Annotated in this window: 52 protein-coding genes (1 of these 52 only partly in view); 13 read left to right on the top strand and 39 right to left on the bottom strand. The window is 55.4% G+C overall.

Annotated elements, in window-relative coordinates; genetic code table 11:
* From ACLRGG_RS19150 to cysG, 11 genes are all read right to left on the bottom strand, one after another.
* Nucleotides 1-327, bottom strand: partial view of a protein-L-isoaspartate(D-aspartate) O-methyltransferase gene (locus ACLRGG_RS19150; protein ID WP_416251255.1) — the 5' portion only. 300 nt of this gene lie to the left of the window's left edge; 327 of the gene's 627 nt are visible here — the first part of the coding sequence; it begins with the start codon at nt 325-327; its stop codon lies off the left edge, out of view.
* The gene (surE, locus tag ACLRGG_RS19145) at nt 321-1082 is read right to left on the bottom strand and encodes a 5'/3'-nucleotidase SurE (protein ID WP_416251254.1); all 762 of its coding nucleotides are present in this window, start codon (nt 1080-1082) and stop codon (nt 321-323) included. The genes ACLRGG_RS19150 and surE overlap by 7 nt, the downstream gene beginning before the upstream one ends.
* Nucleotides 1063-2112: a tRNA pseudouridine(13) synthase TruD gene (gene truD / locus ACLRGG_RS19140; protein ID WP_416251253.1), complete on the bottom strand. Its 1050-nt coding sequence runs from the start codon at nt 2110-2112 to the stop codon at nt 1063-1065. Before truD ends, surE begins: the two co-directional genes overlap by 20 nt.
* Nucleotides 2112-2591, bottom strand: coding sequence for a 2-C-methyl-D-erythritol 2,4-cyclodiphosphate synthase (ispF, locus tag ACLRGG_RS19135; protein ID WP_416251252.1), 480 nt, complete (start codon nt 2589-2591; stop codon nt 2112-2114). The genes truD and ispF overlap by 1 nt, the downstream gene beginning before the upstream one ends.
* The gene (gene ispD / locus ACLRGG_RS19130; RefSeq protein WP_416251251.1) at nt 2591-3307 is read right to left on the bottom strand and encodes a 2-C-methyl-D-erythritol 4-phosphate cytidylyltransferase; all 717 of its coding nucleotides are present in this window, start codon (nt 3305-3307) and stop codon (nt 2591-2593) included. Before ispD ends, ispF begins: the two co-directional genes overlap by 1 nt.
* 3 nt (nt 3308-3310) lie before the next feature.
* Nucleotides 3311-3631, bottom strand: a complete 321-nt coding sequence (ftsB, locus tag ACLRGG_RS19125) for a cell division protein FtsB (protein WP_067707636.1) — start codon at nt 3629-3631, stop codon at nt 3311-3313.
* 200 nt (nt 3632-3831) lie between these two features.
* On the bottom strand, nt 3832-4152 hold the full coding sequence (locus ACLRGG_RS19120) for a DUF3561 family protein (protein ID WP_416251250.1): 321 nt from the start codon (nt 4150-4152) through the stop codon (nt 3832-3834).
* A 56-nt stretch (nt 4153-4208) separates the two neighbouring features.
* Nucleotides 4209-4817 carry an adenylyl-sulfate kinase gene (gene cysC, locus ACLRGG_RS19115; RefSeq protein ID WP_416251249.1) on the bottom strand — a complete coding sequence of 203 codons (609 nt, stop codon included), beginning with the start codon at nt 4815-4817 and terminating at the stop codon, nt 4209-4211.
* 1 nt (nt 4818) lies between these two features.
* A complete protein-coding gene (cysN, locus tag ACLRGG_RS19110; protein ID WP_416251248.1) occupies nt 4819-6246 on the bottom strand; it encodes a sulfate adenylyltransferase subunit CysN in 1428 nt (475 codons plus the stop codon).
* A 9-nt stretch (nt 6247-6255) separates the two neighbouring features.
* Complete coding sequence (gene cysD / locus ACLRGG_RS19105; RefSeq protein ID WP_416251247.1) at nt 6256-7164, bottom strand: sulfate adenylyltransferase subunit CysD; 909 nt, start codon at nt 7162-7164, stop codon at nt 6256-6258.
* A 9-nt stretch (nt 7165-7173) separates the two neighbouring features.
* Entirely contained in the window at nt 7174-8589 is a 1416-nt protein-coding gene (gene cysG / locus ACLRGG_RS19100; RefSeq protein WP_416251257.1) for a siroheme synthase CysG, read from the bottom strand.
* 333 nt (nt 8590-8922) lie between these two features.
* On the opposite strand from cysG, the gene ACLRGG_RS19095 reads away from it, so the two are divergent.
* Together ACLRGG_RS19095 and ACLRGG_RS19090 are read left to right on the top strand one after the other, a co-directional pair.
* Nucleotides 8923-9207 carry a YciI family protein gene (locus ACLRGG_RS19095; protein WP_416251246.1) on the top strand — a complete coding sequence of 95 codons (285 nt, stop codon included), beginning with the start codon at nt 8923-8925 and terminating at the stop codon, nt 9205-9207.
* Between the two features lie 252 nt (nt 9208-9459).
* Nucleotides 9460-10764, top strand: a complete 1305-nt coding sequence (locus ACLRGG_RS19090) for an SGNH/GDSL hydrolase family protein (RefSeq protein WP_416251245.1) — start codon at nt 9460-9462, stop codon at nt 10762-10764.
* 49 nt (nt 10765-10813) lie between these two features.
* Here the strand turns inward: ACLRGG_RS19090 and ACLRGG_RS19085 are convergent, their stop codons facing one another.
* The 3 genes from ACLRGG_RS19085 to cysJ are packed head-to-tail and all read right to left on the bottom strand — an operon-like array spanning nt 10814 to nt 15078.
* The gene (locus ACLRGG_RS19085; protein WP_416251244.1) at nt 10814-11545 is read right to left on the bottom strand and encodes a phosphoadenosine phosphosulfate reductase; all 732 of its coding nucleotides are present in this window, start codon (nt 11543-11545) and stop codon (nt 10814-10816) included.
* Nucleotides 11546-11560: 15 nt separating this feature from the next.
* Complete coding sequence (gene cysI / locus ACLRGG_RS19080; protein ID WP_416251243.1) at nt 11561-13276, bottom strand: assimilatory sulfite reductase (NADPH) hemoprotein subunit; 1716 nt, start codon at nt 13274-13276, stop codon at nt 11561-11563.
* Complete coding sequence (gene cysJ / locus ACLRGG_RS19075; protein ID WP_416251242.1) at nt 13276-15078, bottom strand: NADPH-dependent assimilatory sulfite reductase flavoprotein subunit; 1803 nt, start codon at nt 15076-15078, stop codon at nt 13276-13278. The genes cysI and cysJ overlap by 1 nt, the downstream gene beginning before the upstream one ends.
* Nucleotides 15079-15385: 307 nt before the next feature.
* On the opposite strand from cysJ, the gene queD reads away from it, so the two are divergent.
* Nucleotides 15386-15745, top strand: coding sequence for a 6-carboxytetrahydropterin synthase QueD (gene queD / locus ACLRGG_RS19070; protein WP_416251241.1), 360 nt, complete (start codon nt 15386-15388; stop codon nt 15743-15745).
* A gap of 37 nt (nt 15746-15782) precedes the next feature.
* Here queD and queE read toward each other — a convergent pair whose 3' ends face one another.
* Nucleotides 15783-16454, bottom strand: a complete 672-nt coding sequence (gene queE, locus ACLRGG_RS19065; protein ID WP_416251240.1) for a 7-carboxy-7-deazaguanine synthase QueE — start codon at nt 16452-16454, stop codon at nt 15783-15785.
* A 135-nt stretch (nt 16455-16589) separates the two neighbouring features.
* Here queE and ACLRGG_RS19060 point away from each other — a divergent pair, with 135 nt between their 5' ends.
* Nucleotides 16590-17555 carry a hypothetical protein gene (locus ACLRGG_RS19060; protein ID WP_416251239.1) on the top strand — a complete coding sequence of 322 codons (966 nt, stop codon included), beginning with the start codon at nt 16590-16592 and terminating at the stop codon, nt 17553-17555.
* On the opposite strand, the gene ACLRGG_RS19055 is transcribed toward ACLRGG_RS19060, so the two are convergent.
* Nucleotides 17552-19441, bottom strand: coding sequence for an acyltransferase family protein (locus tag ACLRGG_RS19055; RefSeq protein ID WP_416251238.1), 1890 nt, complete (start codon nt 19439-19441; stop codon nt 17552-17554). The two genes, ACLRGG_RS19060 and ACLRGG_RS19055, sit on opposite strands and share 4 nt — an antisense overlap.
* Before the next feature lie 553 nt (nt 19442-19994).
* Between ACLRGG_RS19055 and ACLRGG_RS19050 the strand changes: the two genes are divergently transcribed.
* The gene (locus ACLRGG_RS19050; protein ID WP_416251237.1) at nt 19995-21083 is read left to right on the top strand and encodes a nitrilase-related carbon-nitrogen hydrolase; all 1089 of its coding nucleotides are present in this window, start codon (nt 19995-19997) and stop codon (nt 21081-21083) included.
* Between the two features lie 116 nt (nt 21084-21199).
* Here ACLRGG_RS19050 and ACLRGG_RS19045 read toward each other — a convergent pair whose 3' ends face one another.
* From ACLRGG_RS19045 to ACLRGG_RS19035, 3 genes are all read right to left on the bottom strand, one after another.
* A complete protein-coding gene (locus tag ACLRGG_RS19045; protein ID WP_416251236.1) occupies nt 21200-21952 on the bottom strand; it encodes a hypothetical protein in 753 nt (250 codons plus the stop codon).
* A gap of 123 nt (nt 21953-22075) precedes the next feature.
* Entirely contained in the window at nt 22076-22315 is a 240-nt protein-coding gene (locus ACLRGG_RS19040; RefSeq protein ID WP_416251235.1) for a non-oxidative hydroxyarylic acid decarboxylases subunit D, read from the bottom strand.
* 14 nt (nt 22316-22329) lie between these two features.
* Nucleotides 22330-23757: a non-oxidative hydroxyarylic acid decarboxylases subunit C gene (locus tag ACLRGG_RS19035; protein ID WP_416251234.1), complete on the bottom strand. Its 1428-nt coding sequence runs from the start codon at nt 23755-23757 to the stop codon at nt 22330-22332.
* A 337-nt stretch (nt 23758-24094) separates the two neighbouring features.
* On the opposite strand from ACLRGG_RS19035, the gene ACLRGG_RS19030 reads away from it, so the two are divergent.
* Complete coding sequence (locus ACLRGG_RS19030) at nt 24095-24535, top strand: MarR family winged helix-turn-helix transcriptional regulator (protein ID WP_416251233.1); 441 nt, start codon at nt 24095-24097, stop codon at nt 24533-24535.
* A gap of 184 nt (nt 24536-24719) precedes the next feature.
* Here the strand turns inward: ACLRGG_RS19030 and eno are convergent, their stop codons facing one another.
* From eno to rlmD, 5 genes are all read right to left on the bottom strand, one after another.
* Complete coding sequence (gene eno / locus ACLRGG_RS19025) at nt 24720-26015, bottom strand: phosphopyruvate hydratase (RefSeq protein ID WP_416251232.1); 1296 nt, start codon at nt 26013-26015, stop codon at nt 24720-24722.
* Nucleotides 26016-26205: 190 nt separating this feature from the next.
* Nucleotides 26206-27843, bottom strand: coding sequence for a glutamine hydrolyzing CTP synthase (gene pyrG, locus ACLRGG_RS19020; protein ID WP_416251231.1), 1638 nt, complete (start codon nt 27841-27843; stop codon nt 26206-26208).
* A gap of 203 nt (nt 27844-28046) precedes the next feature.
* Nucleotides 28047-28856 carry a nucleoside triphosphate pyrophosphohydrolase gene (gene mazG, locus ACLRGG_RS19015; RefSeq protein ID WP_416251230.1) on the bottom strand — a complete coding sequence of 270 codons (810 nt, stop codon included), beginning with the start codon at nt 28854-28856 and terminating at the stop codon, nt 28047-28049.
* Nucleotides 28857-28918: 62 nt separating this feature from the next.
* Nucleotides 28919-31150: a GTP diphosphokinase gene (relA, locus tag ACLRGG_RS19010; protein ID WP_416251229.1), complete on the bottom strand. Its 2232-nt coding sequence runs from the start codon at nt 31148-31150 to the stop codon at nt 28919-28921.
* A 31-nt stretch (nt 31151-31181) separates the two neighbouring features.
* Nucleotides 31182-32498, bottom strand: a complete 1317-nt coding sequence (gene rlmD, locus ACLRGG_RS19005; protein ID WP_416251228.1) for a 23S rRNA (uracil(1939)-C(5))-methyltransferase RlmD — start codon at nt 32496-32498, stop codon at nt 31182-31184.
* 117 nt (nt 32499-32615) lie between these two features.
* On the opposite strand from rlmD, the gene barA reads away from it, so the two are divergent.
* The gene (gene barA, locus ACLRGG_RS19000; protein WP_416251227.1) at nt 32616-35336 is read left to right on the top strand and encodes a two-component sensor histidine kinase BarA; all 2721 of its coding nucleotides are present in this window, start codon (nt 32616-32618) and stop codon (nt 35334-35336) included.
* A 67-nt stretch (nt 35337-35403) separates the two neighbouring features.
* Here the strand turns inward: barA and ACLRGG_RS18995 are convergent, their stop codons facing one another.
* The 5 genes from ACLRGG_RS18995 to ACLRGG_RS18975 all read right to left on the bottom strand — a co-directional run bounded on the left by ACLRGG_RS18995 (nt 35404) and on the right by ACLRGG_RS18975 (nt 41041).
* Nucleotides 35404-36576: a glycerate kinase gene (locus ACLRGG_RS18995; protein ID WP_416251226.1), complete on the bottom strand. Its 1173-nt coding sequence runs from the start codon at nt 36574-36576 to the stop codon at nt 35404-35406.
* 77 nt (nt 36577-36653) lie between these two features.
* Nucleotides 36654-37538: a 2-hydroxy-3-oxopropionate reductase gene (garR, locus tag ACLRGG_RS18990; RefSeq protein ID WP_416251225.1), complete on the bottom strand. Its 885-nt coding sequence runs from the start codon at nt 37536-37538 to the stop codon at nt 36654-36656.
* Between the two features lie 21 nt (nt 37539-37559).
* Nucleotides 37560-38330, bottom strand: a complete 771-nt coding sequence (gene garL / locus ACLRGG_RS18985; protein ID WP_416251224.1) for a 2-dehydro-3-deoxyglucarate aldolase — start codon at nt 38328-38330, stop codon at nt 37560-37562.
* 17 nt (nt 38331-38347) lie between these two features.
* Complete coding sequence (locus tag ACLRGG_RS18980) at nt 38348-39685, bottom strand: enolase C-terminal domain-like protein (RefSeq protein WP_416251223.1); 1338 nt, start codon at nt 39683-39685, stop codon at nt 38348-38350.
* A 9-nt stretch (nt 39686-39694) separates the two neighbouring features.
* Entirely contained in the window at nt 39695-41041 is a 1347-nt protein-coding gene (locus tag ACLRGG_RS18975) for an MFS transporter (RefSeq protein WP_416251222.1), read from the bottom strand.
* Nucleotides 41042-41561: 520 nt separating this feature from the next.
* On the opposite strand from ACLRGG_RS18975, the gene garD reads away from it, so the two are divergent.
* The gene (gene garD, locus ACLRGG_RS18970) at nt 41562-43121 is read left to right on the top strand and encodes a galactarate dehydratase (RefSeq protein WP_416251221.1); all 1560 of its coding nucleotides are present in this window, start codon (nt 41562-41564) and stop codon (nt 43119-43121) included.
* Nucleotides 43122-43262: 141 nt separating this feature from the next.
* On the opposite strand, the gene ACLRGG_RS18965 is transcribed toward garD, so the two are convergent.
* The 4 genes from ACLRGG_RS18965 to syd form a co-directional block, all read right to left on the bottom strand.
* Nucleotides 43263-43715, bottom strand: a complete 453-nt coding sequence (locus tag ACLRGG_RS18965) for a flavodoxin (RefSeq protein WP_416251220.1) — start codon at nt 43713-43715, stop codon at nt 43263-43265.
* 28 nt (nt 43716-43743) lie between these two features.
* On the bottom strand, nt 43744-44517 hold the full coding sequence (gene truC / locus ACLRGG_RS18960) for a tRNA pseudouridine(65) synthase TruC (RefSeq protein ID WP_416251219.1): 774 nt from the start codon (nt 44515-44517) through the stop codon (nt 43744-43746).
* Nucleotides 44517-44843, bottom strand: a complete 327-nt coding sequence (locus tag ACLRGG_RS18955; RefSeq protein WP_416251218.1) for a YqcC family protein — start codon at nt 44841-44843, stop codon at nt 44517-44519. Before ACLRGG_RS18955 ends, truC begins: the two co-directional genes overlap by 1 nt.
* 571 nt (nt 44844-45414) lie before the next feature.
* Nucleotides 45415-45966: a SecY-interacting protein gene (gene syd / locus ACLRGG_RS18950; protein ID WP_416251217.1), complete on the bottom strand. Its 552-nt coding sequence runs from the start codon at nt 45964-45966 to the stop codon at nt 45415-45417.
* Nucleotides 45967-46114: 148 nt separating this feature from the next.
* Between syd and queF the strand changes: the two genes are divergently transcribed.
* From queF to xni, 3 genes are all read left to right on the top strand, one after another.
* Nucleotides 46115-46960 (top strand): NADPH-dependent 7-cyano-7-deazaguanine reductase QueF, encoded by an 846-nt coding sequence (gene queF, locus ACLRGG_RS18945; RefSeq protein WP_416251216.1) that lies wholly within the window; start codon nt 46115-46117, stop codon nt 46958-46960.
* A gap of 203 nt (nt 46961-47163) precedes the next feature.
* Nucleotides 47164-48528: a nucleotide 5'-monophosphate nucleosidase PpnN gene (gene ppnN, locus ACLRGG_RS18940; protein ID WP_416251215.1), complete on the top strand. Its 1365-nt coding sequence runs from the start codon at nt 47164-47166 to the stop codon at nt 48526-48528.
* 45 nt (nt 48529-48573) lie between these two features.
* Entirely contained in the window at nt 48574-49329 is a 756-nt protein-coding gene (xni, locus tag ACLRGG_RS18935) for a flap endonuclease Xni (RefSeq protein WP_416251214.1), read from the top strand.
* A 529-nt stretch (nt 49330-49858) separates the two neighbouring features.
* On the opposite strand, the gene rlmM is transcribed toward xni, so the two are convergent.
* The 4 genes from rlmM to ACLRGG_RS18915 form a co-directional block, all read right to left on the bottom strand.
* Complete coding sequence (gene rlmM, locus ACLRGG_RS18930) at nt 49859-50959, bottom strand: 23S rRNA (cytidine(2498)-2'-O)-methyltransferase RlmM (protein WP_416251213.1); 1101 nt, start codon at nt 50957-50959, stop codon at nt 49859-49861.
* Nucleotides 50952-51347: a DUF423 domain-containing protein gene (locus ACLRGG_RS18925; RefSeq protein ID WP_416251212.1), complete on the bottom strand. Its 396-nt coding sequence runs from the start codon at nt 51345-51347 to the stop codon at nt 50952-50954. The genes rlmM and ACLRGG_RS18925 overlap by 8 nt, the downstream gene beginning before the upstream one ends.
* A 58-nt stretch (nt 51348-51405) precedes the next feature.
* Nucleotides 51406-52323 carry a transcriptional regulator GcvA gene (locus tag ACLRGG_RS18920; RefSeq protein ID WP_067707507.1) on the bottom strand — a complete coding sequence of 306 codons (918 nt, stop codon included), beginning with the start codon at nt 52321-52323 and terminating at the stop codon, nt 51406-51408.
* 345 nt (nt 52324-52668) lie between these two features.
* Complete coding sequence (locus tag ACLRGG_RS18915) at nt 52669-52893, bottom strand: YgdI/YgdR family lipoprotein (RefSeq protein WP_067707502.1); 225 nt, start codon at nt 52891-52893, stop codon at nt 52669-52671.
* Between the two features lie 213 nt (nt 52894-53106).
* Between ACLRGG_RS18915 and csdA the strand changes: the two genes are divergently transcribed.
* Nucleotides 53107-54312, top strand: a complete 1206-nt coding sequence (csdA, locus tag ACLRGG_RS18910; protein WP_416251211.1) for a cysteine desulfurase CsdA — start codon at nt 53107-53109, stop codon at nt 54310-54312.
* Between the two features lie 3 nt (nt 54313-54315).
* Nucleotides 54316-54795, top strand: a complete 480-nt coding sequence (gene csdE / locus ACLRGG_RS18905; RefSeq protein WP_416251210.1) for a cysteine desulfurase sulfur acceptor subunit CsdE — start codon at nt 54316-54318, stop codon at nt 54793-54795.
* Between the two features lie 73 nt (nt 54796-54868).
* Here the strand turns inward: csdE and tcdA are convergent, their stop codons facing one another.
* Nucleotides 54869-55669: a tRNA cyclic N6-threonylcarbamoyladenosine(37) synthase TcdA gene (gene tcdA, locus ACLRGG_RS18900; RefSeq protein WP_416251209.1), complete on the bottom strand. Its 801-nt coding sequence runs from the start codon at nt 55667-55669 to the stop codon at nt 54869-54871.
* Nucleotides 55670-55720: 51 nt separating this feature from the next.
* Nucleotides 55721-56863, bottom strand: a complete 1143-nt coding sequence (gene mltA, locus ACLRGG_RS18895; protein ID WP_416251208.1) for a murein transglycosylase A — start codon at nt 56861-56863, stop codon at nt 55721-55723.
* Nucleotides 56864-57085: the final 222 nt, after the last annotated feature.

Below are 57085 nucleotides of genomic sequence, written 5' to 3'. Positions count from 1 at the left end.
CAGGCCTTTGATCCGTTCGACGGAAAAAACGTGTTCGACAAGATGCGCCAGAATTGCCGTCTGATACCCGGAGCCTGTGCCGATTTCCAGCACGCGCGACGCGGGCGTCAACGTCAGCAGCGAGGTCATTTTCGCCACCATATAGGGCTGAGAGATGGTCTGGCCGGAGCCAATCGGCAGCGCCATATTTTCCCAGGCCTTATGTTCAAAGGCTTCATCGACGAAGCGCTCGCGCGGCACCTCCTCAATGGCTTTTAGCAGGCGTTCATCCTCAATGCCCTGCTGGCGCAGCTGCGCCAGCAGCGTATCAATACGTCTGCTCACCATTGGCGGCCCACCCCGGCCTGATCCAGCCAGTCTGACAGTACTGCCTGAGCGGCATGGGCGGTTAAATCGACATGCAGGGCGGTGACGGAGACATAGCCCTCATCAACGGCGGCAAAGTCGGTATCCGGCCCGGCATCCAGTTTTTCGCCGGGCGGCCCGATCCAGTAAAGGGTATTGCCACGCGGATCCTGCTGCGGGATCACCCCATCGCTGGGATGGCGGCTACCGCAGCGGGTAACGCGTATGCCTTTGATCTCAGAGAGCGGAAGGTCCGGCACGTTGATATTAAGGATGCGCCCGGTGCGAAGCGGCTCGCGCTGCAAAGCGCGCAGGATGGTGCAGGTCACCGCCGCCGCAGTCTCATAGTACTGGTAGCCGTTAAGGGAGACCGCCAGTGCGGGCAGTCCAAGGTGACGCCCTTCCATCGCTGCGGCTACGGTGCCGGAGTAAATTACGTCATCACCGAGGTTCGGCCCGGCGTTGATGCCGGACACCACAATATCGGGTCCGGGCTGCATCAGCCGGTTTACGCCCAGGTAAACGCAGTCGGTCGGCGTGCCCATCTGCACGGCGATATCGCCACCGGGGTAGCTAAAGGTACGAAGCGGAGTATCGAGCGTCAGCGAGTTCGAGGCGCCGCTGCGATTGCGATCGGGAGCAACAACCTGCACGTCAGCAAATTCCCGCAGTGCCGTAGCCAGCACCTGGATACCAGGCGCATGAATACCGTCATCGTTACTCAGCAATATTCGCATCGTTACCTTCCTGTTCGACAATTTCCCGCACCACGCTGGTGGCAAAGCTGCCTGCCGGAAGCCAGAAGTTCAGCTCAAGGGTCACATCATCCCACCAGCGCCAGAGCAGATCGCGCGGCACCACCAGTAGCGACCGGCGCGCCGCATCTACGCGCTCACGCTCAAGCAGTGTAATCAATTCTGCTTCCGCTGCCAGGCTCTGCTGCTCAAATGCCAGCGCGCTGCCTTTGGTACCCCACTCGCCGCTGCCAGGAAGCGGTGCGGTGATCCGCAGTTCATCCTGGCTGACGCGGGTTTGAAGCGTCTCCAGCTCAGCCTCATCAGCCACAAACCAGCTGCCGCGTCCGGTGAGCTGCAGCGCGTCACCGTCCATAACCTGCTTAAGCGATCCCTGCTGCGCCAGGCGGTCGCTGGCAACCTGATTGAACAGCGCGCTGCGGGCGGCAGAGAGCAGAAAGCTGCGCTTGCTGCGTTCGCGAACGCGTAATTCGTTCGATGCCCAGCGCTGTGCCATCACCAGGTTATTTCCCTGATGCCCAAAGCGCTGTTCACCGAAGTAGTTCGGTACGCCAGCCACCTTAATCTGTTCCAGCCGCTGCTCGACCGCCTCGCGGTCAGTGACCTGCCGCAAAATCAGGGTGAATGCGTTTCCCTGCAGCGCACCGGTTCGCAGTTTCCGTCGGTGGCGGGCGCTTTCAAGCACGTCACACCCTTCCAGCTGAAACGCTGAGAAGTCGGGGGTCACTTTTCCGGGAATGCGCAGGCAAAACCACTGCTCGGTCACGGCATGGCGATCTTTCATGCCGGCAAAGCTGACGTCCCGTGGATGTACACCAGCAAATTTAGCCAGCGCCTCTGCGACAAAGCGGGTGTTACAGCCATTTTTACGCACGCGGACCAGCAGCTGTTCGCCGTCGCCGTCTGGCCGGTAGCCCAGGTCTTCAATGACGATAAAGTCTTCCGGGTTAGCTTTAACCACGCCCGCAGACGTGGGTTTGCCATGCAGCCAGCTCAGCTCGTTCAGGGTCATTATCTGACCGCCTTTAACAGCAGCGCCACCGCTTCACAGGCGATGCCCTCTCCGCGACCGGTAAAACCCAGCTTTTCCGTGGTCGTCGCCTTAACGTTGACGTCATCCATATGGATACCCAGGTCTTCGGCGATATTGATGCGCATCTGCGGAATGTGGGGCAACATTTTCGGTGCCTGAGCAATCAGGGTCACGTCTACGTTACCCAGCGTATAGCCCTTTTCAGCGATCTGTCGCCAGGCTTCGCGCAGCAGCTCGCGGCTGTCCGCACCTTTGTAAGCGGCATCGGTATCAGGAAATAGCTTGCCAATATCGCCGAGAGCCGCCGCCCCCAGCAGCGCATCGGTAAGCGCATGCAGCGCCACGTCACCATCAGAATGCGCCAGCAGCCCTTTATCGTAAGGAATACGTACGCCGCCGATAATCAGAGGGCCTGCGCCGCCAAAGGCGTGTACATCAAAACCGTGTCCGATACGCATTATGCGCTCTCCTCATTATGTAAATGTGTCAGGTAAAAGGCCGCCAGCGCCAAATCCTCGGGCCGCGTTACCTTGATATTATCGCTACGACCGGGGATCAGTTCTGGATGATAGCCACAGTATTCCAGCGCAGAGGCCTCATCGGTGATGGTCGCCCCTTCGCCCAGCGCCCGCACCAGGCAGTCGCGCAGTAGCGCCTGCGGGAAGAGCTGCGGCGTTAGCGCATGCCAGAGGTCCTGACGTTCTACGGTATGCGCAATCGTCTCCCTGCCAGGCTCACCGCGCTTCATGGTATCGCGAACGGGGGCAGCGAGGATGCCGCCCACCCTGCTGGTTTCAGTCAGCATAAGCAACTGTGTCAGGTCGTCAGGATGCAGACAGGGGCGCGCCGCGTCATGCACCAGCACCCAGGCAGCATCGGACGCCACCTGTAGCCCGGACAGCACGGAATCGGCACGCTCCTGACCGCCCACCACCACCCTAATCCTCGGGTCGCCTGCCACAGGCAGCGAGGCGAAAAAACGGTCGCTGGGGCTGATGGCGACAATAATGCGCCTAATCGCCGGATGGGCCAGCAGGCTGTCCAGCGTATGTTCCAGTATGGTTTTGCCGTTAATGGCGAGATATTGCTTCGGGCATTCTGACTGCATGCGGCTACCGATACCCGCAGCGGGTACGATAGCGATGACGTGCGGAAAAGAGACGGCGATGTTCATGGCTTATCGCTGCTGACCGTTGGGGATCCCCTGCTGCGCGTTTCGTTTATTTTGATCCGGCACAAGGCGATAGAAGGTCTCGCCGGGTTTAATCATCCCCAGCTCGTTACGTGCGCGTTCCTCAATTGCTTCAGAACCGCCGTTAAGGTCGTCGATTTCTGCAAACAGCTGATCGTTTCGCGCTTTTAACTTCGCATTACTGCTTTGTTGTACCGCCACGTCTTCATTGACGCGCGTATAATCATGTATGCCGTTCTTGCCCAGCCAGAGCGAATACTGCAACCAGCCGAGAAGTACAAGTAACAGCAGCGTAAGTTTTCCCATCCCCGCCCCCTGAAAAACGGCCCAATCATCCCATAACTTTTGGCCGGACTCCACTCTGTCGGTGAAATAGCAGCATATTGGTGGTTCGGTGAGCAGAGTTGCAAGCTAATCCGGGCTACCCGGCAAAATTTTGTAACCGCAGTGGGGATTCAGACATTATATTCGCCCCTGAAAGCAGGCGGTGAAAGGCGGGCAGTCGGCTACCACCCGGAGAGCAGCGTGAACAGCAGCCAGAACAGGCAGACCACCGCCGCTACCGTGACCACTATCGTCCAGAGCAGATGGCCCCGCAGCAGCAGGCTGGAGGCAATGCCGGTCAGAACGGAAACGGGCAGCAATGCGAGGAAGAATGGCCACGTGTAGAGAAAAAAGAACAGCGTATTAGAGCCGTAGAGCAGAAACGGGATCGCCAGCGCGAACCAGTAAGCGGCGAAGCCCACCACTCCGCCGGGGAAAGACCAGGAAGTCTCTTCCGGGTCCCGGTCATCTTTGCGAGCCAGCATGGGCGTTACGTTTTGCATAAGTATCCTGTTGACGCGTAAGTCGGCCCGCTCTGAGGCGATTCGCCGTGGCTATCTCAGGCGTTGATAATATCGTGCTCACGCAGCAGATCTAACACTTGAACCAGCAATTTTGTTACCAATTGTTCCCCGTCCAGGTGGATTTCAGGCCGCTCTGGCGCCTCATAAACCGCATCAATACCGGTGAAATTCCGCAGCTCTCCGGCCCGGGCTTTTTTGTATAACCCCTTAGGGTCACGGGCCTCACAGATGGCCAGCGGCGTATCGACAAAAACTTCGATAAAGCGCCCTTTCCCCTGCATGTCCCGCACCATCTGACGCTCCGCCCGGTGAGGCGAAATAAAGGCGCTCAGCACCACCAGCCCGGCATCCACCATCAGCGTGGCCACTTCACCCACGCGACGAATATTCTCTTTACGGTCATCGTCGCTAAAGCCGAGATCGCGGCAGAGCCCATGACGCACGTTGTCGCCATCCAGCAGGTAGGTGCTGACGCCAAGACGGTGCAGCGCCTGCTCTACCGCCCCCGCCACCGTAGACTTACCGGACCCCGAGAGTCCGGTAAACCACAGCACCACACCCCGATGGCCATGCTGCTGCTCACGCGCGTCGCGCGTGATCGGGTGATCGTGCCAGACAACATTTTCGTCGTGAATGGCAGCCATTTTACTGTCCGCCCAGCAGATCGCGCGCGTTCCAGTGCGGAAAATGACGGCGTACCAGCGCATTCAGCTCCAGCTCAAAGGCACTGAAGTCGCCCTGGTGCTGAGGTGCATCCGCATGCGGCTCACGGATCATCCCGGCGCCCACCGTGACGTTGCTCAGCCGATCGATAAAGATCATGCCGCCGGTTACGGGGTTCTGCTGATAGTTATCCAGCACCATCGGCTCTTCAAACGTCACATCCACCAGGCCAATACCGTTGAGTGGCAGCCTGTCCACATCACGCTGGGTCAGGCTGTTGATTTCAACCTGATGCTGAACGTTGTCTACGCGGGCGCGGGTTTTCTTTCCAGCGATCTTGATATCAAAGCTCTGACCGGGCATCAGCGGCTGTTCCGCCATCCATACCACGTCAACGCTGGCAGACTGAACGGGCGCGAGTGTTTCGTCAGCGTTGACCAGCAGATCGCCACGGCTGATATCAATTTCATCCTTCAGCACCACGGTTATCGCTTCGCCGGCCTGGGCCTGCTCTACATCGCCGTCAAAGGTCACCAGGCGGGTTACCGTCGACTCAACGCCGGACGGCATCACCTTGATGCGCTGTCCGACCTGGAGCGAACCCGAAGCCAGAGTGCCCGCATAGCCGCGAAAGTCCAGGTTGGGGCGGTTAACATACTGCACTGGGAAGCGCATCGGCTGCTGTTCAACCACCCGCCTGATTTCAACGGTTTCCAGTACGTCCAGCAGGGTTGGGCCGCTGTACCAGCCCATAGCCGCACTCGGCGAAGCGACATTCTCGCCCTCGAGCGCGGACATCGGTACAAAGCGTATATCCAGATCGGCAGGCAGCTGAGTCGCGAAATCCAGGTAATCCTGGCGGATCTGTTCAAAGGTTTCTTCGCGGTAATCCACCAGGTCCATTTTATTGATTGCCACCACCAGATGGCGAATGCCCAGCAGCGTGGAGATAAAGCTGTGACGACGGGTCTGATCCAGTACGCCTTTACGCGCGTCAATCAACAGGATGGCTAAATCGCAGGTGGAGGCGCCGGTCGCCATATTACGGGTGTACTGTTCGTGACCGGGGGTGTCGGCAATAATAAATTTGCGCTTCTCAGTGGAGAAATAGCGATAGGCAACGTCAATGGTGATGCCCTGCTCCCGTTCTGCCTGCAGGCCGTCCACCAGCAGCGCCAGATCCAGCTTCTCACCCTGTGTACCGTGGCGCTTGCTGTCCGTGTGCAGGGAGGAGAGCTGATCCTCATAAATCTGTCGGGTATCGTGCAGCAGACGGCCTATCAGGGTACTTTTGCCATCGTCTACGCTGCCGCAGGTCAGAAAACGCAGCAAACTTTTGTGCTGCTGCGCGTGCAGCCAGGCTTCGACGCCGCCCTGATCGGCGATTTGTTGTGCAATGACGGTATTCATATCGGCTCCTTAGAAATAACCCTGGCGTTTCTTCAGCTCCATTGAGCCGGACTGATCGCGATCGATAACGCGCCCCTGACGTTCACTGGTGGTGGACACCAGCATCTCCTCGATGATTTCCGGCAGCGTCTGCGCTTCGGACTCCACCGCGCCGGTCAGCGGCCAGCAGCCCAGGGTACGGAAGCGCACCATCCGCTGCTTAATCTCTTCACCGGGCTGGAGATCAATACGGTCGTCATCAATCATCATCAGCATTCCGTCGCGTTCCAGCACCGGACGCTCGGCTGCCAGGTAGAGCGGAACAATTTCGATATTTTCCAGGAAGATGTACTGCCAGATATCCAGCTCGGTCCAGTTGGAGAGTGGGAATACGCGAATGCTTTCACCCTTGTTTATCTGGCCGTTGTAGTTGTGCCACAGTTCAGGACGCTGATTTTTCGGGTCCCAGCGGTGAAAACGGTCGCGGAAAGAGTAGATGCGCTCTTTCGCGCGGGATTTTTCTTCATCGCGTCGCGCACCGCCAAAGGCAGCATCAAAGTCATACTTGTTCAGCGCCTGCTTCAGCCCTTCCGTTTTCATGATATCCGTATGTCTGGCACTGCCGTGTACGAAGGGGTTAATGCCCATCGCCACGCCTTCCGGATTACGGTGTACCAGCAGCTCCGCGCCGATATCCTTCACCATGCGATCGCGGAATTCGTACATTTCACGAAACTTCCAGCCGGTATCGACGTGGAGCAGCGGAAAAGGCAGCGTGCCGGGATAGAAAGCCTTCCGCGCCAGATGCAGCATCACCGAGGAGTCTTTACCGATTGAGTACATCATTACCGGGTTGCCGAATTCTGCCGCCACTTCACGGATGATATGGATACTTTCCGCTTCCAGTTGACGCAGGTGGGTGAGTCGTTTTTGATCCATAACTTTTCCTCAAGCCAAATTCACAACGGCGGACTCACGTCCGGCCTGCTGCGCTGAATGTTGAAACCACGCCAGCTGCTGATGCAGATTGACCACTTCGCCAATGACCAGCAGCGCTGGCGTTGGCGCGCGCTGCGCGAGTTCTTCGAGTTGTGCCAGCGTGCCGGTCAGCACCTGCTGATCCTGACGCGTGCCGCGTCCGATGACCGCAACCGGCGTCGCGGCGTCGCGACCGTGGGCGATCAGTTGTGCAGCGATTTCAGCCGCCTTGACCGTTCCCATATAAATTGCCAGCGTCTGACGGGCGCGTGCCAGCGAAGGCCAGTCCATGCCTTCACCGTCGGCGCGGCAATGGCCGGTAATAAACAGCACGCTCTGGGCATGATCGCGGTGGGTAAGCGGGATACCAGCGTAGGCCGTCGCACCTGCTGCGGCAGTCACACCAGGCACCACCTGGAAAGGGATCCCTGCCTCGACCGCCGCCTGTAGCTCTTCGCCGCCGCGTCCAAAAATAAAGGGGTCGCCGCCCTTAAGCCGCACCACGCGCCTGCCCTTTCTGGCAAGTTCTACCAGCAGGCGGTTGGTCTCTTCCTGCGGCACCGAATGCGCGCTGGCGCGTTTGCCTACACAGATGCGATCTGCATCGCGGCGCACCAGGTCCAGAATCTCGTCGCTAACCAGGTGGTCGTACAGCACCACATCGGCCTGCTGCATCACCTGTAGCCCGCGCAGCGTGAGCAGCCCTGGATCGCCCGGTCCCGCTCCCACCAGAATGATTTCGCCCTGATTCGCCTCAGGGTGTGCCAGCTGCTGGTCAAGCGTCTCTCTTGCGCCCTCTACGTTCCCGGAGGCGACCTGGCTGGCAAACAGACCATTAAAGGCCGTTTCCCAGTAGCGCCGCCGCTCAGACATTTTGGTAAAGCGCTGTTTGACCTTGTCCCGCCACTGGCCGGCAATTTCTGCCATCTGCCCAAGGTTAGCGGGCAGCAGCGCTTCAAGCTTTTCACGCAGCAGTCGTGCCAGAACCGGCGCAGTGCCGCTGGAGGAGATAGCCACCACCAGGGGAGAGCGATCGACAATAGAGGGGAAGATAAAGGAGCATTTAGGCTGATCGTCAACCACGTTTGCCAGCAGGTGGCGGGCGCTGGCATCTTCAAATACCTGCGCGTTCAGCCGGGCGTCGTCGGTCGCCGCGATAACCAGAAAGACGCCGTCCAGCTGTGTACTGTGATAGGTCCCGGCCAGCCATTCAACGTCGCCGCTGTTGGCCAGCTGAGCCAGTTCTTCGCACAGCGCCAGCGCCGCAATCAGCACCCGGGCGCCCGCCCGGCGCAGCAGAACAATCTTGCGTGCGGCAACGTCGCCGCCGCCCACTACCAGCACCGGTTTGTTTCGGATGTCAGCAAATATTGGGAGATAATCCACGTCGGCCTTGTTGTTAATCACAGAGAGTTAGTGCGACTATACGGCCCCGGCTTAAGGTGAATGAAATTACTAATTGGAATGAGTAGTTACTGAATGGAATAAGGTGGCGGCAAAGCTTCGCATAAAATGTGCTTAGCGGATGATATTCAGGGAGTTTCAGCGGGCGCACGTTGCCCACCCGCCAGGCTGCCCGGCGCATTTTTTTAGCAGATTTATCCAGCCCGACAACAGCCTGCTGGCCGTTACCTGCTGCGAGTCGCATGATGACGGTTTCCTCCTGTCTGCTGTCCGGCAGGTTACCCTGAAAATCCTGATACTCTCAACGGAGCAACTATGTTTATTGTCAATCTCACTTACACCCGCCCGATGGCGGATATTGAAGCGCTACTCGACGCCCATATTAGCTGGCTGGATAACTACTTTGATAAGGGGATATTTATCACCGCTGGACGCAAAGAGCCCCGGACCGGCGGCGTTATTCTGGTTAAAGATATTGACGCTAAGCAGCTGGATACAATCCTTGCCGAGGACCCCTTTGTTGCAGTGGCCGACTATAGCGTGATCAAAGTGAATATTACCCGTACTGCCGCCGATTTCAATATTCTCAAGAATATATAATCCTGGAAAGTGCGGAGTAAAACTTCCGTGCTGAAGGCTAAATAATAGAAGTTATTTTTAACAAACAGAGCAGAACCAGGATAACCCACCAGCCGCAGAGTAAATGTTCACTGCGGCTCTTTTATTTTTCTTACCATCAAAAAAAGCAATAACTCCCTCCTTCGCTAAGAAACATCCCGACTTATACTGTAATCATGCCTTTTATTCAGCATTAATGACAACCTCGACCTATATTAATACAAAAGGGATAAAATGAAAAATACCTTACTGTTACTTTATCTGTCTGCGTGTTTATTACTCCCGGCCAGCCACGCGGAGGAGGCCCTCAATTACTCTTTAACCGAAAGAATTAATAATGACCGCAAGGTGGGCCCATCGCCTCTGGATATAAATACTTCGAAAGACCAGCGCGAAGTGGATAAATCGACCACCACCTACCTGAGATGCATTTATAAAGAATCAGCTGATAATACCGACACCCACAGCAGCTACGAATGGGCCGTTAATGAGGATAACAGCTGGTATAAGCTTCAGGGCTATTGGAAAAACGGGGGATTACTTGCCTGGGCAAACATGTTTTACACCGATAATGACCAGGATAAATTACAGAACATTTGCAAAGCTACGTTAAAAAAAAAGCGTCTCAACACTCAGCTAATTTTGCCCTATGCGGCTAATAACTTTTTGTCTTTCAACCATACTATCTGGAGCTCAACGCAGGCGAAGGATGTGAACAAAAAAATTGAAAGGATGGTCATTTTTGGCGATAGTCTGTCTGATGTGAATAACATGTATACGGCAACAAATTTCATTGCCCCCAACAGGACCACCTGGTTCAACGGACACTTTACCAACGGTTTGGTATGGCACGAATATCTGGCTAAAAGAATGAATATTACCTCGTACAGCTGGGCGGTAGGTGGAGCAACCTCCGATGCCGGATCGGTCATTCCGTTCACGCCTGGGTTCAGTGAACAAATTGCTTCATTCCTGACATATTTTAAAGCAGCAGGCAGTTATGATGTTACAAAAACGCTGTTTACCGTGCTGTTTGGTGGTAATGATTTCATCAATGCCGATAAAGACCCCACGTATGTGGTTAATGATATCTACCTGGGGGTACAGAATCTGATAATTAATGGTGCTAAGCAGGTAGCCGTAATAAATCTTCCCGATATTTCTAAAGCGCCCGCTGCGCATCAGATTGCGTGGATCGTCGATCAGAAGACGAAAGAGTATAACCGGCAGCTGGCGCAAATGGTTTCCGATCTGAATATCACTTATGCAGGCAAGGCAGAAATTCTTCTGATTGATATCAACACGCCGTTCAGTGACATTTTGACCAATCCGAAAAAATATAATATCAGTAATACTCGGGATAGCTGTCTGGATCTGAAAAATAATGCGGCAGCTAACTATACTTTACATTATAACATCTCGCCCGCCTGTAAAGCTAACAGCCGCGTTGTCTTTTGGGATCACATCCATCCCGGCACCGTTATACATGAAATTATGGCTGATGATATTTATAACGATTTGTCGAATAAGTTGAAATAATGAGCATTATATCCACCGGGCGCTCTGACCCGGTGGATAAGCTGACAGCTTATTCGTGCAGCCCGCACTCACGCTTCAGGCCAAAGAAACGCGTCTCTTCTTCCGCCATTCCCGGCTCCCATTTACGCGTGGTATGCGTATCCCCTACCGAGAGATAACCCTCATCCCACAGCGGATGGTAACCGAGGCCATGGGCTTTCAGATATTGATGAACCTGGCGATTATCCCAGTCGATAATCGGTAACACCTTAAACACGCCGCGCTGAATAGCCAGCACTGGCAGATTTGCCCGACTGCTGGACTGATCGCGGCGCAGGCCGGCAAACCAGGTCTGTCCGTTCAGCGTTTCCAGCGCACGGCTCATCGGTTCGACTTTATTGATTTGATTGTAGCGCTCTATCCCTTCCACGCCCTGCTCCCAGAGTTTGCCGTAGCGTGCCTCCTGCCAGGCGGCACTCTGCCTGGCGCGAAACACCTGAAGGTTGAGATCCAGCTTCTCCGTCAGCTCGTCAATAAAGCGATAAGTCTCCGGGAACAGATAGCCGGTGTCGGTAAGTATCACCGGGATGCCCGGCTTCGCCTGATTGACCAGGTGCAGGCTGACCGCCGCCTGAATACCAAAGCTTGAGGAGAGCACCGCTTCGCCAGGCAGATTTTCCAGCGCCCACTGCACGCGTTCCTGAGCGGAGAGCGCCTCAAGCTGGGTATTCGCCTCGGCCAGCGCCATTACGCGCTCAACTTTCGGCAGATCATTCAGTGCAGAGAGATCGAGTACAGACATGTCGCGCCTCCGTCATTATTCCCAAAAATCACGTGCCGGGTCGAGAACCGGCTTCACGACGCCCGCGCGCAGAGTAAAGTCACCGAAGCCTTCCTCCGCCTCACGCTCTTTCGACCAGCGGCCTATCAACTGTTCAAGCGTAGACAGAATTTCATCTTCATTGATGTTTTCCCGGTACATACGCGGAATACGCGTACCAATGCGGTTGCCCCCCAGATGAAGGTTGTAGCGTCCCGGCGCCTTGCCCACCAGCCCCACTTCGGCCAGCAGGGCACGACCACAGCCGTTCGGACAGCCGGTTACGCGCAGCACGATATGCTCATCGCCCACGCCGTGCCGCGTCATGATATCCTCCACGCGGGTAACAAACTCGGGCAGAAAGCGTTCCGCCTCGGCCATCGCCAGCGGGCAGGTCGGGAAGGAAACGCAGGCCATCGAGTTTTCACGCTGCGCCGTTACGCTTTCCATCAGCGCATGTTTCCGCGCCAGCGCTTCGATAGCCGGCTTATCCGCCTCCGCTACCCCTGCCACAATCAGGTTCTGGTTGGCGGTCAGGCGGAAGTCGCCCTTATGGACTTTTGCAATCTCCGCCACGCCGGTTTTCAGCGTGCGGCCAGGGTAGTCGAGCAGGCGGCCATTCTCGATAAACAGCGTCAGATGCCATTTGTTATCAATGCCTTTTACCCAGCCGAAGCGATCGCCCCGCGTGGTAAACGTATAGGGGCGCACCGGCTCAAAGGTGATGCCAGCACGGCGTTCCACTTCCGCCTTAAAGACGTCCACGCCCACCCGCTCCAGGGTGTACTTGGTTTTGGCATTTTTACGATCGGTACGATTACCCCAGTCACGCTGGGTAGTTACCACCGCTTCCGCTACCGCCAGCGTTTTATCCAGCGGCAGGAAGCCGAATTCGCTCGCCGTGCGCGCCCAGGTCGCTTTATTGCCGTGGTCGATGGACAGCCCGCCGCCCACCAGCAGGTTAAAGCCAGTCAGCCTGCCGTTTTCCGCAATGGCGATAAAGTTCATATCATTGGCGTGCAGGTCAACGTCATTATGCGGCGGCACCACCACGGTCGTTTTGAACTTACGCGGCAGGTAGGTTTCACCGAGAATCGGTTCTTTATCGGTGGTGGCAACCTTCTCCCGATCCAGCCAGATCTCCGCATAAGCACGGGTCTGCGGCAGCAGGTGCTCAGAGAGCTTTTTCGCCCACTCATAAGCTTCCTGATGCAGCTCCGACTCCACCGGATTGGAGCTGCACAGCACGTTGCGGTTGACATCGTTGGCCGTTGCCAGCGAATCCAGCCCCACCTCATGCAGCATCTGGTGCGCGGGCTTCACGTTGCCTTTCAGGATGCCATGAAACTGGAAGGTCTGCCGGTTGGTCAGGCGGATGCTGCCATAGATAGTGTTGTCCCGGGCGAATTTGTCGATAGCCAGCCACTGAGTTGGCGTGATAATGCCACCCGGTAACCGGCAGCGCAGCATCATGGCATGGCGTGGTTCCAGTTTTTGTCCGGCGCGTTCAGCGCGGATATCGCGGTCATCCTGCTGGTACATGCCGTGAAAACGGATCAGCAGGAAGTTATCGCCGGTAAAACCGCCGGTCAGGCCGTTGTTGAGGTCATCGGCGATGGTGCCGCGCAGATAGTTACTCTCTTTTTTCAGGCGCTCGGCGTCAGCCAGTTTGCCTTCAACCACCAGCGGCCCGGGATGTTTGTCATTGCTCATTAGTAAACGTCTCGCTGATAGCGGCGCGCTATGCGCAGCTCACTTAAAAATTCGTCGGCGGCATCCACATCCATACCGCCATGCTCAGCCACCACGTCCAGCAGTGCCTGCTCCACATCCTTCGCCATTCTGTTGGCATCGCCGCACACATAAATATGCGCGCCCTGCTCGATCCAGCGCCACACTTCGGCCCCTTTGGTGCGTATTTTGTCCTGCACATAGACCTTATGTTGCTGATCGCGTGACCAGGCCAGGTCGATATGGGTTAGCAGCCCATCTTTGACATAGCGCTGCCACTCAACCTGATAGAGAAAATCTTCGGTAAAGTGTGGATTGCCAAAGAACAGCCAGTTCTTACCGGTAGCGCCATCATTATCGCGCTGCTGCATAAAGGCGCGAAACGGTGCAATCCCGGTGCCGGGGCCGATCATAATCACCGGTGCTTCCGGATTGACCGGCAGGCGGAAGTTATCGTTATGCTCGATAAACACCCGGACTTCGGCATCCTCTTCCAGGCGCTCTGCCAGGAAACCGGAGGCGCCGCCTGTGCGGGTACGCCCCTCTATATCGTAGCGCACTACGCCAACGGTGATATGCACTTCACTTTCACTCTCGGCCTGCGAAGAGGCAATGGAGTACAGGCGCGGCGTCAGCGGACGCAGCAGCGAGATAAGCTGTTCGGCGTTCAGCTCGACCGGCGCCTGACGGACCATATCCACTATCGGGGTCGACTGAGCATAGTGCTGTAGCGCCTGTTTTTCATTAATCAGCGTCAGTAAGGCCTCATCGCGTGAGAGCCTGCCGTACTCCGCCACGATCTGCGGTGTATTAACCGTTAGCTCCAGATGCTTTTGCAGCGCATCGCTGAGCGCCAGAGACTGGCCGTTTATCTCAACCTGCTCATCCCCCTTCAGCCAGAGCAGCGCCAGCAGCTCGGCGACCAGCGCCGGGTCGTTTTCATACCATACACCCAGCGCATCGCCAGGCTGATAGCGCAAACCGGAATCACCCAGCTCAATTTCGATATGCCGCACGTCTTTATCCGAATCGCGGCCAGTAATCTTCTGATTCAGCGCAAAGCTGGCGGTCAGCGGCTCCTCTTTGCTGTAGGGGCTGCTGAAAACTTCATTAACCGAACCCGTTGCCGTAGCAGCAGCCTGTGACGGCGACTCTGCCGGTACCCGCGCTTTCAGAATTCCGACAATCTGCCCGCGCCACTTCTCTGCGTCAGCGGCATACTCTACATCGGCGTCAACGCGCTCGAGCAGGCGCTCGCCGCCCATTTCTGCCAGTCTGCCATCAAAATCCTTGCCGGCTTTGCTAAAGAATTCATAGGAGGTATCACCCAGCCCAAAAACGGCGAAGGCCGTTTGGTCGAGCCTGGGCGCTTTTTTGGACATCAAAAACTTGTGCAGCGCCACGGCTTCTTCCGGCGGATCGCCCTCGCCCTGCGTGGAGGTCACCACGATCAGCAGTTTTTCCTGCGCGATTTGCTTGAATTTGTAGTCACCGGCGTTAACCAGATTAACGTTCAGGCTGGCCGCCAGGAGATCGTCGCGCAGCTGCTCGGCCAGGCGACGGGCATTACCGGTCTGCGAGGCGGAAAGCAGCGTAATCGCGGGCGCTTCTGTCGGTGTCGGCGCACTTATCGTTGCGCCGGGCGTCTGATTTACCATTCCCCAGAAGTAGCCTGAAAGCCAGGCGAGCTGGGTGGTTGAGAAATCGCCGGTGGCCGCTTGTAAACGGGCGAGCTGTTCCGGATGAAGGGGAAGCAGTGAACCTGGGGGTGCCTGAGTCGTCATTGCGTTGAAGATTCCAGTATCGGGGCCGGGCCGTAAAAAGACAGCGTGTTCGGAACAGGGTAACGATTCGCATAATAACCCTTAAATAAGGGTTGGTAATATTAAATAGCCAAAATGACTAAGCGGTTTTTTGTATAACATCTAGCTACAAAAGAGGTTAATTAATTTTTTACTATTCATGCATTTATTTAACACGCATGAAACAGACCCGCTTTTAAACAGGAATAGATGGGGAAAGAAGTGCGGAAAAAGGCTTTTTCCGTTAGACTTCGCCGGTTTTTTCAGTGATTAAAGAATGAGACTGTCTATGGCTACCACGCTGTTTAAAGATTTTATGTTCGAGGCTGCTCACCATCTGCCTAACGTTCCGGCCGGACACAAATGCGGCCGCCTGCACGGGCACTCCTTTTTGGTACGACTCGAAATAACCGGCGAAGTGGATGCGCATACCGGATGGATCATGGACTTTTCCGAACTGAAAGCGGCCTTCAAGCCCCTCTATAACCAGCTGGATCACTATTACCTTAACGAGATCCCCGGCCTGGAGAATCCCACCAGCGAAGTGCTGGCTAAGTGGATTTGGGACAGAATGAAGCCGACGCTGCCGCTGCTCAGTGCGGTCACGATCAAGGAAACCTGTACCGCAGGCTGCGTGTATAAAGGCTAAATCACCGCGCAGGCCGCCTCCGGCCTGCCGATGGCTATCAGGCGATATTCAGATATTTGTGGGTCTGCATCGATAAGCGCCAGTTTCTGGCGATACAGGTTTCGATACACAGGCGGGTCGCGTCCTCTTTCTGGCTTATCGGCTGTAGCGCTATAATACGTGGTTTTTCATCACGCAGCGTAGCCAGCAGCGCGTCGAGCGCGTCGATATCCCGCTGGCGAGCCACCGGATGCTTAACCTCATCCGCGCGCGCCAGTGCCTGATTCAACACATCATAGCCGCCGCGCATATTCACCTTGGGCGACACCGTTACCCAGGTTTCGCGACTGCATTGCACCTCGTGCGTACCGCTGGTTTCAATCTGGCAGCTAAATCCGTGCGCCTGTAACGCCAGGGTCAGTGGCGTCAGGTCATGAATACATGGCTCACCGCCGGTGATCACCACATGCTTTGCGGTCCAGCCGCGCCTGCTGATTACCGCCAGCAGCATCGCGGCATCTGCGGCGCCCCAGGCATCGGTTTCGATGGTTTTCAGCAGGATGTCGCCCAGCGAGGTCTCCCGATCGGCCAGCTTATCCCAGGTGTGTTTCGTATCACACCAGCTGCAGCCCACCGGGCATCCCTGCAGGCGGATAAAAATTGCCGGAACGCCGGTGTAAAAACCTTCGCCCTGCAACGTCTGGAACATTTCATTTATCGGGTACTGCATGACTTTCTCGACCAGCTGTGAATTTAAGGGCGCAGATTATGGCAGATCGGCGCATTTTAACCAAATCGCTTTGTGCTGGAACCCGGGGGCCTGGTCTTCCACTCAGATCGACTCCCCCCTTTAGAAGGCATACCGATGAATATTGCTGCTGAACGCTTACTCAATCGACCCTCTCCGGATTTCAGTGACAGTACGTTGAATACTCAAAAAACGCCCCTGGCCAATCTGGTGCCAGGTGTGCCGGATAGCGGGGGGGCAAAGAGCATTCTTTTTGGCTCTCCGGCCAGCAGTAACCTGCCCGGCCTTTCACCACAAACGCAGGAGAGTGCAGCGGGTAACGGCGGACTCTCTTCTGCATGGGATCATTTTATTCAGCGTATTAACAGCCAGATGCAGTCCGCAGGCTCATTATTAACTTCGCTGGTCCAGCAGGTTAATAAGGCGCATGCAGCAGAGACTGAGACGAAAACAGAGGCATCGGCAGACAGCAACGCGCCTGCGGTTAACGCAGCGGAATCTTCCTCCGGCGCGGCGGCAGTCAGCAGTGATGCTGATATCGATCCCCGTCAGAATAGCATGACGTTTGAGAATAAGGGGGATAAGCCTATGACGCTCTCATTTACCCCTAACGCCGACGGCAGCGCGAAACCTGAGGATCTGATCCTGCAGCCCGGTGAGACGAAGACGCAGAAATTCGATGCTAACTGGTCAGGGAATTTCCGCAGCACCGCAGGTGATGGCGCAAACGTCACGCTGGGTGAAGTGAAGTTCGATGGTGGCAGCGGCCAGACCTACTATGACGTTAGCTATATTGAGGGCAACAATGCTGCAATGACGATTGGCCCGGCGAAAGGTGACGGACGGGTTTCAGGCACGCTCGACGATCTGGTGTCCGGCGCGCCGGACGGTATTAAGGCGAAAGATGCGGAAGGTAACGTGTACGGGCTGAAAAAGTCCACTACCGCCGAGCAGCAGGATCCGGCAGTAGTGAATTATTATCGTCAACACGTGGCCGCAGATAAGGGGTATGTCATCCCTTCTGACAATGAGAGCACGCTCGGCAGCAGTTCTAAAAATCTTAAGGTTGAGCTTAAGGGCTAAGGTATAAATTTGTCCTGACGCATGACCTGTACGGCCTCTTTTGCCACGTCTTTAGCGCCGCTGAGCGTCAGATGGCCGTAGTCGTTAGAGAGCGGATGCCCATCAGAGGCGAGCCCACGGCAGACATCGTGCGGACAGATAATGGCGTAGATCGAAATATAGGGGACGTTCTCCGTCGCCACTGCCTGCCGCATTGCCACGTCGGTGGTTTTGATACTGTGGTCGATGGAGGCCGCTACCAGATCTTTGCGGCCATCGGTCTGGTAAGCCAGCAGGTCCGGCAGCGCCTCGGTGTATTCGATGGTCGGCCCCAGCACGATAATGTTGTCCGATACGCTTTTCAGCTGTGCCAGCGTCGCCTTCAGCGGGGCGATATCCTGCGGTAGCCAGCGGGCGGAAACGATCACGCCGTCAATGTGATGTGCAGGGATCCAGTTACCGTAGAGATAGTCCACCAGTTCGGTACAGGGATTATGCAGGCTCTGCCTGTAGAGCGGTTTACAGCCTGCCGACGTCGCCTGGATAAGGTTTATCCCCTCCCCCGCGGCCAGGCTGAGCGCACGCCACAGGTGCGCCGCGTGGCTGTCGCCGATGATGACGTAGTTTTTCGCCGTCGCCGAGGTTTTCAGGCAGTAGTCACGATCGAAAGGTTTATCCTCTTCACTTTTGCCATCAACAAAGCAGCGGCCAGGACGGTACTGATAGTCAAAATCCGGCATCTCTTTATACTGCGAGTACTGCGCCAGCATCAGCGCCTCGCTGGAGAATTGCCCGGCATTATTACTGAGATGCCCTTTATACAGCGAGCCGGAAGCCATCAGCACCAGACCCACCACCGACGCGGTGACGATTTTTCTGGATGAGAACCCCGCCAGCCGATAGCGGAAGGGGATTTCTATCAGGTAGCGTGACGCGACGGCCAGGCCCAGGGTAAGCCCGACAATCGTCAGTTCGCGTATGCCCGGGGCAAGGTTAAAGAACATGCGGCTGTAAACGATGATTGGCCAGTGCCACAGGTAGAGGCAGTATGAAATCATCCCGATATAGACCACCGGCTTAAGCGAAAGCAGCCGGGAGACTATCGCCCGCTCACCCGCCAGGATAATCAAAAAACTGCCGACGCAGGGCCACAGCGCATTCCATGCTGGAAAGGGTTTCTCCGTCGTCAGCCAGAGAAAACCAATCATGATCAGTCCCAGCCCGGTAAGACTCATCAGGTGCTTAACCCCCTGCGAGAGCTTTGCCAGCTTCGCTTCCAGCCCGGCCACGGCAATCAGCCCGCCCAGTGCCAGCTCCCATGCGCGCGTCGGCAGCAAATAGAAGGTGAAGGTGGGCTTGCGCGTGACGACACAGATGCTCAGCAGCAGCGAGGCGGCAATAAGCAGCAGCATGACTCGCGAGGCATGCTGGCGAAAGCGCCGCACCACAAACAGCAGCACGACCGGCATCACAATGTAGAACTGTTCCTCGACCGCCAGCGACCAGGTATGCAGCAGCGGCTTCAGCTCCGCCGGACCCGCAAAGTAGCCGGTGGTTTTCCAGAAGAAAATATTTGAAGAGAAGAGCAGCGTGGCAAGAGAGCTGTTGCTGAGATCGCTAAACTGCGCGGGCAGCAGATGGTAATAGCCAAACAGCAGAGTGGAGAGCAGCACAACAAACAGCGGCGGCAGGATACGTAAGCAGCGTCGCTTATAGAATTCAAGGTAAGAAAAAGTATGGGTTACGCCACCCTGGTAAATAATGCCGCAGATGAGGTAGCCGGATATCACAAAGAAAATATCCACTCCGGTAAAACCGCCGGGGATCCCCCCTATTCCCATATGGTATGCAATGACTGGTAGTACAGCCAGCGCGCGTAATCCATCCACATCTGCCCGGTATTTCATTTTAGCCTGGTCCTGATTACATTTAGTTACCGGGAAATTACATAAAATTACCTGATATTTCGCCTTTGTTAACAATAAATAGGAGCATTCTGTAGGTGGAGGAGAACTGATCAACTCATTGATAAATAGATATAAAATAAAAAGTTACTAACCTGAAGCGCTCTTTTTTCAGATAAACCTTAGCCTTAATCAGCTCATTTATTACTGGATTACGCCATCTTTTACGATATTCATCGCCACGTCGAATTAAACGTGGCATGAAAAACGAACCTTTCACCTGAACACGCCACTCAGGGGAATGACGGCGTTTACTTCAGCTATAAGCCGCTCCGTTTTTTTACGCATTCTGAGCCCAGCAGAGAGCCCATTTTTATACTGAACTTATACTCCGGGGGATGAAAAAGCCGGGGAACAGGTTAATGACTATCTGGCAGACAAAAATACTGAAGCGTTTAACGGAGGCAGAAAAAAGAAAAGAGCGTTAACGATAATAATCATCTGATTACGTTGTGGATATGTGCATAAATAAACAAAAAATTTACGGGAGTTAAGCATGATTGAACCTTACGGCGTGGTGGGGCTGGTTCCCACCGTGCATGGCATCAGCTACCGTCAGGACATCCGTCGTAACCTTGATCATATTGAAGAACTTGCCGCAGGCGCACTCTGGCTATCCTCACTTGATATTCCGGTAAAGTTGCTGGTTCTTCCGGAGGGAGCGCTTCAGGGCTTCGGCGATGAAGCATTTGATGTGGATCCGCAAGAGTTTGCGCAAACTTGTGCAATCCGCATTCCAGGACCAGAAACTGAACGCTTGTCAAAACTGGCCAAAGCGCATGGGGTGTACGTGATGGGGCAGGCGAAAGCGCTGAATCCCGACTGGCCGGGGCTATTCTTTAACGTGGGCTTTGTTATCGCTCCTGATGGCGAAATCGTGCTTCGTCACCATAAGGTTTCTGCGCTACTTCCGTGCGAGCGATCGGTCTCTCCCCACGATATTTTTGATTCATGGCTCGCTAAGTATGGGCGGAGTTTGCAGTCGATCTGGCCGGTAGCCGACACGGCCATCGGTCGCCTTGGAATTATGATGGCAATGGAAGGCAATTTCCCTGAGAACGGACGTGGTCTGGCATTTAACGGTGCAGAAGTCGTTTACCGGGCCTCATTGCCCTCGCCGTTTACTGCTAACGATGTTTTTGAAATATCGAACCGGGCACGGGCGCTGGAAAACAATTTTTATGTACTGGCTCCCAACATCGGTAGCATCTACATGACTGAGAAAAATACCGTTCCGATCGATGCCGGCGGCGGGCGGTCCATGATCGTAGATTACAAAGGACGCATTGTGGGCAAACAGGGTGACGCCAGCGGATCGACCTATGTCACCGGCGTGGTGGATATTGAAGCGTTGCGCTATCACCGTACGCATGCGCAGGTGACCAACTGGCTTAAGGACGTACGCAGTGAGCTGGCCCAATTGATTTACGAGCAGCCGATCTATCCGAAGAATCTCTACCAGGATACGCAACCGGGAAACCATGAGGCGTACCGACGCAGGGTGCTGGACAGGCAGGTAAAAATGTTGATAGAACGTGGCATATGGCGCGAGAGTGCCTACGGTTCAAAACAGAAAATTCGGTAAGAGGCCTGTAAGAAGGCGCCTGTCATTAAACGATTCTGACCCGCCATCTTGCCAATAACGGGTTAGATTATAGTGCGTTTCGTTTTCTCAGGCGGATACCCTTCTCTAACGACAAATCAGCTGGCATTCCAGAATGGGTTGTCCGGACGATTAATATTCTCTTTTATCACATCACACCATTGCTCAAGCGCCTCAATTTCGGGTGCGTTTTCAGCTCTCTGCACCTCCTGTTCAATGTCATCAAGGTAAGAGTCAAGAAAATACTGTTTAATATGGGAGGGGATCCCCGGAAGAACTGACTTGACAGCCTGATAAAACAGGTTCCCCTCATGAGGCGGGAATAAAATAATATCATGATCGTCCTGTTCACTGGTTGTATCCACGCCATGGCTGGCGGCCCGCAGGTCTGGCAGTGCATGCAGAAATAGCTCATGAAAGGCGGTAAATACAATCATTCCGTGCATTTCAAAATCATCTTTCCAGTCACCTGGGTCCGCATTAACCAGCCCAATCGATATTTTTGTTCTGTCACCCTCTGACTCTGTAAAGCCGCGCGCCGTAGAGCTGTTCTCTCGAGGATAAAAATCAAAATCCACCCGGTTAAATCCGGGGGGAAACGAACGACCAACCAGATTGACAGCAAGCCCACACATATTTTCCACTTCAGCGGGTGAACGGCTTAAAAAAGCAGTCATCCCTGTAGTCCCCTGATTATGAAGGGAATAAATGGGTTCCCCGTTGATTTCGGGGAATAATGTTTCGGCGATGTAGGGTGGTCCATGAGTATCCACGTTATGCTGAACCAGTGGCTGATTATTGTTATCCAGCATTCCGGCACGCCCGCCATTTAATATACGACTCAGTTCCATATCCATTCTCTCCAATTGAGTTGAATAGTCAGTGGCGGGTGAAACGAAATGGTTCCAGTTAGCCTTTTAATTTAAAGGCATGCACATCCTCCTTATTGATTCCCCCTATAATGTCCTGGTAATTTACTTCTCTAAGAGACGGGTCAGTAGCGGTGGAATGGTTGGCACCTCCGGCGCGCTGTCAATGTCTTTCTGCGTCATGCGAAAGGCTTCGGGATAATGCTCGCGCTGCGTGCGGCGGGCAGGCTCCGTATCGCGCCAGGTATACAGGCAGAGCTGGCACTGGTAAAGGGTCCAGACGCCTTTAACCGGCGACGTCGCCATCGTTTCAATGCGCTTATCGGCACAGCGTGGACAGATCATTTGCGGCTCCTTGTTTATTTGCGACTGGCTAACATAGCGGTCAGTTTCTCAACCCAATGCGCGGTTTCGGGGAGATCTTTCACCGGCTGGCTGTAGTGCCCACGAGTGTCTGGCGCCACCGGCGTGGTGGCATCAATGATCAGTTTGTCGGTGATACCCGCCGGGCTCGAGCCGGGATCCAGTTCCAGCACCGACATATTAGGCAGCTGAACCAAATCGCCAGCCGGGTTCACCTTCGAAGAGAGCGCCCACATCACCTGTGGAAGATCGAAGGGATCGACATCCTCATCGACCATAATCACCATTTTCACGTAACCCAGACCGTGAGGTGTGGTCATCGCCCGCAGGCCAACCGCGCGCGCAAAACCGCCGTAGCGCTTTTTGGTTGAGATAATCGCCAGCAGTCCATGGGTATACATTGCATTGACCGCCTGCACCTCAGGGAACTCTGCTTTAAGCTGCTGATAGAGTGGCACACAGGTAGCCGGGCCAATCAGATAATCAATTTCCGTCCAGGGCATGCCGAGATACAGCGACTCAAAAATCGGCTTAGTACGGTAAGACACCTTATCAATGCGCACTACCGTCATGTTGCGGCCGCCGGAGTAGTGCCCGGTGAACTCTCCAAAGGGCCCTTCAATTTCGCGTTTACGCCCTTCTATCACCCCTTCGAGGATCACTTCTGACCCCCAGGGCACGTCAAAACCGGTAAGGGGGGCCGTGGCAACAGGATAGGGACTTTCGCGCAGCGCACCGGCCATCTCATATTCCGACTGATCGTATTTGAGCGGCGTCGCCCCCATCAGGGTAATAATCGGATCGTTTCCGAGCGTAATGGCAATCGGCAGATCCTCGCCCCGCTCTTCCGCTTTATGCAGGTGCAGAGCAATGTCATGCATCGGTACCGGCTGCAGGCCAAGCTTGCGCTTGCCTTTTACCTCCATACGGTAGATCCCGACGTTCTGCTTGCCAAAATGCGCCGGATCCAGTGGGTCGCGAGAGACCACGCAGGCTTTATCCAGATAGAAGCCGCCATCACCGTCGTTAAGCCGGAACAGCGGCAGGATATCGAACAGGTTGATGTCGTCGCCATCCCGGGTATTTTCGGCCCAGCCGGGGTTATCCCGCCGCTCGGGCGTAACCGGGAAGTTATCCCAGCGGCGAATAAACTCATCCACCTGCTGCTTTACCGGCGTATTGGGCGGCAGGCCGAGTGAAATAGCATGGTTTTGCCACGAACCGAGCGTATTCATGACCACATGGGCATGATTAAAACCCTTAATCCGGGTGAAAGAGAGGGCGGGCGCCCCTTCGCCAATGCGACCCGTGGCATTGGCCGCGGCGGCGATATCCGGCTCGGCGTTGACTTCCTCATCAATATGGAGCAGCTGCCCCTGCTCATCCAGCGCACGAAGAAAACTGCGTAAATCATCAAATGCCATGGTTAACCTTATGAATACATTCCGTTTGCAGGAACCGTTGCTCCGATGCTGACATCCAGCTGACGGCTACCGCAATCTTTCAGCCTTCACCCTGTTAAAGTTAAGTTGATCGGTATCAGTCATCAAATGATCTTGAGTCGATACCCGCCCTCAGAATATGTTCGTACACGAACCATATAAATTCAGCCTAATACTGATTTGCCTCGCCGACAACATCAGGCGGCGATAAAGTTCGTATGCGAATATTTCAGCGTACTGAGCTACAGGCGAAATTTTCGTGATGCTTAACGGAATGGAGTATTCTTTCGCTCTCAGATGCGGGCCTCGGGACTCTACAATGATCCATAAACTCAGCAATATCCCCTTTCACCTGATGCGCCAGCTGCTCCAGGAGCACACCGCGCTGTGGCAAAGGTCTTTACCCGATCTCACTAAACAGCAGTATTCCGTACTCTGTGCGGTGGCGGAGAAACCGGGCATTGAGCAGATGGATTTGATGGATGATGCACTGATGACGAAAGCTACGCTGGCCGAGCTGCTGGTGAGGATGGAAAAAAAAGGTTTAGTGGTACGCACATCGGGGGAAACGGATAAGCGTCGTCGGCTGATTACCCTGACGCCCAAAGGGGATACCGTGCTTCAGGAGGCACGGCCGGTTGCCGCCGCCGTGGATGCTGCTTTTCTTGCCCGCCTCGATACGCCACAGCAGCAGGAGCTGGTCACGCTGCTGCAAACCCTGCTCTGCGCTAAGGCTCAGGATGCTGCGAGTAAGTCATGATTCAGTGAGGGAAGAGGCGCTTTTACCAAGGGGAAGATGCCAGCCACAGCACGGCCATCAGGGCAGCTGGATGCGGTAGCAGTCATGCCAATAAAAAAGCCAGGCCCCGTGGCCTGGCTTTGTTGTCGCGAACGGGGAACGACTGACGCGCTCCGTCGCAGCTCACGTAAACGGGCTACGGAGATTACTGGCCTTTAACTTCTTTCAGGCCGTTGAATGGCGCACGGCTGCCCAGCGCTTCTTCAATACGGATCAGCTGGTTGTATTTCGCCACGCGGTCAGAACGGCTCATAGAACCGGTTTTGATCTGGCCTGCTGCCGTACCCACTGCCAGGTCTGCGATGGTCGCATCTTCCGTTTCGCCTGAACGGTGAGAGATCACCGCGGTATAGCCTGCATCTTTCGCCATTTTGATCGCTGCCAGCGTTTCGGTCAGCGAACCGATCTGGTTGAATTTGATCAGAATGGAGTTAGCGATACCTTTATCGATACCTTCCTTCAGGATTTTGGTGTTGGTCACGAACAGATCGTCACCCACCAGCTGGATTTTGTCGCCCAGTACTTTAGTCTGGTAAGCGAAGCCGTTCCAGTCAGACTCGTCCAGGCCATCTTCGATGGAGACGATAGGATACTGTTTGGTCAGATCTTCCAGGAAATGCGTAAACTCTTCGGAGGTGAAGGCTTTGTTGCCTTCGCCAGCCAGCACGTATTTGCCATCTTTGTAGAACTCAGAGGCCGCGCAGTCCATCGCCAGGGTGATATCTTTACCCAGCTCGTAGCCCGCTGCTTTTACCGCTTCAGCGATAACTGACAGCGCTTCGGCGTTAGAACCCAGGTTTGGCGCATAGCCACCTTCGTCACCTACCGCAGTGCTCATGCCTTTAGACTTCAGCACTTTTGCCAGGTTGTGGAAAACTTCAGAACCCATACGTACGGCTTCTTTCAGGTTTTTCGCGCCAACCGGCTGGATCATAAATTCCTGGATGTCGACGTTGTTGTCGGCATGTTCGCCGCCGTTGATGATGTTCATCATTGGCAGTGGCATTGAATATTTACCCGGCGTGCCGTTCAGCTCGGCAATGTGCTCGTACAGCGGCATGCCTTTAGCAGCAGCGGCAGCTTTTGCAGCGGCCAGGGAAACGGCCAGGATGGCGTTGGCGCCAAATTTGGATTTGTTCTCAGTACCGTCAAGATCGATCATGATCTTGTCGATATTGGCCTGGTCTTTAGCATCTTTGCCGGTTACCGCATCAGCGATAGGGCCATTTACTGCTGCAACGGCTTTGGTGACGCCTTTGCCGAGGAAGCGAGATTTGTCGCCATCACGCAGTTCAAGCGCTTCGCGAGAGCCGGTGGAAGCGCCTGACGGTGCCGCAGCCATGCCTACGAAGCCGCCTTCAAGGTGTACTTCAGCTTCAACGGTAGGGTTTCCGCGCGAGTCGATGATTTCACGACCGATGACTTTAACGATTTTGGACATTAGATTTTCCTTAGTACAAGTTATCTTAAACTCAGACAAACAGCGCACGACACCCGTTATTCCCGCAGCAACGCTGGCTGCCTCTGTTCCCCCAGACGCCCAAAAATAAAGGCTTCTGAGGTCTCATCCCCTGCGCACTGGCGCAGAGGGATGTCTGACGGGTGGCGAGAGTACGCCGCTATGAAAACACTTATTTTGCCAAACGCTTTTGGTACTCGCTGGCGGCCTTAACAAAGCCAGCAAACAGCGGGTGCCCGTCACGAGGAGTGGAGGTGAATTCCGGATGGAACTGACACGCAACAAACCACGGATGATTAGGGATTTCAATAATCTCTACCAGCTGGTCATCGCCGGAGCGACCTGCAACGCGTAAACCGGCCGCCTCAATCTGCTTCAACAGCATATTGTTGACTTCATAGCGATGGCGATGACGTTCAACGATGGTATCTGAACCGTACAGTTCATGGACCAGGCTGTTCGGATCCAACTGACACTGCTGGCTACCCAGGCGCATGGTGCCACCTAAATCGCTCTGCTCAGTACGCTGCTCAACGTTGCCTTTTTCATCGCGCCATTCGGTGATCAGCGCCACCACCGGATATTTACAGTCTGGCACAAATTCCGTTGAGTTTGCGTCTTCCATTCCCGCCACGTTACGGGCGAACTCCATCAGCGCGACCTGCATACCTAAACAGATGCCAAGGTAGGGAACGTTGTGCTCACGGGCATAGCGCGCGGTCATCAGCTTGCCTTCCACGCCGCGATAGCCGAAGCCACCCGGGATCAGAATCGCATCTAAATCTTTCAGCAATTCCACACCGCGCGTTTCCACATCCTGTGAGTCAATCAGTCGGATGTTAACCGTCACGCGGTTTTTCAGGCCGCCGTGCTTCAGCGCCTCGATCACCGACTTATAGGCATCCGGCAGTTCGACATATTTGCCAATCATACCGATGGTCACTTCGCCGCCCGGATTCGCTTCCTGGTAGATAACCTGTTCCCACTCGGACAGATTGGCTTCCGGCGCGTTCAGGTTAAAGCGCTTGCAGATATAATCGTCCAGCCCCTGGGATTTTAACATACCAGGAATCTTATAAATGGAATCAACGTCTTTCAGTGAGATGACCGCTTTTTCCGGCACGTTACAGAACAGCGCAATTTTTGCACGTTCGTTAGCCGGGACGGCGCGATCTGAACGGCAGATCAGCACGTCAGGCTGGATGCCGATTGAGAGCAGCTCTTTAACTGAATGCTGAGTAGGTTTGGTTTTGACTTCACCTGCCGCCGCCATGTAGGGCACCAGCGTCAGGTGCATGTACATGGTGTGCTCGCGGCCCACGTCAACGGCCATCTGGCGAATGGCTTCAAGAAACGGCAGCGATTCGATATCACCAACGGTTCCGCCGATTTCCACCAGCACCACGTCGTGACCTTCACCGCCTTCAAGAATGCGTTCTTTAATGGCGTTGGTAATATGTGGGATCACCTGAATGGTCGCCCCCAGATAGTCTCCACGGCGCTCTTTGCGCAGGACTTCCGAGTAGATACGGCCGGTGGTGAAGTTGTTCCGGCGGCTCATTTTAGTGCGAATAAAACGCTCGTAATGGCCGAGATCCAGATCGGTTTCCGCACCATCATCGGTGACGTAGACTTCACCGTGCTGAGTAGGACTCATGGTACCTGGATCCACGTTGATGTACGGGTCCAGCTTCATGATGGTGACGTTGAGGCCACGTGCTTCAAGAATAGCGGCCAGGGAAGCGGCGGCAATGCCTTTACCCAGAGAGGATACGACCCCGCCGGTCACAAAAATATAGTTCGTTGTCATGCTGAACCTGAGAAAGTAGGTTTAAAGACGATGGAATAACCAGGACGGGAAAACAGTATACGGGAATCCCCTCCGCCCCACAATTAATCGTTTTTGGTTATGCGCTTTCCATCGCACTGACCGCAGAATCGTACCTGAATACGTTGGCGTCGGAGTTGACCTGAATCACATTTTGTTGAATCGAGTCAGCCAGTGATTTCCCCTTACTTTGCAACAGGATCGGCAGAGCCCTTCTCCTGCAACTTCACCTGCTGCCAGGCCGACTCCATCTGCTCAAGCGTCGCCTCAGTCATCTGCATTCCCTGCCCGGCGATAATCTGCTCAACCTGACGGAAGCGGCGTTCAAACTTATCGTTTGCCTTTTGCAGGGTCGTTTCCGCTTTGCTGCCCAGATGACGGGAAAGGTTCACCGTCGCAAACAGCAGATCGCCGATCTCCTCTTCCAGCTTTTGCGGGTCGACCACCGCCTGCCTGGCCTCAAACATCACTTCGTCGATCTCTTCATACACCTTGTCCACCACCGGGCCCAGCGTATGCCAGTCGAAACCGACGTTGCTACAGCGCTTCTGGATCTTGTGCGCGCGCATCAGGGCGGGCATGGCGCGGGGAATATCATCGAGCGCGGAGTGCCGGGCCTTCTCTGCCCGCTCACTGGTTTTAATCTGCTCCCAGTTCGCCAGCACCTCTTTGCTGTCGCTGACTTTCACATCGCCGAAGATGTGCGGATGACGACGCTCCAGCTTGTCGCTGATGGTGTTGCAGATGTCGTCGAAGTTAAAGCGCCCCTCTTCATTCGCCATCTGGGCGTAAAACACAATCTGGAACAGTAAATCACCCAGTTCGCCCTGAAGATCGTCAAAATCCTCACGGCTGATTGCGTCCAGCACTTCCCAGGTCTCTTCAAGGGTGTAGGGGGCAATGGAGGCCCAGGTCTGTTCGCGATCCCACGGGCAGCCGTGCTGCGGATCGCGGAGGGTTTTCATGATGCCCAGCAGGCGATCGAGAGCGTTCATCAGTTTTCCAGTTCTCCAGGACAAGAGCAGCCTGGCCACTTATCGCGCCAGGCAAAAAGGGGTTAATGCAGCCGTCGGGCGTCGATAATGTCCGGCACCTGGTTTAGCCGCGCCAGTACGCGGCCCAGCACCTGATGATTGTAGATTTCAATGTCCATATCGATGGTCGCCAGCTGTTTTTTGGTATCGCTACGGCTGGAGACGCCAAGCACGTTGACCTTCTCATTCGCCAGAATGGTGGTGATATCACGCAGCAGCCCACTGCGATCGTTAGCCGTCACCCGCACCACCAGCGAATAGCCGCTTGAGTAGCTTTCGCCCCAGACGGCATCCACGATGCGCTCGGGTGCGTGCGACATCAGCTCCGTCAGCTGGTCACAGTCGGCGCGGTGGATTGAAATACCGCGCCCCTGGGTAATAAAGCCGACAATATCATCGCCGGGGATCGGCTGGCAGCAGCGAGCAATGTGGTGCATCAGGTTGCCGACGCCCTCAACCACCACGCGTCCGCTCTCCTTGCTACGTGGCGCGGCAGATTTCTGGGTGAGCTGGCGAAGCGCTTCGCGATCTTCCTCCTCTGCACTCGGCTTATTCAGCTTCGATTGCAGGAAGTTGACCATCTGATTGAGGCGAATATCACCGCCGCCAATCGATGCCAGCAGCTCATCCAGAGAGTTGACGTTATAGCGCGGCAGCAGCAGCTTCTCAGCCTCTTTAATGCTGATATCCAGCTGATCCAGTTCGCTGTCGAGGATTTGACGACCGGCAATGATGTTCTTATCGCGATCCTGCTTGCGGAACCACGCGTGGATTTTGGAGCGACCGCGGCTGGTGGTGACGTAGCCCAGATTCGGGTTAAGCCAGTCCCGGCTTGGATTGGGCTGCTTCTGGGTAATAATGTCAATCTGATCGCCCATTTGTAGCTGATAGGTGAACGGCACGATGCGCCCACCAATTTTCGCCCCGATGCAGCGGTGGCCGATGTCGCTGTGGATGTGGTAGGCAAAGTCGAGCGGCGTCGAACCCGCAGGCAGGTCGACTACGTCGCCTTTAGGCGTAAACACATACACCCGGTCGTCAAAAACCTGACTGCGCACCTCATCGAGCATCTCTCCGGTGTCGGCCATCTCCTCCTGCCAGGCGATCAGCTTGCGCAGCCACGCAATACGCTCTTCGTGACCGGAGGCCCCGCGCGCGCTGCCGCCGCTGGTGCCGCCCTCTTTATACTTCCAGTGAGCGGCTACGCCAAGTTCAGCGTCTTCATGCATCTGCCGGGTACGGATCTGGATTTCAACCGTTTTGCCCTGCGGTCCCAGCACCACGGTATGAATAGACTGATAACCGTTGGGCTTGGGATTAGCCACGTAATCATCAAACTCGCTGGGCAGGTGGCGATAGAGCGTGTGAACAATGCCCAGCGCGCCGTAGCAGTCCTGAAGACGTTCGGCAACAATGCGCACTGCCCGCACGTCAAACAACTCATCAAAGGTCAGCGCCTTTTTCTGCATTTTGCGCCAGATGCTGTAAATATGCTTCGGGCGGCCATAAACCTCGGCTTTCACGCCCTCCTTCACGATTTCCGCACGCAGGGATCCGACGAAGGTATCAATATAGTCTTCGCGATCGATGCGTCTTTCGTGCAGCAGTTTTGCGATGTGTTTGTATTCGTCCGGATGAAGATAGCGGAAGCAGAAATCTTCCAGCTCCCACTTCAGCTGACCAATCCCCAGACGGTTTGCCAGCGGCGCATAGATATTTGTACACTCTTTCGCCGCCAGCACACGCTCATCTTCCGGTGCGTCTTTGACTTCCCGCAGGTGGGCGATTCGCTCGGCCAGTTTGATCACCACACAGCGGAAATCTTCCACCATCGCCAGCAGCATGCGCCGGACGTTATCCACCTGTTCAGAGGCCATGGAGTCATTGTGCGTGGCCTTAAGCTGGCGGATGGCGTCCATATCACGCACGCCGTGCACCAGCGAGACAATGGCCTTACCGAACGCCTCTTCCAGCACCGCTTCGGAAACAACGTTAGCATCGGCCAGCGGGAACAGCAGCGCCGCGCGAAGACTTTCGTTATCCATACTCAGCATCGAGAGGATTTCGACCATTTCCACGCCGCGCCACAGCAGCAGCGAGGCATCCGGATGATTGCGGGTCGCCTCGTCACAGTAGCGCCAGGTGTCGGCCAGTCGTTCACATGACTGCTGGTTAGAGATCCCCAAACTGGTGATCCATTGGTCGAGCGCAAACTCGCCAGCCGTATTCAAATGTGCACTTCTTACCGCAACCATAACCTCTCCTGGCGTCCCCCCTGGCGGGGATCTATTTTCGGCTAAACAGCACCATGGACTCTACGTGCCCGGTATGTGGAAACATATCAAGCAGTGTAACCCGTTCCAATTGGTAGCCCGCAGTCAGAAGAATCTGACAATCCCGGGCAAGTGTAGTCGGATTACAGGAAACATAAACTACCCGTTCTGGCGCAAGTTTAATAATGTGATTCATTACACCTGCCGCGCCAGCCCGTGCCGGATCCAGTAATACCTTGTTAAACCCTTGTGCAGCCCACGGCTGCTGCGCTACGTCCTCTTCCAGATTATGCTGATAAAAGGAGACGCGGCTCAGATTATTGAGTGCGGCATTATACGCCCCCTTCTCCACTAAAGCTGTCACCCCCTCCACACCGATAACACTTTCTGCATAATTACCCATGGGAAGCGAAAAATTTCCCATGCCACAGAACAGGTCCAGTACGCGATCCTGAGGGCGCAGCTCCAGCCATGCCAGCGCCTGGTGCACCATCTGCTGGTTCAACGCTGCGTTGACCTGAATGAAGCCGCGTGGGCTAAACGTCAGCGTCAGATCGTCGAGCCGGTAATAAGGCATCTCACCGCTGACCTGCTCAAGCGTATCACTGTCCGGGGCCAGGTATAATGCAATCTGATGATTATGCGAAAAGCGTTCCAGTTTGCGACGGTCTTCATCGCTCAGGGGATCAAGATGACGTAAAACCAGCTGCGTGCCATTATCCGCCTGAATCAGTTCCACGTGGCCCAGCCGGTCGCTCGCCTGCAGTCCGCTCAGTACCTGATGCAGAGGTTTGATTAATGCATCAAGTTCGGGCTTCAAAACAGGGCACTGGGTGATATTAACCAGTTCATCTGAAGAGGCGCGACGAAATCCCATCTGCAACGTCTGACTGCGCCGATGCCACGAGAGGCCCAGTCGGGCGCGGCGGCGATAGCCATACGCTTCGCCAGCAATGATGTGCGTCACCTCGACGGGCTGCCCGGTCGCCTGCCCCAGCATTCTTGCTAATGACTGTGCTTTGCTGCGCTGTTGCAGTTCTGGCGAGGCATGCTGCTGTGAACAGCCGCCACACTGGCTGAAATACGGACAGGCAGGCGTCACCCGCTCCGGGCTGGTAGAGAGAAGACGTTTTGCGTTCCCCCTGGCCCAGGCGCGTTTTTCTTCAACGATCTCAACCTCGACCTGTTCACCCGGCAGCGCGCCATTGATAAAAAGCGCCTTGCCCTTGTGCCTGGCTACGCCCTGTCCTGCCCCATCCAGCTCATATACCGTCGCCGTCACGATCTGGCGGGTCGTCACGCGGCGTTTTGCAGAGTAGAATTGCGCCATTATTCAGTTTCATTCCGAAAGTAGTGAGCGAAAAAACGTGCGTAGCCTACACCAGCGATCGGATTTATTCGACCCGCGTAACGCGTGAGCTGGTTTATTACGCGCTTCAGGAAGATTATGACCAAATATAGCCTGCGGGCACGCATGATGATCTTGATTCTGGCCCCTACCCTGATGATTGGGCTGATGCTAAGCACCTTCTTCGTGGTGCATCGCTATAACGAACTTCATCGCCAGCTGGTGGATGCCGGCGCCAATATTATTGAGCCACTGGCAGTTGCCAGCGAGTATGGTATGACCTTCCATAGCCGTGAATCGGTGCGCCAGCTGGTCAGCCTGCTGCACCGTCGTCATTCGGAAATTGTTCGCGCGATTACCGTCTTTGATGCGCAAAACCAGCTGTTCGTCACCTCTAACTTTCATATCAGCCCGTCCCGGCTGCGCGTACCGGACGGAGAAAAGCTCCCGGCCACCCTGACCTACGAACGCGAAGGCAGCGTGGTCATCCTGCGCACGCCGATTGTTTCAGAAAGCTACTTCCCAGACGAGTCGCCCGGCGACGATGCCAAGCCTACCGGCAACCCGCTGGGCTACGTTGCCATCGAACTTGATCTTCAGTCCGTCAGGCTTCAGCAGTACAAAGAGGTGTTTATCTCCACGCTGATGCTGCTGTTTTGCCTCTGTCTTGCCATGCTGTTTGCCTACCGCCTGATGCGTAATGTCACCGGACCCATCCGCGATATGGTCAGCACCGTTGACCGCATCCGTCGCGGCCAGCTGGACAGCCGCGTCTCCGGTTTTATGCTGGGTGAGCTTGATATGCTGAAGAACGGGATTAACTCCATGGCGATGTCCCTGACCGCCTACCATGAGGAGATGCAGCAAAATATCGATCAGGCGACTTCCGATCTGCGTGAAACGCTGGAGCAGATGGAGATCCAGAACGTCGAGCTGGATCTGGCGAAGAAGCGCGCCCAGGAGGCGGCCAGGATCAAATCCGAGTTCCTTGCCAATATGTCCCATGAGCTGCGCACGCCGCTGAATGGCGTGATTGGCTTCACTCGACAAACGCTGAAAACGTCGCTTAACGTGACCCAGCGTGACTATCTTCATACCATCGAGCGCTCGGCCAATAATCTGCTGAGCATCATCAATGACGTACTTGATTTTTCCAAGCTGGAAGCCGGAAAGCTGATACTGGAAACCATCCCCTTTCCGCTGCGCGTTACCCTGGACGAGGTGGTGGTGCTGCTGGCTCAGTCGGCGCATGAGAAGGGGCTGGAGCTCACCCTGAGTATTCAGCATGATGTACCGGATAATGCCATTGGCGACCCGTTACGCCTGCAGCAAATACTGGTCAACCTGCTGGGTAATGCCATCAAGTTCACCGAGCGCGGCAATATTGATATTCGCGTGGAAAAACGCTCGCTCAGCAATAACCGGGTCGATCTTGAGGTGCAGATCCATGATACCGGCATCGGCATTTCTGAAAAGCAGCAGTCTCAGCTGTTTCAGGCTTTTCGTCAGGCGGATGCCAGTATTTCACGCCGCCACGGCGGCACCGGGCTGGGGTTGGTGATCACCCAACGGCTGGTGAATGAAATGGGCGGTGAAATTTCGTTCCACAGCCGGCTAAACCAGGGGTCGACCTTCTGGTTCAATGTTGATCTGGCGCTGAATCCTAATGCCGCAAGCGATCCGCGCGCCATGGAGTGCCTGCAGGGCAAAAGGCTGGCCTATGTGGAAGCCAATGAGGCCGCCGCACAGGCCACCCTGACGATGCTGGAGGCGACGCAGATGACCGTTAGCTACAGCCCCACGCTCAACGACCTGGCAGAGAGCCATTATGACGCGCTGCTGTTAGGGCTCCCCGTTACCCACGAGGCTGAGATTGAGTCCGGGGGCCTGCTTCCGGCACTCCAGCGGGCCGACAATGTGATTATGGCGCTTCCCTGCCAGATGCAGGTTTATGCAGAAGAACTTAAGGCCCGTGGCGTCAGCGCCTGTCTGATTAAGCCCGTGTCCCTGACTCGCCTGCTTCCGGTCCTGATCGACCATCATTCCCGCGTGGTTCCCTTCCCGGTACCGCGGCAGCGATTGCCGCTTACGGTGATGGCGGTAGATGATAATCCTGCCAATCTGAAGCTGATTGGGGCCCTGCTGGAAGAACAGGTTGAGCATATTGTTTTGTGCGACAGCGGTAAGAATGCCATTCGTATGGCAAAGGAGCGCGAACTGGATATTATTTTAATGGATATTCAGATGCCCGAAATTGATGGCATCCGCGCCAGTGAGATTATCCGCCAGCTCCCTCACCACTATTCCACCCCGATTGTGGCCGTCACGGCACATACCCTGGACGGTGAGAAAGAACAGTTTATTAAGGCGGGCATGAATGACTACCTCGCTAAACCCATTGATGAGGAGCGCCTCAGCCAGCTGCTGGCAAGCTATTCGGTGGCTATGCCTGCGGTCTTAGTCAAAATCCCGGACGTCTCCGTTTCGCTGGACTGGCAGCTGGCGCTCCGTCAGGCCGCCAATAAGCCCGATCTGGCGAGAGAGCTGTTACAAATGCTGGTCGATTTTCTGCCGGAGGTGCGGGCGCTCGTGGAACGCTATATGGCTGAGGAGAACGTGACGGGGCTGCGCGATATTATTCATAAGCTGCACGGGAGCGCCAGCTACAGCGGCGTGCCGCGCATGAAGCAGCTCTGTCAGCAGCTGGATCGCAGTCTGCGTAACAATCCTCACATTGAGGGAACTGAACCTGAACTGTTTGAGCTGCTTGATGAGATAGAAAATGTGGCCCGCCTTGCCAGGGAGCGATTGGATCGGTAAGGGTCTGGCTTACGGCCCGCCCGCCGCCTGGCTCCCTCAGAGCCAGGGTATCTGCTAAAGGCTGATCTCAGGGTATTGGCCTGGCGCTGGCCTCAGGGGGCGGCATCTGCTGACCGATGGCCAGCGAGGCGGCAATGTTTCTTGCCGTCATACGCACGTTTTCCGCCGCATTCTCCAGCGCGTCCTCAAGAGTACAGATGCTGTAGATCACACTGAATACGGCATCCAGCCCATGCTGATGCACCACCGCCACGTCATCGGTCAGGCTCCCCGCAATACCGATCACCGGTTTGCTGTAGCGTTTAGCGACCTGCGCAACGCCAATCGGCACTTTGCCGTGAATGGTCTGGCTGTCAATCCGCCCCTCACCGGTTATGACCAGCGTCGCGTCCCTGACCAGTTCATCCAGGCCCAGCGCTTCGGTAACAATTTCAATGCCCCGGCGCAGCTCCGCATGGCAAAAGGCATGCAGCGCCACGCCCATTCCACCCGCTGCGCCACCGCCCGGCAGTTGCAGCACGTCGGTGTCCAGCTCACGCAGGATCACGTCGGCATAGTGAGCCAGTGCGGCGTCAAGCTGGCTGACCAGCGCTGGGGTGGCGCCCTTTTGCGGGCCAAATACAGCGGAGGCCCCCTCCTTGCCCAGCAGGGGGTTCGTCACGTCGCACGCCACCTCAAAACGGCACTGTTTAATACGAGGATCGAACTCGCTCAGATCAATATCGGCCAGCTGCGCCAGCTGACCGCCGCCAAAGCCGATCTGTTTTCCCCGACTGTCCAGCAGCTGCGCACCGAGCGCCTGTAACATCCCCGCGCCGCCATCATTGGTTGCGCTGCCGCCGATGCCAATAATGAAATGCTCAACGCCCCGATCCAGAGCATTACGGATCAGCTCCCCCGTTCCCCATGAGGTGGTGATCAGCGGATCGCGACGGTTAACAGGCACCTTTTCCAGTCCGCTTGCCGCCGCCATTTCGATAAAGGCGCGGCTGCCATCGCCAGATAACCCGTAAAATGCCTCGACGGGCTCGCCCAGCGGCCCGGTCACGCTGAGCGTGACAAAGGTACCGTTCGTCGCGGCGACCATCGCCTCAACCGTCCCCTCGCCGCCATCTGCGACCGGCAATCTGACATACTCCGCAGCAGGAAAAATTTCACGAAACCCCAGCTCAATCTGCACGGCGACCTGCTGGGCAGACAAACTCTCTTTATATGAATCCGGTGCGATTACTATTTTCATACGTTATCCGGGCGCTGTGAACCGGCCTTAGCCAGCGAGTCAGATCCCGGCCTGCCTGCGCAGGCCGGGAGAGGGTGCTAATGCGTGATTTCAACGTTGGTCAACTTCTCATAATAGCAAGCCAGCGCGCTATGGTCGGCATCCCCCAGTCCGTCGGCGCGCAGCATCTGCATCATTTCCATCACTGCCGCCGTCAGCGGCAGCTGTGCGCCTACTTCATGAGAGGTATCAAGCGCATTAGCTAAATCTTTGATATGCAGGTTAATGCGGAAGCCGGGCTTAAAGTCGCGCGCCAGCACCATAGGCACTTTCGCGTCCAGAACCGTACTGCCCGCCAGCCCGCCGCGAATCGCCTGAAAAACCTGCTGAGGCTCGACCCCGGCTTTAGTCGCCAGCGCCAGCGCTTCTGACATGGCTGCAATGTTCAGGGCGACAATCACCTGATTGGCAAGCTTGGTAACGTTACCCGCGCCGATATCGCCAGTGTGTACCACCGAACCTGCCATCGCTTTCATGATCTCGTAGCACTTATCAAACAGCGCCTTGTCACCGCCTACCATAACCGACAGCGTCCCTTCAATGGCTTTCGGCTCGCCGCCGCTTACCGGCGCATCCAGCAGTGCGATCTCTTTCTTCGCCAGCGCCTGATGAAATTCCCGGCTGGCCAGCGGGGCGATGGAGCTCATATCAATGACAACGGTGCCGGGCCTGGCGCCCTGGATAATGCTCTCTTCCCCCAGCAGCACTTCCCTGACGTGCGGGGAGTTAGGCAGCATGGTAATAATCACCTCGCACTGCTCCGCCACCGCCTTCGCACTGTTCGCCACCACGGCCCCCGCGCGAGCCAGTTCGGCTTCGCTCTCGGTATTATGATCGCGAACCACCAGCGAATAGCCTGCTTTCAGCAAATTTTTACTCATGGGTTTACCCATGATACCCAGACCAATAAAGCCAATTTTCATCTTGCTTCTCCTGTAGGGGAATTATTGTTTAAAGCGATCGCACAGGGCCTGCGTGGCGCTACGGAATACACCCACATCACTGCCAACCGCGACAAAACCCGCTCCCCAGGAGAGGTAACGGCGCGCATCGGCCTCAACCGGGGCCAGTATGCCGCTCGGCTTACCCGCCGCCTTCGCCCGCTCGAAAATATACTTAATCACCTCAAGCACCTCCGGGTGTGCAGGCTGGCCGAGGTAACCCAGCGCGGCCGAAAGGTCGCCTGGCCCGACAAAAATGCCATCCACGCCCTCAACGGCTGCAATCGCATCAATGTTATCCACCCCCTGCTGCGTTTCGATCTGCACCAGCACGGTAATGTTGTCATTAACCGTGCTGTTGTACTCCGGCACGGTGCCGTACATATTGCTGCGATGCGAAACGGAAACGCCGCGGATCCCCTGGGGCGGATAGCGCGTTGAGGCCACCGCTCGCACGGCTTCCTCCTGCGTTTCAACAAAGGGGATCAGAAAGTTGGAAAAACCAATATCCAGCAGCCGCTTAATAATGACCGGCTCGTTGCCCGGCGGGCGAACAACTGGCGCGCTAACGCTGCCTTTTAGCGCCATCAATTGCGGTATAAAAGTGGTGATATCGTTTGGCGCATGCTCGCCGTCAAGCACCAGCCAGTCGAACCCGGCCAGCCCCAGCACTTCGGTCGGGATAGGGCTGGCCAGCGCACACCAGCTGCCAATTAGCGTTTCTCCCGCCAGCAGACGCTGGCGAAAACCATTTGGATTGCTTATATAGCTCATCAGTGACTCCTGAAAAGTTAGCGCACAAGGCAGGGGCGTTTACGGTCAAAGGTCCAGCCGGGGTGCAGATACTGCATCGCCCGGGCGTCGTTACGTGCGCCGCCGGACAGGGTTTGATGCAGGGCATGGGCCTGCTCTACCCTCGCCCAGTCCAGCTCAATACCCAGCCCTGGCGCATCGGGTACGGTTATGCTGCCGTTACGGATTTGCAGGGGCGCTTTGGTCAGCCGCTGCTCGCCCTCCTGCCAGATCCAGTGGGTATCAATGGCCGTCGGCTTGCCCGGCGCGGCCGCCCCGACGTGGGTGAACATTGCCAGAGAAATATCAAAGTGGTTGTTAGAATGGCAGCCCCAGGTCAGGCCCCAGTCGTCGCAGAGCTGCGCGACGCGCACCGCGCCGCTCAGCGTCCAGAAATGCGGATCCGCCAGCGGGATATCGACGGCGTTGAGCATCACCGCATGGTTCATCTCTCGCCAGTTGGTGGCTATCATATTGGTGGCAACTGGCAGACCGGTTGCGCGGCGGAATTCGGCCATCACTTCACGTCCGGAATAGCCCTGCTCCGCACCGCAGGGGTCTTCGGCATAGGTCAGAATGCCGTGCATATCTTTGCACAAGGCGATTGCTTCATTCAGAGACCAGGCGCCGTTGGGGTCGACGGTTATTCGCGCATCAGGAAAGCGCTTCTTCATCGCCCTGACCGCCTCAATCTCCTGCTCGCCGGGCAGTACGCCCCCCTTTAGTTTAAAATCCCTGAAGCCATACCTGTCCTGAGCAGCTTCGCCCAGCCGCACAATCGCTGCGCTGTCCATCGCCTGCTGATGCCGCAGGTGATACCAGTCATGGCCGCGCGTTTCGCCTTTAAGATAAGGGAGGTCAGTTTTTTCGCGGTCGCCGACGTAAAACAGGTAGCCCAGCACCCTGACTTCATCGCGCTGCTTGCCCGGCCCAAGGAGCTCCGCCACCGGCACCCCCAGCCACTGACCGAGCAGGTCGAGCAGCGCCGCCTCCAGCGCGGCAACGGCATTGACCCTGAGCTCAAAGGTCCAGGCTCCCTTGCCAAAGGTATCAAAATCATCAGACTGGCTGCCCTTATGGACGTTCTGCACCAGCCGGTTCATCCTCGCGATCGCCTTTCCCTGCACCTGGGGAATGGCATCCATCAGCGTTTGATAAATAGTTTCACCGCCGGGTGCTTCACCCACGCCCGTATTTCCTGCACTATCGGTGAGCACCACGATATTGCGGGTGAAGAAGGGATCGTGTGCGCCGCCAATGTTCAGCAGCATGCTGTCATAGCCCGCCACCGGGATCACTTTCATATCGGTTATAACCGGACTGCTTTGCGTATTCATAACCTGTCCTTAGAGAGAGTTCAGTTCAATACGTTTAATGTCAGTGACCAGCACCAGATAGCTCAGTACGGCCACAAAGGCGTGGATGCCCACATACACCAGTGCGCCGTTGTAGGAGCCGGTGGTCGCAATGATGTAACCAATAGCAACAGGCGTGATGATGCCCGAGGCGTTGCCAAACATGTTGAACAGGCCGCCGCTGAGTCCGCTGATCTCTTTTGGCGCCGTATCGGCCATAACTGCCCAGCCCAGCGCGCCTATCCCCTTCCCAAAGAACGCCAGCGACATAAAGAAGACCACCACCCATTCGGTATCAACGTAATTACAGACCACCATCGACACCGAGAGCAGCATACCTAGCACTATCGGCGTCTTACGGGCGATATTCAGCGACCCGGTTTTACGCATCAGCCAGTCTGAAATAATGCCGCCCAGCACGCCGCCTAAAAAACCGCAGATGGCGGGGATAGCCGCCACCATCCCGGCTTTAAGAATCGACATCCCCCGCGCCTGCACCAGATAGACCGGGAACCAGGTAATGAAGAAGTAGGTCAGGGCGTTGATGCAGTATTGTCCAAGGTAAATACCCAGCATCATCCGCGAGCTGACCAGCTGTTTAATCTGATGGATTCGCTCGCCCCAGCCGATCCTGCGGGCTACGGCACTGCGTTGATCCATATTGATCAGCGCCCCGCCCTGCTCCATATATTCCAGCTCAGCTTTATTGACGCCGGGATGATCGTTAGGATCGTGAATAACCTTCTGCCAGATAAAGCTGATAACGATCCCGAGCCCGCCCATAAACCAGAAGACGTGCGCCCAGCCAACGGCTGAGGTCAGCCAGCCCATAATTGGCGCGAAAATGACCGTGGCAAAATACTGCGCTGAATTGAACAGGGCAACGGCGGTGCCACGCTCCTGAGCGGGGAACCAGGCGGCAACAATGCGGCTGTTGCCGGGGAATGACGGCGCTTCAGCCAGCCCGACCATAAATCGCAGCGCAAACAGCACGGCGATAATGGTAAAACCGCTAAACAGGTCGACAAATCCCTGCAGGAAGGTGAAAAGCGACCAGAGAAATATGCTCCAGAAGTAGACCCGCTTTGAGCCGTAGCGGTCCAGCAACCAGCCCCCGGGGATTTGGCCTATCACATAGGCCCATGAAAAGGCCGAGAAGATGTAGCCTAGCCCAACGGGATCAAGGCCAATATCCTTTGACATGGCGGAACCGGCAATGGCAATTGTCGATCGATCGCCGTAGTTGAAAGAGGTAACGATAAATAGCATCACTACTATCCAGTAGCGGGCGTTTGTTCTTTTTTGTACGGCGCTCGCGGCACTGCTAACTGAATTCATTATTGACTCCCAAAATATAGCAACCAGGCACGTTCACTCTGTACGGCATACACATCGCGTTGGGTATCAGAATGGTATAGTGTTAAACACAGCGATTATTTTGCAGAATAGTCATTACGCTACGCACAAATAATTCATCGTTCTGATGTTTGAAAATTATATGAATGGGGGCTGATTAATACATCGGTAAAAAGCCCTGGAAAAGGACTTTATAATCACGGCTTTTATGGCAATTGCACATGCCCCTGCGTTATGGCTCACGCTTCCTTAAGGTTTTGCGGAGTCGGTCACAGACTGGCTGAACGCGCGCTGCTTTGTGAGCCCTCTCGATTGCCCTTGTAGATTTGACTGAAAAGAGGTCTTGCCTTGCCTCATTTTATAGTCAGTTGCACAATGTTTTTGCCTGTCAGACCTTATATACTGTTTATCAGCAGAATAGCTTCATGATCAAAACAATAAACGCTTTCTCCGTGCGAGAAGGCCGTTTCCCGTTACCATTCCAGTCAGGGTTTACCGAGCAATGAATATTATCAATAAAGAGGCGCCTCTCTATATAAAGGTGCATGAAAAAGATAACGTTGCCATTGTGGTTAATAATAATGGTCTGACGGCAGGCAGCGTATTTCCTTGTGGACTGGTTTTAAAAGAACATATTCCCCAGGGGCATAAAGTCGCGTTGAATAATATAGCCAAGGGCGATGATATCCTGCGCTATGGCGAAGTGATTGGTTACGCCCTGCGTGATATTGCACAAGGCTGCTGGATTGATGAGTCGCTGGTAGGGCTGCCAACTGCGCCCAATCTGGCCAGCCTGCCCCTTGCCACGGCGATCCCGCCAGCTCTTCCCGCCCTTGAGGGTTATACCTTTGAAGGGTATCGCAACAGTGACGGAAGCGTGGGTACGCGTAATCTGCTGGCGATCACCACCAGCGTCCACTGCGTGGCGGGCGTAGTCGATTATGTGGTAAGCATTATTGAGCGTCAGCTGCTGCCGGACTTTCCAAACGTCGATGGCGTGGTGGCCCTGAATCATCTCTACGGCTGCGGCGTGGCCATCAACGCGCCCGCGGCAATTATTCCCATTCGCACGTTGCACAACCTTGCCCTTAACCCCAATTTCGGCGGTGAGGTTATGGTCGTCGGACTGGGGTGTGAAAAACTCCAGCCTGAAAGGCTGCTACAGGGCACGCCCGATGTGCAGCCGATTTCACTGGATGAGGATGATATCGTCCGCCTCCAGGATGAGCAGCACGTAGGATTTGAGTCGATGGTGAATGATATTTTACGCGTCGCAAAACGTCATCTTCAGCGACTGAATCAGCGCCGCCGGGAAACTGTACCCGCCTCGGAACTGGTGGTCGGCATGCAGTGCGGCGGCAGCGATGCTTTTTCCGGCGTGACGGCAAACCCTGCCGTAGGGTTTGCCTCTGATTTACTGGTACGCTGCGGCGCGACGGTGATGTTTTCCGAGGTTACGGAAGTGCGTGACGCAATACATTTACTGACCCCACGCGTCATTGACCCGCAGACGGGCAGGCGACTGCTTGAGGAGATGGCCTGGTATGATGATTATCTGAATAGCGGACAAACCGATCGCAGCGCCAATCCCTCACCCGGCAACAAAAAAGGCGGCCTGGCGAACGTGGTGGAAAAAGCGCTGGGTTCGATTGCTAAATCGGGAAGCAGCGCCATTGTTGAAGTGCTTTCGCCCGGTCAGCGCCCAACCCGCCGCGGACTGATTTATGCCGCTACCCCGGCAAGCGATTTTATATGCGGCACGCAGCAGATGGCGTCGGGCATAACGCTACAGGTGTTCACCACCGGTCGCGGCACGCCTTACGGCCTGGCAGCCATTCCGGTTATCAAGATGGCGACCAGAAGCGCGCTGGCGGAACGCTGGCACGATTTAATGGATATTAATGCGGGAACCATCGCGACCGGGGAAGAGAGTATTGAACAGGTTGGCTGGCGGCTGTTTGAACTGATTCTTGACATTGCCAGCGGACGCAAACAGAGCTGGTCCGATCGCTGGGGAATTCATAATGCGCTGGCGGTGTTTAATCCGGCGCCGGTAACCTGATAATCTGCCGCCCCTGTCAGCAGTCTAACAGGGGCGCATCGGCCCTGGGTAAGCTCATGGACCCACCCGGGCTATTTAATCTGCTTATCCCGGGCGCTAATCCTGTCTGATTAATCTGCTTTGCCTGGCGTCCAGATCAGGCTAACTAATCAGCTTCGCCCACTGCTCAACCCACGGCGTTGTCACCTCTTCCGGTTCCGGGGTTTCGGCAGCATCAACCAGCAGCACGTCGCCGATGCGGTTGGCTCCCTGCTCCTGCAACAGCGCATCAAAGTGCTTACCGCCACCGCAAAAAACATCGTAGCTGCTGTCACCCAGTACGATCACGCCGTAGCGCAGGCCGGGCTGGTGGCCGAGTTTATCTTTAATATCACGATAAAGAGGCGCAATGCTGTCCGGCAGCTCGCCCTGCCCCGTTGTTGAGGTAATAATCAGCGCCACGCCCGTCCCGGCAAAGCGCTGCCAGTCATCCAGGTCAGGATCTTCAAAGATCTTGACCTGATGCCCCTGATCCACCAGCACAGGTTCTGCTTCCTCTGCAACCAGCAGCGCGTTCCCGTACATCGTGCCTACAAATATGCCAACCTGAGCCATCTTATTTCTCCTTTACCGGCACCTGTTATCACCTGCTATCCTGAGGGGTGTCGGCGCGAAACTCAACCCTGGGAATACCAGGGAGACAGTCCTGCCAGCCGAACTGCGCCATCATCCGCTGCCAGACAGGGTCCAGACCGGCACGCAGCACCAGCGGCTCACCGGTTATCGGGTGCGTCAGGCTGAGTTCGGTGGCATGCAGCATCAGCCGCTGCATGCCAAAATTAGCTGCCGCGCTGCGGTTTTGTCGCAAATCACCGTGCGCGCTGTCACCAATAATCGGATGCCGAAGATGGGTCATATGCCGCCTGAGCTGATGTTTACGGCCAGTTTTCGGCTTCAGCTCCATCAGCGTATAGCGGGAGGTGTCATAGCGACTAACCGCTACCGGTAGCTCAGCCGTTGCCACGGAACGCCAGTGCGTTGTGGCAGGCTGCGGGGCCTTTTCGGGCTGGCTGAATTTGTCGGCTATCTTATCCAGCTCCTCGGTCAGCGCATAATCCAGCGTCTCTTCCCCTTCCAGCCACCCTCTGACCACGGCATGGTAAGTTTTTTGCAGCTGGTGCTGTTCAAACTGCTGAGAGAGCTGGCGTCCCACCTCGCTGGATAATCCCATTAGCAGGACGCCAGAGGTAGGACGGTCAAGGCGATGCACGGTGAAAACGTGCTGACCAATCTGGTCGCGGACCGTCTGCATAACAAACACTTTTTCATGGCGGTCCAGCCAGCTGCGGTGTACCAGCCAGCCAGCAGGTTTGTTTACCGCGACCAGCCATTCATCCTGATAAATAATTTCCAGCATCAGGCGTTATGCTCAAAGTGACTGTCCAGCTCGTTCAGCGCATGCAGCAGTTTCGCGCGCGCCGGAATGGCACCCTCCAGCGCAACTTCATAGTAGGGTGCAATGGCCAGCTTCTCCGGCAGTGGGCTCTGTGCATCAAGTAGCGCCTGCATTCGGGGTAAAAATACCCACTGCAGCCACTGCTCTGGCGTCATTGTATCCACGCAGAAAGGTTCCTGGCTCTCAAAAGCGGCTGTCGTTGGGGCGCAGGATTGCCAGAGTCCTGCATCCTGTAAGACCTCTGTTATCGCTATCAGGCAATTCTGAACCTGCTGTTCCCGGCTCATTTGCGGTCTCCTGTATCCGGTCAATGTCAGAGCCGCAAGCATAACATTCACTTACGGGGTCAGTGAAAAGTATGCATAAAAAAAGGGAGCACTGTAAAAACAGTGCTCCCGGTTCGTTTGCAGCTATCCCGCTACGTAAATGCTCCCTGCTCGTCCCTGATAACTTTGTCCTGCGTATTCCTTACAATTTCACCATCGCTGGTGAAGTCCCTGGCATCCTGGCGCGCAACCCATACTGGCTGCTCTCATTCTCCATCCTGGAGGTGTCCATTAATCTCTTCCTGAGACATCCTCGCCTCATCCTGAGGCCTTTCCATGAATCATCGTCCCGATGTGTCCTGACTCAATCCGTAAGTCACAGCATCCTTTCCGATGCGACACATTTTGACCTAATTTAGTCAGTAAACAATAGACCTTAGGGTTTCTTATAACTCAAGATTTCTCAAAACTTAAAACAACCTGCTGAATATAAAAGAATTTGACTTTGAGACTTAATAATAGCCTGAGGATTTTAAAGCGATCTCTTACAGGTAGCGTAAGAGATCTCCTACAAACTCATTCGGCAATTTTCTTACACTTTACCCTGCGGGGTAAGGCGGCCAATGAAATCAGTGAGGTCGGACGCTAACACAGTCCGTTGAAGGGTTCCCAATTTTTCAAGGATAACCTCACCGCTTAAGTTACACACCGAGATGACCTCAAGCTCAGATTCCAGCGTAGCGATAAACAGCGTGGGAGAGTGCTTCAGCCGTCTTTTCATCACCAGGTGTCCGATTAAATTCTCCTGAATACGGACGAAATCTTCCTCGCTCCAGGTTTGCAGTAGCGTAACAGGTTGGCCTGCCAGCACGGCGTGCATATCGCCCGCAAACTGTGAGGTATACCAGCCAACCACTGAGGGTTGAATGCGTAATTCCAGCGCGCGCTCGACGGCCTCAAGATTAGCGGCCAGAGTGAAAGGCTGCGGTAACCAGTAGACCCTATCCCCAGCGTTGCTCTGTATACAGGGGGAAGGAATGCCGTACAGCTCACTGCTGGCGGGGAAGTGATCGTACTCCTGCTGCCAGAGTTCGCAATAGCGCTGGGTGAAGTGGGTCAGTGCCCGGGCCGTTTCTTCAATCATTCTTTTTTCACTCTCTGCTGCCTGAGTTACAATAAGGCTAATGCCAAACCGGGATTTGGCTGCCAGTCATCCCACGGTTTCTGGCCCTGATCGCAACGAACATATTAATTTCACACTTCCTGCGCAGGCAGGTCATTAAAGGAAATCTATGTCTTTACAGGATCCGCACCAGACACTAAATAGCCTGACTCTGGGGAAGCCCACAGAATACCACGATAAATACGATCCTGGTTTGCTCCAGGGTGTGCCCCGTAGCCTGAACCGTGAGCCGCTGGGACTCTACCCGGACAATCTGCCCTTTCACGGCGCGGATATCTGGACGCTCTATGAACTGTCATGGCTTAACGCCCGTGGTTTGCCGCAGGTCGCCCTGGGTGAAGTGGTATTGAATGCTGACAGCACCCATCTTATTGAATCTAAGAGCTTTAAGCTTTACCTCAACAGTTTTAATCAAACCCGCTTCGCCGACTGGGGCGAGGTTCGCGCTACGCTTGAGCGCGATCTCAGTGCCTGTGCCGGAGGAGAGGTCAGCGCCGCGTTGTTCCGCCTGCATGAGGTCGAAGGCCAGCCGATTGGCAGCTTTAGCGGATACTGCATTGATGAGCAGGATATCGAGATCGACAACTACGCGTTTAGCACGGATTACCTGCTTAATGCCACGCAGCCGGAAATTGTGGAGGAGCAGCTGGTCAGCCATCTGCTGAAGTCAAACTGTCTGATTACTAATCAGCCTGACTGGGGTTCAGTACAGATTAGCTACCGCGGCCCACGCATCCAGCGCGAAGCGCTACTGCGTTACCTGGTATCCTTTCGCCAGCATAATGAATTTCACGAGCAGTGCGTTGAACGCATTTTTAATGATATTCACCGCTTTTGCCAGCCTGAAAGCCTGAGCGTTTATGCGCGCTATACGCGTCGTGGCGGCCTGGACATCAACCCATGGCGCAGCAATGCTGCTTATAAGCCAGGTCGTTCGCGTCTGGTACGTCAGTAGCCGGTGTTGTTTTTGCGCAGCACGCCGCAGTTGTCTATTTTACCCTATTGTTAATTCCGGACAGACAAGGCTAATCTGAACCTGGGCGTTCGCATTGTCCCCGCCCAGGATATTTTAACTTTCCGACGTTTCATCCTGTGCGCAGGAGTGTAAAAATTTTGTTCGGAGAGTGACGCCACCCGGAGGGGTGCAAAGGAGTTAATTTGATCACACATATCAGTCCACTGGGTTCTATGGACCTGCTGTCTCAGCTGGAAGTTGACATGCTGAAGCAGACGGCCAGCAGTGACCTATACCAGCTGTTTCGTAACTGTTCGCTTGCCGTGCTTAACTCCGGTAGTCAGACCGATAGCAGCCATGAGTTGCTTGCCCGCTTTGAAAGCTTTGATATCAACGTGCTTCGTCGCGAACGCGGCGTGAAGTTGGAGCTGATTAACCCGCCGGAAGAGGCCTTTGTCGACGGGCGGATCATTCGCTCACTGCAGGCCAACCTCTTTGCCGTACTGCGCGATATTCTGTTTGTTAACGGGCAAATCGACAAGGCAGGACGCTTCCAGCATCAGCACAATGACGATCCCGTTCATATCACCAACATGGTGTTCTCTATCTTACGCAATGCACGGGCGCTGCATATTGGTGAAGAACCCAATACCGTCGTCTGCTGGGGTGGACACTCGATTAACGCCGTAGAGTATCAGTACTGTCGTACCGTGGGTGCCCAGCTGGGGCTACGCGAGCTGAATATCTGTACCGGCTGCGGTCCCGGCGTTATGGAAGCGCCAATGAAGGGAGCAGCCGTGGGTCACGCACAGCAGCGCTATAAAGAAGGCCGATTTATTGGCCTGACTGAGCCTTCAATCATTGCCGCTGAGCCGCCAAACCCGCTGGTCAATGAGCTGATCATCATGCCGGATATCGAGAAGCGCCTTGAAGCGTTTGTCCGTATTGCACACGGCATTGTGATTTTCCCGGGCGGCGTGGGGACGGCGGAAGAGCTGCTGTATCTGCTGGGTATTCTTATGAATCCTCATAATCATGACCAGGTGCTGCCGCTGATCCTGACGGGTCCGAAGGAGAGCGCCGACTATTTCCGCGTCATGGATGAGTTTATCGTCAGCACGCTGGGCCATGCGGCCCGCAGGCACTACACCATCATCATTGATAATGCGCCAGAAGTCGCACGGTTGATGAAACAGGCGATGCCAAAAGTGAAAGAGCATCGTCGCGAAACCGGAGACGCATATAGCTTCAACTGGGCTATTCGAATTGAGCCGGATCTGCAGGTGCCCTTTATGCCCACCCATGAAAACATGGCTAACCTCATCCTCTATCCTAATCAGCCAGCCGAACAGCTTGCCGCCGCACTCAGGCGGGCGTTTTCCGGTATCGTCGCGGGCAATGTGAAGGATATGGGCATTAAGGCAATTAAAGAGAACGGGCCTTATAAGCTACATGGCGATCCGGAATTGATGCGCCGCATGGACGATTTACTACAGGGATTTGTTGCTCAGCACCGTATGAAGCTGCCAGGCACCGCTTACATCCCCTGTTATGAAATCATCAAATAACCGCAACCGGAGCGGCGAGTGTGCTGCTCCCCTACGTGCGAAATTATGACTATTCATTTGTTGATTGTTGATGCCCTCAATCTTATCCGCCGCATCCATGCGGTTCAGGGTTCACCCTGTCAGGAAGCCTGCGTTCATGCGTTACAGCAGCTTATCGTGCACAGTCGGCCTACTCATGCCGTCGCGGTTTTTGACGATGATGAGCGTCATGAAGGCTGGCGCTTCCAGCTGTTACCGGATTATAAAGCGGGTCGTCCTCCAATGCCTGATACCTTGCAGCAGGAGATGCCTTTACTGCGCGAGGCTTTTCAGCAGGCCGGCGTTGCCTGCTGGCAGGCTGTGGGCGAAGAGGCTGACGATCTGGCTGCCACACTGGCAGCCAGAGTGGCTGAAAGTGGTCATCAGGCAACTATTGTTTCGACTGATAAAGGTTACTGCCAGCTCCTTGCACCGCAAATTCTCATCCGTGACTATTTTCAGAAGCGCTGGCTGGATATGCCTTTTATTGAAGCCAGCTTCGGGGTGACACCTGCCCAGCTCACTGATTACTGGGGGTTAGCAGGCATTGCCAGCAGCAAAATCCCCGGCGTGGCAGGGATTGGCGCGAAGAGTGCAACCCAGCTTTTACAGACGTTTGGCTCGCTGGAGGCCATTTACCAAAATCTGGAGGCTGTGCCGGAGAAGTGGCGCAGGAAGCTTGAACAGCATCAGGAGCTAGCCCATATCTGCCGCGAGGTCGCGACGTTGAAGACTGATTTGGTGCTTGAGGGAAACCTGAAGGAGCTGAGGTTACCGGCCTGAAGGTTATAAACCGCTAAGGAGCGACTGCATTGCTGGATTTAAGGTCAACACCTGCGGTGACAGGGCTATGTTGTTTGCAGGCAGGTCGAAACCTGCTCCGGTGACAGGGCTATGTTGCGGATCAGAACGCCGGGACGCCGTAAATCCCTCCCTGGAGGCTTCACTGCCGCATCCCTGCGGCAGAGACCCGGCTTACCTGCTCTGCAACACCGCCTTCTGGCTAAGGAGTGGGCTGCGGGTTCTCTGACAGTGGCTAAGATCAAAACCTGATCCGATCGCGACAACCTTATCTGCCGAAATTTTTGTAAACCGGGGCTGGATGTGAAGAGGTTTTTAGCAGCGACAACGTAGCCTTAGGCCAGGCGGGGACCGTTGACTGAGCGGACCGTCGAGCGCAGGGATGCGCGAGTCGAGTTCACATGGATGTGCCTGCGGCGGGTCCGCGTGACAACGGTCCCCGCAGGGCTTAGCGCCCCCCTCCCGACGACAGCTGTAAAAGTCTGAACGCCGGCGTCGGGGCCCTCAGGAACTATCTTTCGTCGCGGCGGCCCGGCGTAGCGCTCCAGATACGGCGAATATGTACCGTCACCTCTTCACGATCGTGATAAAGCTGACGTGCCTGAATCTGCGCATTAACACCGCCAGCCTTCAGCTTTTCATCAATCATTGCCAGATTCTGCGACACCTCTTCATAGCGCTTTTTCATCGGCAGCTTAAGATTGAAAATAGCCTCCCGGCACCAGCCGTTCACCAGCCAGTCGGCCATCAGGTTAGCCACGCGAACCGGTTTTTCCACCATATCGCACACCAGCCAGTAAATATTGGTACGCGCAGGACGGTATCTGAAACCATCTTCACGGTGGTGAAAAACCTGCCCGGTGTCCATCAGCGAGGGCGCCATCGGGCCATTATCCACCGCGTGTACCATCATACTGCGTTTCACCAGCTGATAGGTCCACCCTCCCGGACAGGCACCCAAATCGACGGCGTAAAGACCACTGCCCAGACGCTCTTCCCACTCATCGGCGGGAATGAAAACGTGAAAAGCCTCTTCCAGCTTCAGCGTAGAGCGGCTTGGCGCATCGGAGGGAAACTTCAGGCGCGGGATGCCCATAAAAAATGTGGAATTGTTCTCCGGCAGGGAGTAGCCAACATAACAGCAGCCAGGGGCAATGAAAAACACGTGTACCACGGGCCGTTTGGCACTTTCATAATTCAACAACACGCCGGCAGCACGCAGGCTGGCACGCAGCGGAACGGTAAATTTACGACAGAACTTTAGCAGCTCTTTACTCTCATTGGTGTCCGGCACCTCGACCCGCAGCTCTCCCGCTTTCTCAACCACCCCGGTTAACATCCCGGTGACCGGAGAGACACGATCTTCCGGCGGCAGATCGCGAAGCAATTCGCCTACCACCACCATCTGACGGCAGAAAATGAGCTGGCTGAAAGGCAGGGTTTTGATCAGCTTTTCGGCATCGTCATCCTGGTAGCACTCATACAATACATAGCCTGAGTCTTCCTTCACTCGCGCAAAGCCGAACGCCTGATGTTCCGCCGCTTTAGCGCTGATTTCCGCTGCACACTCTTTCTCAAAACCCTGACGGCAATAGAGTAAAATTTTATTCATGGCGTTCTGCCCTTACTTTAAGACGCAGTGCGCCAACTAACATTAATATCCAGCCAGCCAGGAAGCAGGTGCCCCCGACTGGCGTAACATAGACCCACAGACGAAGATGCGAGAGCGCCAGGCAGTAAAGACTCCCGCTGAATAGCACCGTCCCTAACGCAAGAAATGCGCTGCTCCAGTAAAACCAGATATTGGCACGGCGCTGCATCGCTGCCGCCATTCCCAGAATGGCAAGGGTGTGGAACCCCTGATATTCCAGCCCGGTTTTCAGCCAGACCATTTCCGCTGCTCCCAGCGACTTGCTCAATACATGTGCGCCAAAAGCACCCAGCATCACGTAAATGAATCCGCTGATGGCTGTAAAAATCAGCATGGCACGACTCGACATTCGGTCAATCCTCGGTTGGTGATCGCGCCGCCTTAGCCACGCGAAGCGAAATCAGCTATCAATTCTCGTAGCGGAAGCGGAAGTTTTCCTGCTCGCTGGCCGCTTTTGCCAGGATCCACTGACGAAAGGCGGCTATTTTACCCAGTTCTGCCTGGCTGTCATGGCAAACCAGATAAAAAGCATTTTTACTGACTAAAACGTCGTTAAATGGACAGACCAGTCGGCCCGCTTCCATTTCTGTCTGCGCCATCACATTATTGGCCAGCGCAACCCCCTGGCCATGAATTGCCGCCTGGAGCACCATGGCGCTGTGGCTGAAAATAGGGCCCTGCTGTACGTTGATATGCGCCACCCCCAGCTGGCGGGTATAGGCCTGCCAGTCCCGGCGGGAGGCATCGTGCAGCAGCGTATGGTACGCAAGGTCCTCGGGCGTTTTTACCGGATGTTCACCGGTGAGGAGCTGGGGAGCGCAGACCGGCAGCAGATATTCCGCATACAGCTTTTCCACACGCAGCCCCGGCCAGTTGCCTCGACCGTAAAAAATCGCCACGTCAACATCGTCGGCCAGCTTCTCTTCCTCACGGTCAACCGCCTGGATGCGCACGTCAATTCCCGGATAAGCTGAGTTAAAGCTGGAAAGGCGTGGCACCAGCCACTGAATAGCAAAGCTCGGCAGCAGGCTGACGGTAAGCGCCCCTTTCGCACTTCGGGCCTGGAGCTTGCGGGTGGCGTCATTAATGGCGCTGAATATCTCTTTGATATCGAGATAGTAGCTCTGCCCTTCTTCCGTCAGCAGTAGCGATCGATTGCGGCGTCGGAACAGCTTAAGGCCAAGGAAATCCTCCAGCGACTTGATTTGGTGGCTGACGGCAGCCTGGGTGACGAACAGCTCTTCAGCCGCTTTGGTGAAGCTGAGATGACGTGCGGCGGCATCAAAAACACGCAGCGCATTTAATGGGGGAAGACGTTTCGACATGGTTACCGGATTGATGATTGCGTAAGGATTACGCAGCGCTCCTGACGGAGATTTACGTATTAGTTTTTTTTATCCGAGCCATTATAATTTGTCCGTTGAGGATGCACCAGCAAATACCTATAGTTGCCGCACTTCCTGAGCCGGAACGAAAAGCACATTGAAATTTAGGCGTTTACGCAGAGTTTTGAGGGGCTTTTGGCTTGTGGTCGTGATGTTGTGTTTGCATTTGATCTGACTCTTTTCAGATCGGGTAGCCCGACTACCTTATTATTTCTGTAGATTTACCCTGTCTGTCCATAGTGATTAGTAGCACCGCAAATTGCGGTGCTTTTTTTTGACTGAAGCTTACTGCCCCATTTCAACCATTTCTTTCACATCTGAACGGTTAATCTGCTGCTTGTTGCCATTGGCATCTTTGTAGCTGATCATACCGGTATCCGTGTCGACAACAGGTTTGCCAGAGGCGACGATAGTACGACCATCGTTAGTGTGCATTACATAGTTACTGGAACAGGCAGCCAGTGCAAAAGTCATGGCGCAGGCGGCCATAATAGCAGCGAATTTTTTCATCTTTATATCTCCTTGCAGATAGAAATGCGATAAACCACCCGAAGAACACGTTCGGTGAGCAAAAAAAATAAATTGCCTGCCCGAAAGGCTCTTATTGCGGATAATAGTTTAAACCTTGCATGAATCAGCATAACGCGCTTTTCCGACATTGCCAGAAAAACGCATTAAATTCAGTCTGGTCCTGGTCATTCCGTCATCAACGCCGAGGAGAATATGACATCATTTACCCCTGCCCGGTTCCGCCAGCAGTTTCCGGCCCTCAGCGAGGCAGGCACCTATCTGGACAGCGCGGCGACCGCGCTTAAGCCTCAGGCGGTGATCGAGGCGACACGGCAGTTTTACAGTCTGAATGCCGGTACGGTACATCGCAGCCAGTATACGGCGGCGCGTGAACTGACCGGGCGCTACGAAAATGCCAGAAGTCAGGTTGCCCGCCTGCTTAACGCCCCGCAGGCGACGGATATTGTCTGGACAAAGGGCACGACTGAATCCATTAATCTGGTGGCGCAGGGCTATTTCCGCCCCAGACTGCGCCCAGGCGATGAGATCATTGTCAGTGAGGCGGAGCACCACGCTAACCTCGTTCCCTGGCTAATGCTGGCCTCGCAGACCGGGGCAAAGGTGGTCCGATGGCCGCTGGGCGATGACTTTTTGCCTGATGTTACCCGCCTTCCCGCGCTGATAACGCCCAGGTGCAAAGTGCTGGCGTTGGGACAAATGTCCAACGTGACCGGAGGCTGTCCCGATCTGGCCCAGGCGATTGCGATTGCGCATCGGGCAGGAGCAAAAATGATGATAGACGGCGCGCAGGGGGTGGTACATGCGCCAGCGGACGTCGCCGCACTTAATATTGATTTCTATGCATTTTCCGCACATAAGCTCTATGGTCCCATGGGGACGGGGGTACTCTACGGCAAAACGTCGCTGCTGGAAGAGATGCAGCCCTGGCAGGGCGGCGGAAAGATGCTGAGTACGGTAGACTTCGACGGCTTTACGCCACAGCCCGTTCCGTGGCGCTTTGAGGCGGGTACGCCAAACGTGGCGGGCGTGATCGGGCTGAGCGCGGCGCTAACGTGGCTGGAGGACGTTGATCTCGCCGCCGCAGAGCGCTGGAGCTGTGGACTGGCCGATCTGGCCGAAGAGCGACTCTCAACTCTGCCCGGCTTTCGCAGCTTTCGCGCCAGCCGGTCAAGCCTGCTCGCGTTCGATATCAAGGGTATCCATCACAGCGACGTCGTCACGCTGCTGGCAGAGATGGGTATCGCCGTGCGCGCGGGCCAGCACTGTGCCCAACCGCTGCTGCGCGCATTGGGCGTGAGCGGTACGCTTCGGGCATCGTTCGCCCCCTATAACACGCCAGATGACGTCGACAGGCTGGTCACTGGCCTCACCACCGCACTGGAACTTCTGGCAGATTAAACGATGACCATTTCTTTACTCGCACCGCATCCCTTTGGCGAACAGATCACCCCCGCTGGTCTGGAGCAGACTTTTTCTGCACTGAATCAGTGGGAGGATCGTTACCGCCAGCTGATTCTGCTCGGCAAACAGCTGCCTGCGCTGCCAGAATCACTCAGGACGGCGGAAATTGAGCTGAGCGGCTGTGAAAACCGCGTCTGGCTGGGTTGCCAGCCTCTGCCTGATGGCCGTCTGCATTTTTATGGCGACAGCGAAGGGCGCATTGTTCGGGGGCTGCTGGCGGTGCTACTGAGCGCCGTGGAGGGCCAGCACCCTCGGTCGCTGCTTGAAAAGGATCCGCTGGCGCTGTTTGACGCACTGGGGCTGCGCAGTCAGCTGAGTGCGTCGCGCAGTGCCGGGCTGGACGCGCTGGCCGGGGCGGTATTAAGAGCAGCCGAACAGCATCAGCAGGGCGCTACCGCTGCGTCGGTGCCGCGAGGTTAACGCGGCAGCACATTAGCTTATATAAGCCTGGAGAGGCTGACTGACCCGCCAGCACGCCCTGTAAGCCATTCCATCAGGCGCGTGCGGCTTTCGCCATCATCTTTTTAAGAACGTGTGAAACCGCAACGAAGCCAAAGGTGGCGGTAACCATCGTCGCCGCGCCAAAACCCGATGCGCAGTCCATCCGCTTTGGCCCTTCCGCCGTGCTGCGTGACGCACAAACCGATCCGTCCGCCTGAGGATACATCAGCGCTTCGGTGGAAAAAACGCAGTCGATTCCCAGCTTCCCTTTACTGTTTCTGACGATATTGAAGTCCTGCTTCAGCCGCTCACGTAGCTTTGCCGCCAGCGGATCCTGAATCGTTTTCGCCAGGTCGGCAACCTGAATCTGCGTCGGATCGATCTGCCCGCCCGCCCCACCGGTGGTAACCAACGGTATCTTATTGCGACGGCACCATGCCAGCAGCGCCGCTTTTGGCCGCACGCTGTCAATAGCGTCAATAACCCAGGAAAACCCTGCGCCCATCAGCTCTGCGGTATTTTCCGGCGTAATGAAATCATCCACGCAGGTTACGTTGCATTCCGGATTAATCGCTCGCAGGCGGGCTGCCATCACCTCGGTTTTGGCCTGACCAACCGTCTCTTTCAGAGCATGGATCTGACGGTTAGTGTTGGTGACGCAGACGTCGTCCATATCAATCAGTGTGATCGCGCCGATACCGGTGCGCGCCAGCGCTTCGGCCGCCCAGGATCCGACGCCGCCAATACCCACCACGCAAATATGGGCATCGGCAAACAGCTGTAGCGCTGACTCGCCGTACAAACGGGCGGTTCCGCCAAAGCGTTGCCGCCAGGCGTCAGAAAGAGAAGACATGCTCTACCTCAGAATTCACAGACGGGCTGGTGATCCAGCCCGTGATAAGCGTTACTGGCTAAAGGGTGACGACCCGCGGCTATTTTGCGCCATTGAAAACACCGGCGTACCCGCACCCGGGGCGGCTTTCAGCACCCAGACGCGACCATAGTGGTTAAACCATCCGGCCATGTGCCCGGCTTCATCGCCAATACCCTGATAAATGTCGAAATGCTGGCCTTTTATCGCGCCGCCCACGTCCAGCGACACCATCATGCGCATCTCATACTTCCCGGTAAACTTCCCTTTATTGTCCAGTAGCGGAACCTCCGCCAGCAGAGCAGTGCCCGGCGGGATAAGCGAGCGATCGGATGCGACCGAGGCTTTCGCCACCAGCGGTACCGCACTGGCGCCGCGAACCGGCGTAAAGTTCTCCGGCTTGAAGAAAACGAATGAGGCATTCTGCTCCAGCAGTTCCCGCACTTCGGCCGGGCTGTGTTCCTCGCCCCACTTGCGGATAGCCTGCATCGACATATCCTCCCGCTTTACCTCTCCCCTGTCGATAAGCACTTTACCGATGCTGCGGTAGGCGTGGCCGTTTTTACCACCGTAGCCGAAGAAGGTTAGCGGGCGTCCGTCGCCATAATTTACGTAGCCGCTTCCCTGCACGTCCATAATGAAGTTATCCATCAGGGAGTTGCTGTAACCGATAACGTAGCGATCGCTCAGCGCACCGCTGTATATCTCGGCCCGTGAGGGCAGTTTTTTACCCCGACTGCGCGGGGGCATGCGATATAGCGGATACTGGAATTCGCCCTGACGGGTGTAACGCGCCTGAATAACCGGCGTGTAGTAACCGGTAAACTGCACGTTGCCATAATTATCCATGCCTTCCATCTGGTAAGCATCGAGTCCAAACTGACGCAGCTGGCGCGTATCGCCACCCGCCATCAGCCAGCCCTGTATGGCATTAAAGGTACTGGTATTACGTGAGAACATGGCGGGCGAAGCGTATTTGATTTCCGTCACCTGATCGGCAAAATCTCTCCCGTTCACCGGCCGGCCTTTCGCATTGGGCTGGTTGACCAGCCCCAGAGGCTCATCCAGTTTGCCATCCTTATACTGCTGCCCACGGTCGGTAGGTTTTGAAGAACATCCCGCCAGCAGGGCGATTAGCGCCCCGGTTACTGCATACTTCGCCCAACGTCCTTTCATTGTTCTCTTACCTTTATGCGGAATTCCTGGCCGAAGATAGCAAAGCCCTCCACAGATTTAAACGTGCTGACGGAAAAGTTCCCTCGCCATAGTGTAACAATAGAGCAGAGCGTTGATAAAGTGAGCAGAAGGCGCTATTTTCATGACTTTATTGCAAAATAGGGTTGCATCAAAAGCCACTCGGCGTATAGTGCGCTTCCACGGACGCGGGATGGAGCAGCC

This window comes from Erwinia sp. PPS120 (assembly GCF_047918655.1).
GTDB lineage: Bacteria > Pseudomonadota > Gammaproteobacteria > Enterobacterales > Enterobacteriaceae > Erwinia > Erwinia tasmaniensis_A.
This window is presented reverse-complemented; position numbering and strand designations above follow the sequence as displayed.

What these genes read in the sequence shown, in the direction of transcription:
- garL (WP_416251224.1), bottom strand. Translation starts at nt 38,330, where the DNA reads ATGAGCTATATAAGCAATCCAAATGGTTTTCGCCAGCGTCTGCTGGCG.
- mazG (WP_416251230.1), bottom strand. Translation starts at nt 28,856, where the DNA reads ATGAACGCTCTCGATCGCCTGCTGGGCATCATGAAAACCCTCCGCGAT.
- tcdA (WP_416251209.1), bottom strand. Translation starts at nt 55,669, where the DNA reads ATGTCTTCTCTTTCTGACGCCTGGCGGCAACGCTTTGGCGGAACCGCC.
- ACLRGG_RS19050 (WP_416251237.1), top strand. Translation starts at nt 19,995, where the DNA reads ATGATTGAACCTTACGGCGTGGTGGGGCTGGTTCCCACCGTGCATGGC.
- ACLRGG_RS19090 (WP_416251245.1), top strand. Translation starts at nt 9,460, where the DNA reads ATGAAAAATACCTTACTGTTACTTTATCTGTCTGCGTGTTTATTACTC.
- barA (WP_416251227.1), top strand. Translation starts at nt 32,616, where the DNA reads ATGACCAAATATAGCCTGCGGGCACGCATGATGATCTTGATTCTGGCC.
- rlmD (WP_416251228.1), bottom strand. Translation starts at nt 32,498, where the DNA reads ATGGCGCAATTCTACTCTGCAAAACGCCGCGTGACGACCCGCCAGATC.
- eno (WP_416251232.1), bottom strand. Translation starts at nt 26,015, where the DNA reads ATGTCCAAAATCGTTAAAGTCATCGGTCGTGAAATCATCGACTCGCGC.
- ACLRGG_RS19040 (WP_416251235.1), bottom strand. Translation starts at nt 22,315, where the DNA reads ATGATCTGTCCACGCTGTGCCGATAAGCGCATTGAAACGATGGCGACG.
- cysC (WP_416251249.1), bottom strand. Translation starts at nt 4,817, where the DNA reads ATGGCTGCCATTCACGACGAAAATGTTGTCTGGCACGATCACCCGATC.
- truC (WP_416251219.1), bottom strand. Translation starts at nt 44,517, where the DNA reads ATGCTGGAAATTATTTATCAGGATGAATGGCTGGTCGCGGTAAACAAA.
- ACLRGG_RS19045 (WP_416251236.1), bottom strand. Translation starts at nt 21,952, where the DNA reads ATGGAACTGAGTCGTATATTAAATGGCGGGCGTGCCGGAATGCTGGAT.
- ACLRGG_RS19060 (WP_416251239.1), top strand. Translation starts at nt 16,590, where the DNA reads ATGAATATTGCTGCTGAACGCTTACTCAATCGACCCTCTCCGGATTTC.
- ACLRGG_RS19085 (WP_416251244.1), bottom strand. Translation starts at nt 11,545, where the DNA reads ATGTCTGTACTCGATCTCTCTGCACTGAATGATCTGCCGAAAGTTGAG.
- ftsB (WP_067707636.1), bottom strand. Translation starts at nt 3,631, where the DNA reads ATGGGAAAACTTACGCTGCTGTTACTTGTACTTCTCGGCTGGTTGCAG.
- garR (WP_416251225.1), bottom strand. Translation starts at nt 37,538, where the DNA reads ATGAAAATTGGCTTTATTGGTCTGGGTATCATGGGTAAACCCATGAGT.
- ACLRGG_RS18980 (WP_416251223.1), bottom strand. Translation starts at nt 39,685, where the DNA reads ATGAATACGCAAAGCAGTCCGGTTATAACCGATATGAAAGTGATCCCG.
- ACLRGG_RS18920 (WP_067707507.1), bottom strand. Translation starts at nt 52,323, where the DNA reads ATGTCGAAACGTCTTCCCCCATTAAATGCGCTGCGTGTTTTTGATGCC.
- ACLRGG_RS18995 (WP_416251226.1), bottom strand. Translation starts at nt 36,576, where the DNA reads ATGAAAATAGTAATCGCACCGGATTCATATAAAGAGAGTTTGTCTGCC.
- xni (WP_416251214.1), top strand. Translation starts at nt 48,574, where the DNA reads ATGACTATTCATTTGTTGATTGTTGATGCCCTCAATCTTATCCGCCGC.
- ACLRGG_RS19030 (WP_416251233.1), top strand. Translation starts at nt 24,095, where the DNA reads ATGATCCATAAACTCAGCAATATCCCCTTTCACCTGATGCGCCAGCTG.
- csdE (WP_416251210.1), top strand. Translation starts at nt 54,316, where the DNA reads ATGACCATTTCTTTACTCGCACCGCATCCCTTTGGCGAACAGATCACC.
- syd (WP_416251217.1), bottom strand. Translation starts at nt 45,966, where the DNA reads ATGATTGAAGAAACGGCCCGGGCACTGACCCACTTCACCCAGCGCTAT.
- relA (WP_416251229.1), bottom strand. Translation starts at nt 31,150, where the DNA reads ATGGTTGCGGTAAGAAGTGCACATTTGAATACGGCTGGCGAGTTTGCG.
- pyrG (WP_416251231.1), bottom strand. Translation starts at nt 27,843, where the DNA reads ATGACAACGAACTATATTTTTGTGACCGGCGGGGTCGTATCCTCTCTG.
- ACLRGG_RS19035 (WP_416251234.1), bottom strand. Translation starts at nt 23,757, where the DNA reads ATGGCATTTGATGATTTACGCAGTTTTCTTCGTGCGCTGGATGAGCAG.
- cysD (WP_416251247.1), bottom strand. Translation starts at nt 7,164, where the DNA reads ATGGATCAAAAACGACTCACCCACCTGCGTCAACTGGAAGCGGAAAGT.
- ACLRGG_RS18955 (WP_416251218.1), bottom strand. Translation starts at nt 44,843, where the DNA reads ATGAGCCGGGAACAGCAGGTTCAGAATTGCCTGATAGCGATAACAGAG.
- surE (WP_416251254.1), bottom strand. Translation starts at nt 1,082, where the DNA reads ATGCGAATATTGCTGAGTAACGATGACGGTATTCATGCGCCTGGTATC.
- queF (WP_416251216.1), top strand. Translation starts at nt 46,115, where the DNA reads ATGTCTTTACAGGATCCGCACCAGACACTAAATAGCCTGACTCTGGGG.
- cysI (WP_416251243.1), bottom strand. Translation starts at nt 13,276, where the DNA reads ATGAGCAATGACAAACATCCCGGGCCGCTGGTGGTTGAAGGCAAACTG.
- cysN (WP_416251248.1), bottom strand. Translation starts at nt 6,246, where the DNA reads ATGAATACCGTCATTGCACAACAAATCGCCGATCAGGGCGGCGTCGAA.
- ACLRGG_RS18925 (WP_416251212.1), bottom strand. Translation starts at nt 51,347, where the DNA reads ATGTCGAGTCGTGCCATGCTGATTTTTACAGCCATCAGCGGATTCATT.
- ACLRGG_RS18965 (WP_416251220.1), bottom strand. Translation starts at nt 43,715, where the DNA reads ATGGCTCAGGTTGGCATATTTGTAGGCACGATGTACGGGAACGCGCTG.
- ispD (WP_416251251.1), bottom strand. Translation starts at nt 3,307, where the DNA reads ATGAACATCGCCGTCTCTTTTCCGCACGTCATCGCTATCGTACCCGCT.
- rlmM (WP_416251213.1), bottom strand. Translation starts at nt 50,959, where the DNA reads ATGAATAAAATTTTACTCTATTGCCGTCAGGGTTTTGAGAAAGAGTGT.
- truD (WP_416251253.1), bottom strand. Translation starts at nt 2,112, where the DNA reads ATGACCCTGAACGAGCTGAGCTGGCTGCATGGCAAACCCACGTCTGCG.
- queE (WP_416251240.1), bottom strand. Translation starts at nt 16,454, where the DNA reads ATGCAGTACCCGATAAATGAAATGTTCCAGACGTTGCAGGGCGAAGGT.
- ACLRGG_RS19095 (WP_416251246.1), top strand. Translation starts at nt 8,923, where the DNA reads ATGTTTATTGTCAATCTCACTTACACCCGCCCGATGGCGGATATTGAA.
- ispF (WP_416251252.1), bottom strand. Translation starts at nt 2,591, where the DNA reads ATGCGTATCGGACACGGTTTTGATGTACACGCCTTTGGCGGCGCAGGC.
- ACLRGG_RS18915 (WP_067707502.1), bottom strand. Translation starts at nt 52,893, where the DNA reads ATGAAAAAATTCGCTGCTATTATGGCCGCCTGCGCCATGACTTTTGCA.
- ACLRGG_RS19055 (WP_416251238.1), bottom strand. Translation starts at nt 19,441, where the DNA reads ATGAAATACCGGGCAGATGTGGATGGATTACGCGCGCTGGCTGTACTA.
- garD (WP_416251221.1), top strand. Translation starts at nt 41,562, where the DNA reads ATGAATATTATCAATAAAGAGGCGCCTCTCTATATAAAGGTGCATGAA.
- ACLRGG_RS18975 (WP_416251222.1), bottom strand. Translation starts at nt 41,041, where the DNA reads ATGAATTCAGTTAGCAGTGCCGCGAGCGCCGTACAAAAAAGAACAAAC.
- ACLRGG_RS19120 (WP_416251250.1), bottom strand. Translation starts at nt 4,152, where the DNA reads ATGCAAAACGTAACGCCCATGCTGGCTCGCAAAGATGACCGGGACCCG.
- csdA (WP_416251211.1), top strand. Translation starts at nt 53,107, where the DNA reads ATGACATCATTTACCCCTGCCCGGTTCCGCCAGCAGTTTCCGGCCCTC.
- mltA (WP_416251208.1), bottom strand. Translation starts at nt 56,863, where the DNA reads ATGAAAGGACGTTGGGCGAAGTATGCAGTAACCGGGGCGCTAATCGCC.
- queD (WP_416251241.1), top strand. Translation starts at nt 15,386, where the DNA reads ATGGCTACCACGCTGTTTAAAGATTTTATGTTCGAGGCTGCTCACCAT.
- cysJ (WP_416251242.1), bottom strand. Translation starts at nt 15,078, where the DNA reads ATGACGACTCAGGCACCCCCAGGTTCACTGCTTCCCCTTCATCCGGAA.